This window comes from Pseudomonas sp. P5_B3 (assembly GCF_056400405.1).
In genome coordinates, this window is the sequence record NZ_JBFULI010000009.1 from 115,344 (window position 1) to 159,188 (window position 43,845).

General features: G+C 61.0%; 33 protein-coding genes, 1 pseudogene and 2 riboswitches (1 of these 36 cut by a window edge). Of the genes and pseudogenes, 16 read left to right on the forward strand and 18 right to left on the reverse strand.

Translation table 11 applies throughout. The annotated features are described in order from the left end of the window. A protein-coding gene (locus AC1DRN_RS08535; RefSeq protein WP_457265938.1) for a PAS domain-containing hybrid sensor histidine kinase/response regulator crosses the window boundary here: on the forward strand, positions 1–2,292 show its 3' portion. Its footprint begins 246 nt before the window's first position; 2,292 of the gene's 2,538 nt are visible here — the last part of the coding sequence; the start codon falls outside the window, past its left edge; its stop codon occupies positions 2,290–2,292. 77 nt (positions 2,293–2,369) lie between these two features. Continuing rightward, positions 2,370–2,645: a peptidylprolyl isomerase gene (locus AC1DRN_RS08540; protein ID WP_007898282.1), complete on the forward strand. Its 276-nt coding sequence runs from the start codon at positions 2,370–2,372 to the stop codon at positions 2,643–2,645. A 157-nt stretch (positions 2,646–2,802) separates the two neighbouring features. Here AC1DRN_RS08540 and AC1DRN_RS08545 read toward each other — a convergent pair whose 3' ends face one another. The 8 genes from AC1DRN_RS08545 to AC1DRN_RS08580 form a co-directional block, all read right to left on the reverse strand. Beyond that, positions 2,803–3,735 carry a sugar kinase gene (locus tag AC1DRN_RS08545; RefSeq protein ID WP_457265937.1) on the reverse strand — a complete coding sequence of 311 codons (933 nt, stop codon included), beginning with the start codon at positions 3,733–3,735 and terminating at the stop codon, positions 2,803–2,805. A gap of 145 nt (positions 3,736–3,880) precedes the next feature. Beyond that, a complete protein-coding gene (locus AC1DRN_RS08550) occupies positions 3,881–5,098 on the reverse strand; it encodes an amino acid deaminase (protein ID WP_457265936.1) in 1,218 nt (405 codons plus the stop codon). A 39-nt stretch (positions 5,099–5,137) separates the two neighbouring features. Further along, positions 5,138–5,902 (reverse strand): IclR family transcriptional regulator, encoded by a 765-nt coding sequence (locus AC1DRN_RS08555; RefSeq protein ID WP_223463295.1) that lies wholly within the window; start codon positions 5,900–5,902, stop codon positions 5,138–5,140. Between the two features lie 171 nt (positions 5,903–6,073). After that, a complete protein-coding gene (locus tag AC1DRN_RS08560) occupies positions 6,074–6,463 on the reverse strand; it encodes a RidA family protein (RefSeq protein ID WP_057714589.1) in 390 nt (129 codons plus the stop codon). Positions 6,464–6,491: 28 nt separating this feature from the next. Continuing rightward, on the reverse strand, positions 6,492–7,286 hold the full coding sequence (locus AC1DRN_RS08565) for an amino acid ABC transporter ATP-binding protein (RefSeq protein ID WP_223463294.1): 795 nt from the start codon (positions 7,284–7,286) through the stop codon (positions 6,492–6,494). Continuing rightward, a complete protein-coding gene (locus AC1DRN_RS08570) occupies positions 7,283–7,945 on the reverse strand; it encodes an amino acid ABC transporter permease (protein ID WP_457265935.1) in 663 nt (220 codons plus the stop codon). Before AC1DRN_RS08570 ends, AC1DRN_RS08565 begins: the two co-directional genes overlap by 4 nt. An 8-nt stretch (positions 7,946–7,953) precedes the next feature. Beyond that, entirely contained in the window at positions 7,954–8,616 is a 663-nt protein-coding gene (locus AC1DRN_RS08575; RefSeq protein ID WP_108217292.1) for an amino acid ABC transporter permease, read from the reverse strand. 51 nt (positions 8,617–8,667) lie between these two features. Next, positions 8,668–9,516, reverse strand: a complete 849-nt coding sequence (locus tag AC1DRN_RS08580) for a transporter substrate-binding domain-containing protein (RefSeq protein WP_223463292.1) — start codon at positions 9,514–9,516, stop codon at positions 8,668–8,670. Between the two features lie 372 nt (positions 9,517–9,888). Here AC1DRN_RS08580 and wecB point away from each other — a divergent pair, with 372 nt between their 5' ends. From wecB to AC1DRN_RS08600, 4 genes are read left to right on the forward strand one after another with little or no spacing between them, the layout of a single operon-like run. Beyond that, positions 9,889–11,040 (forward strand): non-hydrolyzing UDP-N-acetylglucosamine 2-epimerase, encoded by a 1,152-nt coding sequence (gene wecB / locus AC1DRN_RS08585; RefSeq protein WP_223463291.1) that lies wholly within the window; start codon positions 9,889–9,891, stop codon positions 11,038–11,040. Continuing rightward, entirely contained in the window at positions 11,037–13,211 is a 2,175-nt protein-coding gene (gene nfrB / locus AC1DRN_RS08590) for a cyclic di-3',5'-guanylate-activated glycosyltransferase NfrB (protein WP_223463290.1), read from the forward strand. The genes wecB and nfrB overlap by 4 nt, the downstream gene beginning before the upstream one ends. Continuing rightward, positions 13,208–16,372 (forward strand): NfrA family protein, encoded by a 3,165-nt coding sequence (locus AC1DRN_RS08595; protein ID WP_457265934.1) that lies wholly within the window; start codon positions 13,208–13,210, stop codon positions 16,370–16,372. The genes nfrB and AC1DRN_RS08595 overlap by 4 nt, the downstream gene beginning before the upstream one ends. Further along, positions 16,372–17,250: a DUF4434 family protein gene (locus tag AC1DRN_RS08600; protein WP_223463288.1), complete on the forward strand. Its 879-nt coding sequence runs from the start codon at positions 16,372–16,374 to the stop codon at positions 17,248–17,250. Before AC1DRN_RS08595 ends, AC1DRN_RS08600 begins: the two co-directional genes overlap by 1 nt. 92 nt (positions 17,251–17,342) lie before the next feature. On the opposite strand, the gene AC1DRN_RS08605 is transcribed toward AC1DRN_RS08600, so the two are convergent. Continuing rightward, the gene (locus AC1DRN_RS08605) at positions 17,343–17,747 is read right to left on the reverse strand and encodes a MerR family transcriptional regulator (RefSeq protein ID WP_223463287.1); all 405 of its coding nucleotides are present in this window, start codon (positions 17,745–17,747) and stop codon (positions 17,343–17,345) included. A 76-nt stretch (positions 17,748–17,823) separates the two neighbouring features. On the opposite strand from AC1DRN_RS08605, the gene AC1DRN_RS08610 reads away from it, so the two are divergent. Next, complete coding sequence (locus AC1DRN_RS08610; protein ID WP_223463286.1) at positions 17,824–19,050, forward strand: NADH:flavin oxidoreductase/NADH oxidase family protein; 1,227 nt, start codon at positions 17,824–17,826, stop codon at positions 19,048–19,050. A gap of 7 nt (positions 19,051–19,057) precedes the next feature. Here AC1DRN_RS08610 and AC1DRN_RS08615 read toward each other — a convergent pair whose 3' ends face one another. From AC1DRN_RS08615 to cobW, 5 genes are all read right to left on the reverse strand, one after another. Further along, positions 19,058–20,704: a phospholipase D-like domain-containing protein gene (locus tag AC1DRN_RS08615; protein ID WP_223463285.1), complete on the reverse strand. Its 1,647-nt coding sequence runs from the start codon at positions 20,702–20,704 to the stop codon at positions 19,058–19,060. 110 nt (positions 20,705–20,814) lie between these two features. After that, complete coding sequence (locus AC1DRN_RS08620) at positions 20,815–21,360, reverse strand: vWA domain-containing protein (protein WP_317851139.1); 546 nt, start codon at positions 21,358–21,360, stop codon at positions 20,815–20,817. A 119-nt stretch (positions 21,361–21,479) separates the two neighbouring features. Further along, on the reverse strand, positions 21,480–22,487 hold the full coding sequence (locus AC1DRN_RS08625; protein ID WP_457265933.1) for a magnesium chelatase ATPase subunit I: 1,008 nt from the start codon (positions 22,485–22,487) through the stop codon (positions 21,480–21,482). A gap of 163 nt (positions 22,488–22,650) precedes the next feature. Beyond that, complete coding sequence (gene cobN / locus AC1DRN_RS08630) at positions 22,651–26,508, reverse strand: cobaltochelatase subunit CobN (protein ID WP_457265932.1); 3,858 nt, start codon at positions 26,506–26,508, stop codon at positions 22,651–22,653. 3 nt (positions 26,509–26,511) lie between these two features. Further along, entirely contained in the window at positions 26,512–27,582 is a 1,071-nt protein-coding gene (gene cobW, locus AC1DRN_RS08635) for a cobalamin biosynthesis protein CobW (RefSeq protein WP_457265931.1), read from the reverse strand. Between the two features lie 103 nt (positions 27,583–27,685). Further along, positions 27,686–27,898, reverse strand: a riboswitch (cobalamin riboswitch). A 205-nt stretch (positions 27,899–28,103) separates the two neighbouring features. Further along, a riboswitch (cobalamin riboswitch) is annotated at positions 28,104–28,329 on the forward strand. A 121-nt stretch (positions 28,330–28,450) separates the two neighbouring features. On the opposite strand from cobW, the gene AC1DRN_RS08640 reads away from it, so the two are divergent. The 4 genes from AC1DRN_RS08640 to cobM all read left to right on the forward strand — a co-directional run bounded on the left by AC1DRN_RS08640 (position 28,451) and on the right by cobM (position 30,601). Next, on the forward strand, positions 28,451–28,642 hold the full coding sequence (locus tag AC1DRN_RS08640) for a CbtB domain-containing protein (protein WP_223463282.1): 192 nt from the start codon (positions 28,451–28,453) through the stop codon (positions 28,640–28,642). 11 nt (positions 28,643–28,653) lie between these two features. Then, positions 28,654–29,361, forward strand: coding sequence for a CbtA family protein (locus AC1DRN_RS08645; RefSeq protein ID WP_223463281.1), 708 nt, complete (start codon positions 28,654–28,656; stop codon positions 29,359–29,361). Next, on the forward strand, positions 29,358–29,771 hold the full coding sequence (locus AC1DRN_RS08650; protein ID WP_102671349.1) for a cobalamin biosynthesis protein: 414 nt from the start codon (positions 29,358–29,360) through the stop codon (positions 29,769–29,771). The genes AC1DRN_RS08645 and AC1DRN_RS08650 overlap by 4 nt, the downstream gene beginning before the upstream one ends. A gap of 83 nt (positions 29,772–29,854) precedes the next feature. Next, entirely contained in the window at positions 29,855–30,601 is a 747-nt protein-coding gene (gene cobM, locus AC1DRN_RS08655) for a precorrin-4 C(11)-methyltransferase (RefSeq protein WP_223463279.1), read from the forward strand. 142 nt (positions 30,602–30,743) lie between these two features. On the opposite strand, the gene nfuA is transcribed toward cobM, so the two are convergent. Both nfuA and AC1DRN_RS08665 read right to left on the reverse strand, forming a co-directional pair. Further along, positions 30,744–31,328, reverse strand: coding sequence for a Fe-S biogenesis protein NfuA (gene nfuA, locus AC1DRN_RS08660; protein WP_007912592.1), 585 nt, complete (start codon positions 31,326–31,328; stop codon positions 30,744–30,746). Between the two features lie 134 nt (positions 31,329–31,462). After that, positions 31,463–33,760: a fatty acid cis/trans isomerase gene (locus AC1DRN_RS08665; RefSeq protein WP_457265930.1), complete on the reverse strand. Its 2,298-nt coding sequence runs from the start codon at positions 33,758–33,760 to the stop codon at positions 31,463–31,465. A 156-nt stretch (positions 33,761–33,916) separates the two neighbouring features. On the opposite strand from AC1DRN_RS08665, the gene metH reads away from it, so the two are divergent. Together metH and AC1DRN_RS08675 are read left to right on the forward strand one after the other, a co-directional pair. Continuing rightward, the gene (metH, locus tag AC1DRN_RS08670; RefSeq protein ID WP_477786669.1) at positions 33,917–37,627 is read left to right on the forward strand and encodes a methionine synthase; all 3,711 of its coding nucleotides are present in this window, start codon (positions 33,917–33,919) and stop codon (positions 37,625–37,627) included. Positions 37,628–37,782: 155 nt separating this feature from the next. Then, positions 37,783–38,001, forward strand: a complete 219-nt coding sequence (locus AC1DRN_RS08675) for a DUF2970 domain-containing protein (RefSeq protein WP_223462860.1) — start codon at positions 37,783–37,785, stop codon at positions 37,999–38,001. Positions 38,002–38,007: 6 nt separating this feature from the next. Here AC1DRN_RS08675 and AC1DRN_RS08680 read toward each other — a convergent pair whose 3' ends face one another. Further along, the gene (locus AC1DRN_RS08680) at positions 38,008–39,093 is read right to left on the reverse strand and encodes an ABC transporter substrate-binding protein (RefSeq protein ID WP_223462859.1); all 1,086 of its coding nucleotides are present in this window, start codon (positions 39,091–39,093) and stop codon (positions 38,008–38,010) included. 523 nt (positions 39,094–39,616) lie between these two features. Between AC1DRN_RS08680 and AC1DRN_RS08685 the strand changes: the two genes are divergently transcribed. Next, positions 39,617–41,275 (forward strand): nitrite/sulfite reductase, encoded by a 1,659-nt coding sequence (locus tag AC1DRN_RS08685; RefSeq protein ID WP_223462858.1) that lies wholly within the window; start codon positions 39,617–39,619, stop codon positions 41,273–41,275. After that, positions 41,259–41,753, forward strand: coding sequence for a DUF934 domain-containing protein (locus AC1DRN_RS08690; protein ID WP_223462857.1), 495 nt, complete (start codon positions 41,259–41,261; stop codon positions 41,751–41,753). The genes AC1DRN_RS08685 and AC1DRN_RS08690 overlap by 17 nt, the downstream gene beginning before the upstream one ends. 168 nt (positions 41,754–41,921) lie before the next feature. On the opposite strand, the gene sohB is transcribed toward AC1DRN_RS08690, so the two are convergent. Next, positions 41,922–42,944, reverse strand: coding sequence for a protease SohB (sohB, locus tag AC1DRN_RS08695; RefSeq protein ID WP_223462856.1), 1,023 nt, complete (start codon positions 42,942–42,944; stop codon positions 41,922–41,924). Positions 42,945–43,476: 532 nt separating this feature from the next. Between sohB and AC1DRN_RS08700 the strand changes: the two are divergent. Continuing rightward, a pseudogene (locus AC1DRN_RS08700) lies at positions 43,477–43,845 on the forward strand (hypothetical protein); the annotation flags it as partial.

The following is a 43,845-nucleotide window of genomic DNA, read 5'->3' on the forward strand; positions in this document are numbered from 1 at the left end:
ATCTGGCCAGAGTTGAAAGACTTTACCGACCCGATATACAGCGCCGTCCTGCAAGGTCAGGTGCGAAGCTACAGCGAGCAGCGCTTCACCCTGCAACGTGAGGGCCGGGAGACTGACTTCTGGCTCGACCTGACCTACAGCCCGATCCGTGACGAAAGTGCCAAGGTGGCCGGGATCCTGGTCACCGCCATCGAAACCAACGAACGCCGGCGCATCGCCCTCGAACTCGAACAGCGCTCGGCGGCCAGTCTCAAGGCCCAGCGCGAAACCGAGGAGCGCCTGCAACTGGCCCTCGCCGCCACCGACGCGGTCGGTACCTGGGACTGGGACATCAGCGAGGACCGCTTCATCGCCGATGCGCATTTTGCCCAACTGCACGGCATCGACCCGGCCATGGCCAGCCAGTTGCCGATCAGCGAGTACCTGCACGGCGTACACCCGCAAGACCGCGCCCTGATCGCCCGCAGCATCAAGCATTGCATCACCCACGGCACTGAGTACGCCGAGGAGTATCGCCTGCTGCAAACCGACGGCCAGATGCGCTGGGTGTTTGCCCGCGGTCGCTGCTACAAGGATCACCACGGCCGGCCGATGCGCTTCCTCGGCGCCGCCCTGGACCTGACCGAACGCAAACACACCGAACAGGCCCTGCGCCAGAGCCAGACCGAGCTGCAACTGATCATCAACGCCATGCCGGTCCTGATCAGCTACGTCGACCGCGAAGAACGCTTTCGCCTGAACAATGCGGCGTACCTCGACTGGTACGGCCTGACGCCGCAAGAGCTTTACGGGCTTACCATTCTTGAAGTGCTTGGCGAAGAAGCCTATGCGCTATGCGCCCAGTACATCACTGAGGCGCTGTCCGGCCGGCCCTGCTGTTTCAGCATCAGCACGCCACACCGCGACGGCAGCATCCGCCAGGCCTTGATGAATTACCTGCCACGCCACGGCGCAGACGGCGCGGTAAACGGTTTCTACATCTTCGTGATCGATGAAACCGAAAGCAAAAAGACCGAAGAAGCCTTGCGCAACCTGAACGAAACCCTTGAGGAACGGGTTGCCGCCCGCACCCGCCAACTGGCCGAGGCCAACGAGCGCCTGCAGAACGAGATGTTCGAACGTGAGCGTGCCGAAGACACCTTGCGCCATGCCCAGAAAATGGATGCGGTCGGTCAGCTTACCGGCGGCATCGCCCATGACTTCAACAATATGCTCACCGGCATCATCGGCAGTCTCGACCTGATGCAGCGCTACATTGCCGACGGCCGCGTGGCCGAAATTGGCAGGTTCACTGAAGCGGCCGTGTCCTCGGCCAACCGTGCCGCCGCCCTCACCCATCGCTTGCTGGCGTTCTCCCGGCGGCAGTCGCTCAACCGCAAGCCGCTGAACCCCAACGAGTTGATTCACTCGCTCGAAGACTTGTTCAGTCGAACCAAGGGCGACCACATCGAACTCAAACTGCAACTGGCCAAAAACATCTGGCGGATCAGCACGGATGTCAGTCAGTTGGAAAACGCCTTGCTCAACCTGGTGATCAACGCCCGGGACGCCATGCCGGATGGCGGCGTGCTGCAGATCGAAACCGCCAATGTGTACCTCGACGGCAGCGACATCACGACCCTGGAACCGGTCAAGGCCGGCGACTACGTGATGATTACCGTCAGCGACAACGGCACCGGCATGACGCCCTTGGTGCTGGCCAAGGCATTCGACCCGTTCTTCACCACCAAGCCCATTGGCCAGGGCACCGGCTTGGGCTTGTCGATGATTTACGGGTTCGCCCAACAATCGGGGGGGCACGTCAGTCTGTTCAGCCTGCCTGAACGGGGCACCAGCGTGCGCTTGTACCTGCCGCGCCTGCATTCGGCCGAGCCGGAAAAGATCCTGTCGCCCGTCGGCGGCGAGGCACCGGCGGCGATTGCCGGCGAAACCGTGATGCTGGTAGAGGACGATGCGGCGGTGCGCATGCTGGTAATGGACCTGCTCAAGGAGCTCGGCTACCGCGCCCATGAAGCCGAAGATGCCAAGAGCGCCCTGCCGGTGCTGGAGTCAGACCTGCGGCTGGACCTGCTGGTGACCGACGTCGGGTTGCCGGGCATGAACGGCCGACAACTGGCAGAAATCGCCCGCCAGCACCGTCCCGAACTGAAAGTACTGTTCATGACCGGTTACGCGGAAATCGCCGCCGAACGCCAGGGTTTCCTCGAAGAAGGCATGGACATGGTGACCAAGCCATTTTCCATCGACCTGCTGGCCAACAAGATTCGCGCGATGATCGGTCAACCGCACTGAGTTGAGGCATAATCGCGCGCCCCCGCTGTCACCCACATAGCCGCCCACATAGCCACCACCGTTGCAAGGTACCGCCCATGAAAGCTCAAGCCCGCCATATTCTGGTGAAAACCTCGGAAGAAGCCGAGCAGCTCAAACAACGCATCGCCAAGGGTGAAGCGTTCGATGTGCTGGCCAAGAAGTATTCGACCTGCCCCTCGGGCAAGCGCGGCGGTGACCTCGGTGAAGTACGGCCGGGGCAGATGGTCGGCGTGATCGATGCGGTAATCTTCAAGAAACCCCTACGGGTGGTGCATGGGCCGATCAAGAGCAAGTTCGGGTATCACCTGGTGCAGGTGTTTTACCGGGATTGAGTGGTTGGCTTTCGGCCCCCATCGCGAGCAAGTCGGATCGCCGCACCGTCGCTCCCACAGTGTTTGATGGTGTGGCTGCAATCTGTGGCAACTCACAGATCCCTGTGGGAGCGAGCTTGCTCGCGATCCGATGGCGCAGCCAGCGGCCATTCACCGCCTACCTTGGGATCAGCGCCCCCGGCACCTGAATCACCCGGCTCGCCAACCGATGCCCGGCCTCGGCGGCTTCTTCAGGGCTGCCGCCCTTGAGCCGCGAAGCCAGATACGCCGCACTGAACGAATCCCCCGCCGCCGTGGTGTCCACCACCCGCGCAACCTTCTGCGCCGGCACCTCGAATGACTCGCCATCACAACGAATCAGGCACGCTTCGGCGCCGCGCTTGAGCACCACTTCCGGCGTACCCATCTGCTCATACGCGGCAAACACCGCGTCACAATCGGAGTAACCGAACAACGCCTGTTCGTCATCCACCGTCAGCAACGCCAGGTCGACCTGCGGCAGCACACGGCGATACGCCGCCCGTGCGTCCTCGACCGACGCCCACAGCCGTGGCCGGTAGTTGTTGTCGAACACAATTCGCGCATCGCGCTGGCGGGCTTCGATCAGGGTTTCCAGCAATTTTTCCCGGCCTTGCACGCCGAGTACCGCCAGGGTGATGCCGCTGAAATACAGCACGTCGTAATCCGGCAGCGCCGCAAGGATCGGCGCGGCGGCCGGGGTGGTGAAGCAATCGCGGACTGCCGCTTCGTTGCGCCAGTACAGAAAGCGTCGCTCACCGGCGGCGTTGGTCTGGATGCAATACAAACCCGGCAGGCGTCCAGGCAGGCGCTGGACCATGTCGAGCCCGATATTTTCCGCTGCCCAACTCTGGCACATGGCGTCGCTGAAACTGTCATCGCCCAAGGCGGTGACGTAATCCACGGTGCCGTCCTCGCCCAGTTCCCGGGACAGATACACCGCCGTATTCAAGGTGTCGCCGCCGAAGCGCTGTTGCAGGCTGCCGTCGGCGCGATGCTGCAACTCGATCATGCATTCGCCGATCAGGGCGATGCGTGGGGTGTTGGGGCCCAGGGTGTTGATGGTGTTCATTGTTGTGGGGTCTCTGGTGTTTCTTTGTTGTCTGGGGGGACGCTATCGCGAGCAGGCTCGCTCCTACAGGGGATCGCATTCCAATGTGGGAGCGACGGTGCGGCGATCCGACCTGCTCGCGATGGCCGCGCCTCGGTCCTGAGCCTTAGAAACAGGTTTCCATGGTCTCGATGACATTCAGTTGTTCATCCACCAGACAGCCAACACGCCATTTGTCGAACGTCAGGCACGGGTGCGAAGTGCCGAACGAAATGATGTCGCCCACCCGCAGATCAACCCCTGGCGCCACGGTCATGAACGCATGCTGGTCCATCACCGCGGTCACTTTGCACGCACTCACATCATCGCCTTTGGCCGGCACCACACCCGCCTTGTACCGCAACAACGGCACCGGCAAGCCGGCGTCGTAGGCCACGTCGCGCTTGCCCAGGGCAATCACCGCAAACCCCGGCTCAGGCAACGACTGCACGTGCGCCCACACTTCCAGCGCCGGACGCAGGCCTTCGTGCAGATCGCTGCGACGGTCGAGTACGCAGCACTGCGCTTCCTTGTAGATGCCATGGTCGTGAGCCACGTAACTGCCGGGACGCAGCACGCTGAGGAAGCGTCCACCGGCGTTTTGCGCTTCGAAGGATTCGGCAATCAGGTCATACCAGGCCGAGCCCGACGCGGTGATGATCGGCTTGGCAATGGCGAAGGCGCCGCTGTCCTGCAACTGCACCGCCAGGCGCACTAGTGACGCGGCGAAATCGCGGATACCGGTCACGGCGTGATCGCCATGGATCACCCCTTCGTAGCCTTCGATCCCGGTAAGGGCCAGGGCCGGTTGCGCGGCGATGGCCTTGGCCAGGTCGAGCACTTCCTGCTCGCTGCGGCAACCGCAACGCCCGCCGACCACGCCGTATTCGATCATCACGTTCAGGCGCACGCCACGGGAGGCGAAATAGGCGCCGAGGTCGGCAACGTTGTCCGGGTGATCGACCATGCAATAAAAATCGAACGTCGGGTCGGCCAGCAGGTCGGCGATCAGCGCCATGTTCGGCGTGCCGACCAACTGGTTGGCCATCAGCACACGACGCACGCCATGGGCGTAGGCGGCACGGGTTTGCGTGGCGCTGGCCAGGGTGATGCCCCAGGCACCGGCGTCCAGTTGGCGACGGAACAGCGCCGGGGTCATGCTGGTCTTGCCATGGGGTGCCAGTTCCGCGCCGCTGTTGCTGACGAAGTCCTGCATCCAGCGAATGTTGTGTTCCAGCGCCTCGCGGTGCAGTACCAGCGCGGGCAGGCTGACGTCACGCACCAGGCTGGCACCGATCGGGGCAGCGCCTTTGTCCACATTGGCAGTATGGGGGGCAGAAGACATGGTCGAACTCCTCGTTCACGCGGCCGCAGGCAGCCGCTGTTATTCGTTGATGCGACGGGCCAGGCTGTTGGCGCTGTCGATCAACACCCGGCGGTAGTCATTGTAGTTTTTCTTGGCATCGGCTCGTGGAGCGACGATGCACAGGGTCGCGATGGCCACGCCGCCGGGGTCTTTGACCGGGGCGGCAAAGCAATGGGTAAAGGTGTCGGCGACGCTATCGAAAGAAAAGAAACCATCGATTCCGGCCTGACGGATTTCCTTGAGAAACTGTTCCAGCGGCAAGCGTTCGCCGTCAGGCAGGATGAAGTCGTCGTGGTCGATCAGGTCGACGATTTCCTGGTCGCTCAGGTGCGCCAGCAACAGCCGCCCGGAGGCGGTCCAGGGGATGGGTGCGTTTTCGCCAATGTCCGAGGAAATGCGGAAATGCCGTTCCCCCTCCTTCATCAGCGCAACGGTGTATTTGCGCCCGTTGAGCAGGCACATCTGCGCCGTTTCACGGGTCTGGCTGACGATTTCCTGCAAAGCGTGATCGGCTTCACGGGTCAGGTCGAAATGGCGCAAGTGGGCCTGGCCGAGAAAGTACAACTGGCGACCGAGGTAGACATGACCGTCCTTGCCCACCGGCTCCAGGATCCGCCGTTCCAGCAGCGAGGCCACCAGTTCGTAGACTGTGGATTTGGGGCTGCCGATGCCGTTGGCAATGTCGTTCGGGCGCAGGGGCTGGCCGATCTCCTTGAGGAAATCGAGGATATCGAACGCCCGGTCCAGACCGCGTGCCCGGCGCTTGATGGTGTCTTCGGTCATTTCAGTGGTTCCCATTCATAATGCCGGGAGTCTAACCAAAGTGCGTTGTTGGCGGTTAGATCGCCATCGCGAGCAAGCTCGCTCCCACAGAGGTTGAAGTTGTGACTGCAATCTGTGGCAGCACACAAAACCTGTGGGAGCGTGGCTTGCCCGCGATGGGTGCGACTCGGTTCAAGCCTTTTTCTTGTAGGCAATGCAGTCGATCTCGACCTTGCAGTCGACCATCATGTTCGCCTGCACGCAGGCCCGCGCCGGGGCGTGTTCCGGTTTGAAGTATTCGGAGAACACCTTGTTGAAGCTCCAGAAATCCCGCGGGTCTTCCAGCCACACGCCGGTGCGTACCACGTCTTCAAGGCCATAACCGGCCTCTTCAAGGATGGCGATCAGGTTCTTCATGGTCTGATGAGTCTGCTCGACGATGCCTCCGACAATGATCTCGCCATCCAGCGCCGGCACCTGGCCAGACACGTGCAGCCAGCCATCGGCTTCGACAGCACGGGCAAAAGGACGGGGCTGACCGCCGCCGGCGGTGCTGCCGGTGCCGTAACGAGTAATGCTCATGGGTGTTTCTCCTGCTTTGAAAATGACGTTAAAAGCGAGTGCTTTTGAGAAATTCCGCCAGCCGTGGCGATTGCGGGCGCTCGAACAGGTCCTTGGGCGGCCCCTGCTCTTCGATACGCCCCTGATTCATGAATACGATCTTGTCCGAAACCTCGAAGGCGAAGCGCATTTCGTGGGTCACCAGCAGCATGGTCATGCCGTCCTCGGCCAGGCCCTTGATCACACTCAACACTTCGCCGACCAGCTCCGGGTCGAGGGCCGAGGTCACTTCGTCGAACAACATCAGGCTCGGGTTCATGGCGATGGCGCGGGCGATCGCCACGCGCTGTTGCTGCCCGCCAGACAACTGACCGGGAAAGTGATCGCGACGCTCCAGCAGGCCGACGCGCTCGAGCCATTTCTCGGCCAGGGCCACCGCCTCGTCTTTGCGCAGTTTCTTGACCTTGAGCAGGCCCAACGTGACGTTCTGCAACGCGGTGAGGTGCGGAAACAGGTTGAACTGCTGGAACGCCATGCCGGTCATGGCACGATGACGGGCAATGACTTTTTCCGGGTGGCGAATGCGTTTGCCGTTGACCTCGTCATAACCGATGGATTCGCCGTCGAGCAGGATCTGCCCGCCCTGGAACTCTTCGAGCATGTTCACGCAACGCAGCAGCGTGGTCTTGCCCGAGCCGCTGGAACCGATCAACGTCACCACATTGCCGCGCTGCATGCTCAGGTCGACGCCCTTGAGCACTTCGAGCTGGTCGTAACGCTTGTGCAGGCCGCGAATATCCAGCAGCGGCTGGCCGTTTTGTGCATGGGTTTGAGTCTGAGTCATGGCAAAGCCACCCGCTTTTCAATGTGCCGGCCGAGTAACTCGATGCCGTAGTTGATGACGAAGAACAGGAAACCGGCGAACAGGTAAAACTCCAGAGTCATGAAGGTCCGGGCGATGATCTGCTGGGTGCTGAGCAGCAACTCGGCGACGCCGATCACCGACAACAGGGTCGAGGCCTTGACGATCTCGGTCGACGAGTTGACCCAGGTCGGCAGAATCTGCCGCAGCGCCTGGGGCAACAGCACGTACCCGAGGGCCTGAAAGAACGTCAGCCCGATGGCCTTGCTCGCCTCCATCTGCCCAAGCGGCAAGGCCTGCAAGGCACCGCGCACAATCTCGGCGACATGGGAGCCGCAGAACAGCGTCAGCCCCAGCGCACCGGCCTGGAACGCACTGATCTGCCAGCCCAGCGCCGGCGCCATGTAAAAGCACGCCAGCACCAGCACGAACACGGGCGTGCCGCGAATCACATCGACATAAAAACGAAACGGTGCGCGCATCCAGAATTTGCCGTAGGTCAGCACCAGCCCGGCGACGACGCCAACCAGCGTGCCGAGCAAAATCGCCAGCACCGACACCTGGACGCTGGTCAGAAAGCCTTGCCACAGCACTTCCCGCGCCACCCACAACTCATGCAACCAACTGGGGGATTCGTACATGGGGCCTCCTATCGGCGAATCGCCAGACGCTGTTCGAGGTAACGCAGCATCATGGCAATCAGGTAACAGGCCGCCACATAAAGCGCCGTGGTCACCAGCCAGGTTTCAATCACCCGGTAGCTCTCGACATTGATCTTGCGCGCGTAATAGGTCAGCTCCGGTACCGCAATCGCCGCCGCCAGCGAGGTGTCCTTGAACAGCGAAATGAAGTTGTTCGACAGGGCCGGCAACACATTGCGCAGCATCACCGGCACGGTAACGTAGGCCTTGACCTGCCACTCGCCCAGGCCGATAGCCAGCCCGGCTTCGCGCAGGCCCTTGGGAATGCTCAGCAAACCGCCGCGGAACACTTCGGTCAGGTAGGCTCCGGCGTACAGCGACAGGGTGATGATGAACGAGGGAATCTTGTCCAGCCGGATCCCCAGACTCGGCAACGCAAAGTAGATCAACAGGATCAACACCAGGATCGGCGTGTTACGAATCACCGTGACATACACCGACGCCAGCACCCGCAATGCGCGATGCCTGGACAGCAAGGCAAACGCCATCATCAGGCCGATCACGCAGCCGATGGCGATCGACACCAGGGCCAGTTCAAGGCCCATACCGAGCCCCGCCAGCAAGGTGTCGAAATCGCGCCAGACGGCGGCAAAGTTCAACTGATAGTTCATGGTCAGCAGTACCTTGAGCGGGGCGCATATCGGCGCCCCACTCTCACGGGATCATTTGAATTCGACGGGAAAGCCAATCGCCGGCGTTGGCAGATCCACACCGAACCACTGTTTGAACGATGCCGCGTAAGTCGGGAACTCAACGCCGGTCATGGCCTCATGCAGGGTGGTGTTGACGAAATTCAACCAGTCCTGGTCGCCACGCTTGACCGCGCACGCATAGGTCTGCGGGCTCCAGGCGTAAGCCGGGCTGCGGTAGCGGCCGGCGTTCTGCACCATCAGGTACTTCACCGAAGACTGGTCGGTGGCCGCCGCGTCGGCGCGGCCGGAGTTCACCGCCTGATACATCAGGTCCACGCTGTCGTACTGATCGACCTTGGCCTTGGGCAGCGCCTGGTGCACCAGTTCTTCGGCGTAGACGTTTTGCAGCACCGCCACGGTGAGACTGTCACCGGCGGCTTTCATGTCATCGATTTCCTTGTACTTGCTGTTCGCCGGCAGCAGCAGGCCGACACCTTCGCGGTAGTACGGCAGGGTGAACGCCACTTGCTGGGCACGGCTGGCCGTCACGGTGATGAACTGGCAGCTCATGTCGACCTTGTCGGTCAGCAGGTTGGGGATACGCGCGTCGGACGACTGCACCACGAACTCGACCTTGCTCGGATCGTTGAACAGCCCCTTGGCCACCATGCGCGCGATATCGATATCAAAGCCTTGCAACTTGCCGTCGGCGCCCTGGAAGTGCCACGGCGCGTTGGTGCTGCCGGTGCCTACAATCAGTTTGCCGCGGGCCAGAACGCTGTCGAGCTTGCTGTCCGCCGCCTGGGCCACGCCCATGGCAGCAGCAGAGGCTGCGAACAGAAAAACACATGCTGTGAACAAGGAAGGTCGGCGATGCATGGCAAGCACTCCAGGGCAATGTTTATTCCGCTATACCGGAACTTGGTATGTAACAACGGAATAAACAGCAGAAAGTGTGCCACAGGATGTGGAGGGAATGTGAGGGAGATTGAAATGTGTTTTGAATCAGAGGGATGCGTGCAAACAGGAAAAAACGTTACCAACCGCACACACGAACTGACGCTACCGTTGGCTACAGGGGACGGGTATCTGGTTCTCAATTGGGTGCACATGAACCCATTCGAAGCAAAACCCGCGACTCTGAACTGCATAATTGGACAACCACCCGTCCGACTGCTTTATTGTACGCCCTAGAAATTACCGGTTTTAGCAACCGCGCCGTATTCGGCGAGTGCGGTCCAAGGAGGGTTGATGTCATTTAAAGTCATGATGGTTTTCGGTACGCGTCCGGAGGCTATCAAGATGGCCCCCTTGGCACGAGTCCTGCGCAATTGGCCGGGTATCTCCCTGAACATCTGCTCCACCGGCCAGCACCGGGAAATGCTCAAGCAGGTCCTCGACTCGTTCGAACTGACGGTCGACGAAGACTTGCAGGTGATGACCCAGGGCCAGACCCTCAACGGTCTCTCCGAACAATTGCTGGGGCATCTCGACAAAGCCTACGAGCGAGTGAATCCGGATATCGTGTTGGTGCATGGCGACACCACCACCAGTTTCATTGCCGCCCTCGCCGCCTTCAATCGCCAGATACCCATCGGCCACGTCGAGGCGGGTTTGCGTACCGGCAACTTACGCGCACCCTGGCCGGAAGAAGCCAACCGACACCTGACCGGTGTCATCGCCGACCTGCATTTCGCACCGACCCTCCTCAACCAGGACAACCTGCTGCGCGAAGGTGTGTCCAAGGCCAACATCGAGGTCACCGGTAACACGGTGATCGATGCGCTGGTATGGATGCGCAAACACCAACAGGAAGTCCACTGGCACCCGGCCGCCGATTCGCCGCTGGCCGTGCTCGACGACAACCGGCGCATGGTGCTGATCACCGGGCATCGCCGGGAGAACTTCGGCGGCGGCTTCCGCAACATCTGCCTGGCCCTGGCCACCCTTGCCGAACGTTATCCCGATGTACAATTCGTCTATCCGGTGCACCTCAATCCGCAGGTGCAAAAGGCGGTCTACAGCGTTCTCTCGGACAAACCCAATATCTATCTGGTGGCGCCACAGGATTACCAGCACTTCGTGTGGCTGATGGACCGCGCTTATTTCATTCTCACCGATTCCGGTGGCATCCAGGAGGAAGCGCCGGCCATTGGCAAACCGCTCCTGGTGCTTCGCGATGTCACAGAGCGGCCATCGGCGCTCGAAGGCGGAACTGTGGTGCTGGTGGGCACCGACACCGATCGCATCGTCAATGAATCGAGCCTGTTGTTCGATGATCAAGCCACCTTCGAGCGCATGAGCCGGGTCCACAGCCCTTATGGCGACGGGCACGCCAGCGAGCGCATCGCCAATCGCCTCGTCATCTGGCTCAAACACCGTACGGCTGGAAAAGCCGTATGAGCCTGGTGTTTGTCGACCTCTTTGCCTATGCGTTGTTCGGACTCAAATACCTCGCGATTACCCTGGCCCTGCTGATGTTCATACTCGGGCTCGATGACCTGTTCATCGACCTGGTGTACTGGACCCGCAAACTGATCCGGCGCTGGCGGATCTATGAAAAATTCGAGCGCGCCGATGAGCAACGGCTGTACACCATCGGCGAAAAACCCCTGGCGATCATGGTGCCGGCGTGGAACGAAGTCGGCGTGGTCGGCGAGATGGCGCGCCTGGCCGCCTCGACCATCGACTACGAGAACTATCAGATTTTCGTCGGCACCTACCCCAACGACGCCGAGACCCAGGCCGACGTCGATGCGGTGTGCCGGCATTATCCCAACGTGCACAAAGTGGTGTGCGCCCGTCCCGGCCCCACCAGCAAGGCCGACTGCCTGAACAACGTGATCGACGCCATCCTGCGTTTTGAAAGCGATGCAAAGATCCAGTTCGCCGGCTTCATCCTGCACGATGCCGAGGACGTGATTTCGCCCATGGAGTTGCGCCTGTTCAACTACCTGCTGCCGGCCAAGGACCTGATCCAGATTCCGGTCTATCCCTACGCGCCGCAATGGAATGGTTTCACTGCCGGGCATTACGTCGACGAGTTCGCCGAGAACCATGGCAAGGACGTCATCGTGCGTGAAGCATTGACCGGGCAAGTGCCCAGCGCCGGCGTCGGCACCTGTTTCAGCCGCAAGGCCATCAGTGCCCTGCTCGAGGACGGTGACGGTATCGCTTTCGACGTGCAGAGCCTGACCGAAGACTACGACATCGGTTTTCGCCTCAAGCAAAAAGGCATGAAGTGCATCTTTGCCCGCTATTCGGTGACCGACCCGAAACTGGCACTGGAACAACCCTGGGTGTTCGGCATGGACCGCGCCTTTTCCCAGGTGATCTGCGTGCGCGAGCACTTTCCCCGGGACTTGCAGTACGCGATCCGGCAGAAGTCGCGCTGGATCGTCGGCATTGTGTTCCAGGGCACCAAGAATCTGGGCTGGAGCCGCAAAGGCATGCTCAATTATTTTCTGTGGCGCGACCGCCGTGGCCTGATTGCGTACCTGTTGAGCTTCCTGGTGAACATTCTGCTGGTGGTGATGCTCGCGCTGTGGCTGGTCACCGAGTTCGCGCCGAATGCCTGGCGGTTCCCCTCGATCCTCTCTGACAGCGCGTTGCTGGTGGGCCTGCTGTGGCTCAATGGTTTCATGCTGCTCAATCGTCTATTCCAGCGCGGTTGGTTTGTCACCCGCTTTTACGGACTGGGCGAAGGACTACTGTCGGCCCCCCGGATGGTGTGGAGCAATTTCGTCAATTTCTTCGCCAACCTTCGGGCGTTGCGCCAAGTGATGGAAATGGGCGATTCCCGGCGCGTCGCCTGGGACAAGACCACCCATGAGTTTCCGGCCCTGGCCGAGGCCCAACGCACCCCGCTGGGCCATCGTCTGGTGGAAAAAGGCCTGCTCTCTGAAGATCAACTCGAAGCCGCGATCACCAACCCGGTACGCCGGCGCCTGGGTCAGGAACTACTGCTGCGCGGGCACATCGACACCACGCAACTGGTGCAGGCTCTGGCCGAACAACTGGACCTGGAATGGGCGCCACTCAATCCGTTCAAGCTCGACAAACGCCTGATCGACGCCGTGCCGCGCAAAATCGCCACGCACTACGGCGTGCTGCCGGTCGGCGAGGAAAACGAAACCCTGGTACTGGCCTCCGAAGGGCCGGTGAGCCAGGTGTCCCTGGGAGCCATCAGCCGTCAACTGAAGCGCCCGGTGCGTTGCCGCCTTGCCCCACAAGGCCGGGTGACGCTGGGGATCCGCTACTGGTACGCCAGCCCTCGTCAAAACGAAGAAGTACATCAGATGCTTGAGGTGCTCGAAAAAAATCAGGACGACGAAGACCTGATCGAGCGCGTCAGCCATCACCAGGTATTGCTGGGCAATCTGTTGCAAGTACGCGGCATGGTGCCGCCAACCCTGTTCAATCAGGCGCTGATCGATTTCGATGCGGAAAGAATGGCTTTAGGTGAACACTTGATTGAACGCGGCATGATTACACAGGAAATTCTCGAACAGGCCTTGGTCGATCAGGCGAGCGAGCAGCACGCTGCCTACTGCATTGCCCGGGAGGCCGCATGAAGCCTGTCCATCGTCAGACCTTGATGGCCAGTAGCCTGTTGCTCTGCCTGAACACGCCGACGTGGGTGCAAGCCGAACCCTTGACCGATTTCGATCAGTTCCGCAGTTACCCCTATATGGACCGCAGTTACCGCGAAGCGAAAAACGGCAACTGGAAGGAAGTCGAACGGCTGATGCGTCACCTGCTGAGCCAAGTGCCAGGAAATGATGAAGCACGGGCACTGCTGGTGCAATCGCTGGTCAAGCAGCAACGCTACGAAGACGCCGTGCAAGCGCTGCAGGATACCCCGGCCAACAGCGAAGCCCTGCTCAACCTGCGCCTGGCCTGGATCGAACAGGATCCGCCGGACAGAAAACAGGTGGAGCAATGGATAGCCTCCAGCAATCTGGAACAGCGGGTGCGCCTATGGCAGGCCTACAGCGCCAGCCTGGCCAAGCGCGGTGGCGCGGCCTCGGCCCATGACTGGCTGGCGCAACTGCCACCCAAGGGTGATGAGCAAGCGCTGCAACAGGCCCGGGCCAATTGGTCCGAGCAATTGCACGATTGGGATAGCACCATCAAGGAACTCGCGCCCCTGGCCGCAAAACAACAACTCGATGCCCAAAGCTGGCAACGCCTGGCCAACGCCTACGTGCAACGCCTCGACGAGCAACCTTTGCAGCAATTGCTGCAAACGGCGCCAAGCCCGGAAGCCGCGCGCAAGACCCGACTGGCCATGGTTGACCGAGCGATTGCCATGGGCCAGGTCCAGCAGGCGCAGCGCTGGATGCAATCGCTGCCGCCCGCCGATCTTGCCAATCCGGCGCAACGCCAGCGTCTGTGGGAACTGGCGCGGCAAACCGGCGACAGCGCCACGGTACAACGCTTGAGTGGTGAGTTGCAGCGGCCGTGCCTGGAGACCGCCGACTGGCTGTCGCGTCGCGATCCGCAAGCGGCACTGACCCAGTTGAAAGGTTGCCAGCCCGAAGAAAATCCGCAAGCGTGGCTGGTCCTCGCCCAGCGCCTGCAAGCCACCGACCTGCTGCAAACGACCCGTCTGCCGGAGCCCTGGGACACGCGACGCCGCGAACACCTGCTCGACGTCTGGCAGGAGGAAGGCCGCAGCGACAAAGTCATGGCCTACCTCGCCAGCCAGCCGCAGACCGCCGACGTGGTCAAACGCCGCGCTGAACTGCTCCAGGCATCGGATCACGATACCGAGGCGGCGGCATTCTGGGAGCGGCATTACCAGCAGACCGGCAACCTCGATTCGCTCAATCAGGCGACCTACCTGGCGCTGAAAGCCGGCCAGCGCGAACATGCGCAGCAATTGCTCGAGAGCGCCTTCGACCGCCACGGCGGCAAGCTGCCGACGCCCCTGCTGCAACGGTTGGCGGGGTTGTATGCCGCGTCGACACCGACCCCAGCGCAACAGCGACGCATCGTTTCGTTGCTCAACCTCGTCGACCCCGCCACTCGCGGGCAGTTGCTGGCGCAACTGGCGGAAAACGGCCAGTGCGGCGCGGTTCAACAGGCGATTGGCGATCAACCGCAAGCCGCGGGCGACTACCGCGCCCTCGGCCGTTGTGCAATGCCCGAGCGCCCCGGCGAAGCGGTGGTGTATTACCAGAGCGCCGAAAAAATGGGTGACCAGAACACTCGCCTGCCACTCGCCTACGCCCTGGAGGCTGCCGGAGACTCGGCCGGTGCCCTCGCCATCTGGCGCAGCATTCCGGATGCCGAACTCAGCGACAATGCCCGCCTCACCGCCAGCCGCGGCGCCCTGAATATCGGCGCCACGCAAACAGCCGAACGCTACTGGCAACTAAGCCGCACCCGTGGTGCCAATGAGTGGACGTTGGGCGCGGCGATTGCCGATGCCCAGGGCGATCACACCCTCGCGCTGCAACGCCAGCGTTCCGCCCTGCAGCTGGTACCCGATGCCGAGCATTACTATGCGGCTTCGGTCACTGCGCAAAAGGCCGGCGACCTGCAACAAAGTACCGAATGGCTGGCCGAAGCGGCGCGGCGCGAACCGGACAATCCCCGTTATCGTGCCGACTACGGCGTGCGCCTGGCCAGTGCCGAGACCAAGGCGGAACGCGCCCGCTCCATCCCGTATCTGCAACGCGCCACCCAGGATTTCCCGGAAGACTATCGCCTCGGCGAAACCCTGGCCTGGCGTTATGACGAGGTCGAGAACAGCGCCTCGGCGCGCAAGGAACTGGAACGCGTGATCGACCTGGAGCAGAGCCCGGTGGCCGCCGATGACGAAGAAGGCAGCATGGAGGCACGGCGCTATCGCCAGCGTCGCGCTCATGAAAGCCTGTCCCGTCGCGACTCAGTCACCATCGCCAGTACCTGGTCGCCGGCCGGGATATCGACCAACGACTTCGTGCGCCCCGACGACAGCACTGGCACGCAGCGACGCTCCACTTCACAGAACGTGCAACTGGCCATGTGGGACCACGCATTGGGCGATGAACCCAGCCGCGCTGGCAGCACGCAGTCGGTCTATGGCCGTGTGTTGCTTGGCGGCGTGGGCCGATCGAGCTATGCCGAATCCCTGGGTACCGGCGTCGGCCTGCGCTACAAGCCCTGGGGCACCGCCAACATCAACTTCTATGGCGAGATCTACAAACAAAGCCAGTTCGACGACCAGGACAACCATGGCCTGAGCCTCGGCCAAATGCTGGTCCCCGACAAGGTATCCGATCAGACCGAGGATCACCGCGATGATGGCCACACCACCACCGACTACCTGCTGCGGTCAACGGCGTCGTTCCTTGATCAGGGTCGATTCCGCAACGATTGGCGGGTCGATGAAAGCGATTGGGAGGAGCGCTTCCTCTACCTCGACGCGGCGTGGTGGACCAAGGCCGGCGACCATCAATGGCTGTCGCGCTTCCAACAGGGTCACACCTGGAAGCTGCCGTTCAACGGCGCGCAAACGATCATGCCGTACGGTTTCCTCGAATTCGCCAGCCAGGACCCGAGCAACGACTGGCGCCAGGATCTGCGCACCGGTCTGGGCCTGCGTTGGCAATGGTGGTTCAACGATGACATTTACAATGCCTATCGCGCGCACCTGACGGTGCGCACCGAGTATCAACAAGCGTTGGGCGGCAATCTGTATGACGGCGGTAACGGCGTGCTGGTGGGCGTGGAGTTGAATTTCTGATGAAGCGACTTCTTTTGGCTGTGTGCCTGCTGTTGGGCGCCACGGCGACCCATGCCGACGAACGGATTTTCTATCAGCCGCTCAATGTCGATGCCAACCTGAGCCAGGCGCAATGGCAGCGAATCTGGCAGGACACTGCGCGCCAAGGCGCGCACACGGTGATCGTGCAGTGGACGGCCTACGGTGACTCGGACTTCGGCGGCGCCAACGGCTGGCTCGCGACCAGCCTGAAACTGGCCCAGGCCCAAGGCTTGAAACTGGTGCTGGGCCTGCGCATGGACCCGGCCTATTACCAGCGCATCGATGAGCTGGACAGTGCCGGGCTGGCGACCTACTGGCAGGCGCAACTGGGGCTGTCGCTGGCCCGGCAGCAGACGTTGCGCAAGGACTGGAAACTCCCGGTCAGCGGCTGGTATTTACCCATGGAACTGGATGACTCGCACTTTCTACCGCTCGATCGTCGGCAAACCCTGCAACGCCAACTCAAGGATTTCGCTGGCAAGCTCGACGCGCCGCTGCACATCAGCGTATTCAGCGTCGGTAAACTTGCGCCACAGGTGAATGGCCAGTGGCTGGGCGAAGTGGCCAACGCCGGAATCCAGGTATGGTGGCAGGACGGAGCCGGCACTGGACGCTTGCCACCCGTGGTTCGCAACGGCTACGCCAATGCACTGCCCTGCTCCATCGGCATCGTCAGGGAAGCCTTCCGGCAAGTCAGTGCTGCCGGGCAACCTTTCCGTGCCGAACCGATGCCCCCGCAATCAACCTCGTCGGGCTGCCACCCTACGTCGGTTTTCTCCCTGCGCTATCGACCATGGGGTAAGGCGATTCTCGACAACCAGCACAAAAACGAGGTCGGCGATGTACAGAACCATTGAAGACGAAATGTTGAAAAGATCGGTGCCGGCTGGGCTTATGAACCGATCCATCCAATCCGCGAGCAGGCCTGCCCCCATGTCCCATGGCTGACCTAATGCTTGAATGACGTCATCACCCGTTCGGCATTTTCATCGCAGCTCATGCCTTCGGGCCTGGCCTGAATGGTGTCGATCCAGCCCAGCAACTGCGCCTTGCTATGGGCCAGGTGCCGTTGCATTTCTTCGATCTGCTCGATCTTGCGATGCAGGCCGGCCATCAACTCATCGTGCTTGAACGCGCCCGTCACATTATCCGGCAGTAACTGCTTGAGTTCTTCCAGGCTGAAACCCGCTTGTTGTGCGCACTGGATGAGTTGCAGGGTTTGCAGCGCCTGTTGCGAGTAACGCCGATAACCGTTGGCAGAGCGCTCGACCTGGCGGATCAATCCCTGAGACTCGTAAAAACGGATGCGCGAGGCGGTCAACCCACTCAACTGTGCCAATTCCCCAATCTTCATAGGGGCCTCATTTATTCGCTTGACATTAAAGTTAACTTTAAGCTTAGCCTCTGCTCATCACTTCGAGGAGTCAAGCATGTCGCCCTTCCAGATCTTGAATCTGCCCAACGGCCAGATCATCGGCAATCGCATTGCCAAAGCCGCGATGGAAGAGAACCTCGCCAATACCGATCAGGTGCCCGACCAAGCGCTGTTGCGCCTCTATCAGGCCTGGGCCGAGGGCGAAGCCGGCTTGTTGCTGACCGGCAATGTGATGATCGACCGCCGCGCCATGACCGGCCCCGGCGGTGTAGCGCTGGAAGACGAGCGCCATCTGGAACGCTTCCGCCAGTGGGCAAGTGTCGGCCGGGCCGGCGGTGCGCACTTCTGGGTGCAGCTCAACCATCCTGGCCGCCAGACCATGGCCAACCTCGGCCAGCAGGCCTTGGCGCCATCGGCGGTTGCGCTGGATCTCGGTCAGTTTTCGAAGATGTTCGCCGAACCCAAACCCATGAACGAGGACGACATCCAGGAGGTGATCCGACGCTTCGCCACCAGCGCCGCACTGGCGGAGAAAGCCGGCTTTACCGGGGTGCAGGTCCACGCCGCCCACGGCTACCTGATCAGCCAGTTCCTTTCGCCGCTCACCAATCGGCGCACTGATCAATGGGGCGGTTCGCTGGAAAATCGTGCGCGCCTGCTGTTGTCCGTCGTCGCGGCGGTTCGCCAGGCGGTGTCGCCGCAATTCTGTGTGTCAGTAAAACTCAACTCAGCGGACTTCCAGCGCGGCGGTTTCGATGCCGATGATGCACGGCAGGTAATCCAGTGGCTCAACGAACAACCGATCGACCTGCTGGAACTCTCCGGCGGCAGTTACGAAGCACCGGCCATGCAAGGCGAAGCGCGCGACGGCCGGACCCTGGCGCGGGAGGCGTACTTTCTGGAAATGGCCGGTGAACTGGCCAGCGTAGCGCGGATGCCGGTGATGGTGACGGGCGGGATCCGGCGTTTGGCAATCGTCGAACAGGTCCTCGACAGCGGCATCGCCATGGCCGGCATCGGCACCGCGCTGGCCGTGGAACCGCACCTGGTCAAGCACTGGCGCGAAGGCCGGGACATTCATCCGCAGCTGCCGCCGATCCGCTGGAAGCGCAAGCCCCTGGCGGCGTTGGCGAACATGGCGGTGGTCAAGTTCCAGCTGCATCGCTTGAGCCGTGGGCGCACCACCCGACCCAAGGTTTCGGCGTTGTTGGCGTTGATTATTGATCAGTTATACATCGCCAAACGCACGCGTCAGTATCGCCGGGCCATGAGCGCGGACTGATGGATCGCTATTGGCCGGTAAACCGCAGTCGCGACAACATCCGTAGATCCCCCGCGCGGTAATAGTGATCAGTCCAGCTGTTATCCGTCGCCAACGGCTGGACCTGCTTGAGCGCAAGTTTTTTCGCGAAATAGCGAAAGCGGTAATGCTCGTAGAACCGCAGCAACTCCAGGCCATAACGGTCTGCCAGATCGGTATCGCCGCGAATGATCAGATAGTTTTCGTCATTGCCGTTGCTGGCTGCGTCGCTGAGGTTGTGGCTACCGCTTATGATCGTCGGCGCATCACTGGTGAAGTCAGTGACGATGGCTTTGGTGTGCACCAGGATATTGCCCTTCTGACCCTCCCTGCTTTCCTGGAGCCAGCCTTCCAGCCCTTTGTCGAGCAGGGCAACGGTGGTGAATTCAGCGGTACGGTCGGCATGAAACCCGGTGATTTCGCTGGCGGTGTTTTGCAGGCCATAGCGCAGGATGTCGTCATGGGGCAAGCCGAGCAAGGCGTTGAGGATGGCATCGGGCAAGGCGAACGCAGTGACGAACAGCACGTCCTTTTTCGCGGCATTGATGATCGAGACGAACTCATCCAGGTCACCCCCGCCCGAGCGCGGCGAGAACCCGGCGAAAAGTGCCTGCGTCGGATCCATCGGGTTGTGCTGCGTGATCCATTGCCGCGTGGCGCCGACATCTGCCGGCGTGCTCCAGACCTGCTCGAAGGTTTGCAGATAACGGGTACTGAGCCGCGTATCGTCCAGCACATGCACCACGTTGGCCTGACGGTAAACACCGTTGGGGGTGAAGTTGGTACTGCCGCAGAGTACCGCTTCGGGTTGATGCTGCCCCGCTGCGTCGAGCCGACTCAAGACCATAAACTTGTTGTGAAAGATATTGTGGGTGACCCGCCCGCGTTTGTTCGCCTGGGGGATATTTTTCAGGCTGACCTCGTTCAAGGCGGTAGTGTCTTCGCCCGGTTGCGCGTGATAAAGGACGCGAACTTTCACGCCGCGTTCCAGCGCAGCCTCCACTGCGTCGACTATCACCTGTAACTGGTACTCATAGATGGCGATATCCAGCGCCCACTGGCCATCGACAGCACGCGCGATAAACCCCAACAAGCGCCCGAGCAAACCGTTCTCCAACCATCTACGCGGGGCTTCGGGCCAGGCTTCGATGGGCAGCTTGTTCCTTTTGCCAATGAGTGCATCGAGATCGGGAAACTTGCGCTCGAACGCCTGACTGGCGGCTACTGCGCGGTTGAAGTTGACACTTTGGTTGCCGGGATGGCCATCGTCGGAGGTGACCGTTACCTCCAGGCACTCACCCAGTTGTGGCGCATTGTGGCTGCCGTAGACCGGGTAGACCCGATAATGGATCGTCATCCCCGGATTGACCGCGTAATCGGCCCAGCGGAATTTCTGTAACGGTGCGATATCGCTGGGCGTGGCGTGAAACTGGGGGAAGGTATGGTCCTTGTCCGGGAACGTCAGGCTATTGAACAGAAACATCCAGGGTTTGCTGCCCTGCTGTTTTTCAATGGCAAAACCCAACAGGCCAATGCGACGGGATTCGGCCAGGTCCATGGCCAACAGCACGCCATTGGTGCCGGCGTAAGCCTTGACGCGAAAATCGCCCTGTTCATTGACGGCCAGGATACGCATGGTTCACTCCTGTGATGGATTTGCCCGGTGAGCATAGATCGTCGATGAATTTTTTACCCTGACGACCCGAAACCGGATTGATGCCTTCGCGAGCACAGACAGCGCAATGCTCAGCCTGGAAGCAGCTCGTCCATATGTCGATAATCCGATTGCAGCTGCGCAGCCAAAACTTTGCTGCGCCCAAGACGAATCGGCCCGCGTTCGATGTCGATCACCAGACCTGGGCATTCGATTGCCGGCAGTATGGACCAGTCCTTCAGCCGCCCATCGGTCACCAATAAAAGTCTTTGCTGTTCCGCCGGAAAGCGTTTTTGCCGCGCGGTCAGCCAGTGCCTCGCCTCACCCAGCGCCGCCAGCAACGGCGTTCCACCACCTGCGCCGAGCCCATCGAGCCAATGGCGCAAACCGTTGGAAGCCTTCAACCCTTGCACCTGCCACTTGGGCACCGAGCCGCTGGCGGTCAGCAACGCCAGGCGCGCACGTTGGCGGTAGGCATCATCGAACAGCTGCGCCAGCAAGCCTTTGGCATCACTCAACGCCTGATGACGGCGGGTCGAAGCCGACGCATCGACAATCACCAGCCACAGTTCATGGGGCGAACGGGTGCGCAGTTGATACAACAGATCAGCACGCTGACGGGGCCGACCATTAAGCAAGGTGCCTGGCCAGTTGATCGAACCGCTACGTGCTGCATGACGCTTGCCCTGTTTGCCGTGGTCCAGCCGCCCGGCCCGGGGTCTGGCATTCGCCCCCGCGTCTGAGCGAGGGCGAATGCCTAGGGCTTTTTTGGCCAGCTCGGCACTTCACGTCGTGCGCCGACCGCCAGCGCCTGGGCGGGCAATTCGCCCCACTGGCCCTGCCCTTCGCCGGGATTGGCGTTCTGCGGCGCGCAGGGTTGCGCCGCTTGGGATTGCGCAGGAGCCGGTGCTGAGTGCTCGCGACGACGATGGCGCAAGGCGAACTCGGCGACGGCGTCGATATCTTCCTCGGCGATGGCCTTCGCCCCGCGCCAGGCGGCATGAGCCCGTGCGGCACGCAGCCAGACCAGGTCGGCGCGCAAGCCATCGACGCCCGCGGCAAAGCAGCGTTCGGTAATCTGTGCCAGCGCCTGGTCGTCGAGGGGAATGCTTGCCAGTGCATTGCGTGCGTTCTGGCAACGTTCGCGCAAAGACGCCTGCGCCGACTCCCATTCGGCACAGAAACCTTGCGGATCACTGTCGAAATCCAGGCGACGACGGATGATCTGACCTCGCTCGACGGGCGCGGTGTGGCCTCCGAGGGCGACGTTCAAGCCGAAACGGTCCAGCAGTTGCGGGCGCAGTTCACCCTCTTCCGGGTTCATGGTGCCAATCAGCACGAATTTCGCCGAATGCCGATGGGAAATGCCGTCACGCTCCACCAGATTGGTGCCGCTGGCAGCCACATCGAGCAGCAGGTCAACGAGGTGATCAGGCAACAGATTGACCTCGTCGACATAGAGCACGCCACCATCAGCCTTGGCCAGTACGCCGGGGGAAAACTGTGCGCGCCCTTCGCCCAGCGCCGCATCGAGATCAAGGGTGCCGACCAGGCGCTCCTCGGTGGCACCCAATGGCAATGTGACGAACTGACCGCTGGCCAGCAGGTCCGCCAGACCGCGGGCCAGGGTCGACTTGGCCATGCCCCGCGGGCCTTCGATCAGCACGCCGCCGATTTTCGGGTCGATGGCGGTCAGGTACAGGGCCAGCTTCAAGTCGTCGGCACCGACCACGGCGGAGAGGGGAAAGTGCGGGGTGTCGGTCATTGTTTTATCTCAGTCATGGTCGGTGATCTCACCGGCGCCCCAATCCCTGTGGGAGCGAGCTTGCTCGCGATGGCGGAATGTCAGGCAACATTTTTGTCGACTGAACGAATGTCATCGTCGGAACGCCGCCCGGAGCAAGCTCGCTCCCACAGGTTTAAGTGCGTCAGCTGTCTTCTTCTATATCCAGCAACAAATTCTCCAGCGCCTCTCGGTACTCACCGGGCTCCTTCCACATCCCGCGCTGTTGCGCCTCGAGCATGCGCTCGGTCATGTCGCGCAAGGCATGGGGATTGTGTTCACGGACAAAATCCCGAGTGTCCGGATCGAGCAAATAGGCATCCGCCAGCAAGGCGTACTGGTGATCATCAATCAACTGCGTGGTGGCGTCGAAGGCGAACAGGTTATCGACCGTCGCGGCCATTTCGAACGCACCTTTGTAGCCGTGACGCTTAACGCCTTCGAGCCACTTCGGATTGGCGGCCCGGGAACGGATCACCCGGTTCAGCTCTTCCTTCAAGGTGCGAATCTTCGGCAGGTCCGGTTGGCTGTGATCGCCATGATAACTGGCCGCGGCCTCGCCTTTCAGGCTTTCCACCGCTGCGAGCATACCGCCCTGGAACTGGTAGTAATCGTTGGAGTCGAGCAAATCATGCTCGCGGTTATCCTGGTTTTGCAGCACCGCCTGTACCTGGCTCAGGCGCTGGCTGAACTGTTCGCGGGCGGCGGTGCCTTCGTCGGAACCGCCGTAAGCATAGCTGCCCCAGTTGAGGTAAACCTCGGCCAAATCCTCGCGGCTCTGCCACAGGCGACCATCGATGGCACCCTGCACCCCTGCGCCGTAGGCACCGGGCTTGGCGCCGAAAATCCGCCAGCCGGCCTGACGTCGCGCCGCGTCTTCATCGAGCCCCGTCTGCAGCAAAGCTGCACGCTCGGCGCGCACCTTGGCCGCCAGCGGATTGAGGTCGTCCGGCTCATCGAGGTCGGCCACCGCTTGCACCGCCGCGTCGAACAAGCGAATCAGATTGGCAAAGGCATCGCGGAAGAACCCGGAAACACGCAAGGTCACGTCCACCCGCGGACGGTCAAGCAAACTCAGCGGCAGAATCTCGAAATCATCGACCCGCTGGCTGCCGGTCGCCCAGACCGGGCGCACGCCCATCAACGCCATCGCCTGGGCGATGTCATCGCCGCCGGTACGCATGGTCGCGGTGCCCCACACCGACAGACCGAGCTGGCGCAAATGATCGCCGTGGTCTTGCAGGTGCCGTTCGAGGATCAGGTTGGCCGACTGGAAACCGATGCGCCACGCCGTGGTGGTCGGCAGGTTGCGCACGTCCACCGAGTAAAAATTGCGCCCGGTGGGCAGCACGTCCAGACGCCCACGACTCGGCGCGCCGCTGGGACCGGCCGGGACGAAGCGACCGCCAAGGGCGTCTAGCAGACCGCACATTTCCGCCGGACCGCAGGCGTCCAGACGCGGGGCGACCACCTCGCGCAGGCCATCGATAATGGCGCTCACCTCTGCCCAGCCTGCCCCCTGTAGGAGCGACGGTGCGGCGTTCCGACCTGCTCGCGATGGTGTATCAGTTAACATCAATGTGGCTGACACACCATCGCGAGCAGGCTCGCTCCTACAGGTGCTATTCAAAACGTCCGAAATCAACTGCGCGGCGAACAACTCCAGGCGTTCGCGGGTATCGCCCGCCGTACGCCAGGTCTCTTCGCTGATGTTCTCAAGAGCCTCGGGGCGCGGCCCTGTCCACGGTTCGGCCAGCGCACAATCGAGCGGGTCGAAACCCAGTTCGAAAGCCTTGGCCAGTGCCCGCAGCAGACTCGACTGCGCGCCCCGGCCATCGCCCCGTGGAATACGCAACAACGCGAGCAACGTATCGATACGCAAACGACCGGTGGGCGACTCGCCGAACACATGCAGGCCATCGCGGATCTGCGACTCTTTCAAGTCGCACAGATAAGTGTCGAGTCGCGGCAACCAGATCGCTGCATCGGCATCGCCGTCGAGCTGCTCCTCCAGTTGCAGTTCACGGTCGATGTGCGTGTCGCGCACCAGTTGCAGGATGTCGCGCTGCAACTCGCGGGCGCGGCGCGGATCGAGCAACTGCGCTTCGTAATATTCGTCGGCCAACAGCTCGAGGTTGCGCAGCGGGCCGTAGGTTTCGGCGCGGGTCAGCGGTGGCATCAGGTGATCGATGATCACCGCCTGGGTGCGCCGCTTGGCCTGGGCGCCCTCACCCGGGTCGTTGACGATGAACGGATAGATGTTCGGCAACGGCCCGAGCAGTGCATCCGGCCAGCAGTTTTCCGAGAGCCCCACGCCTTTGCCCGGCAGCCATTCGAGGTTGCCGTGCTTGCCGACGTGGATCACGCCGTGGGCGCCGTAGGTGTTGCGCAGCCAGAAGTAAAACGCCAGGTAACCGTGGGGCGGGACCAGGTCCGGGTCGTGATACACCGCGCTCGGGTCGACCTGGTAACCCCGGGCCGGTTGAATGCCGACGAAGGTCAGGCCGAAGCGCAGGCCGGCGATCATCATCCGTGCGCTGCGGCACATGGGGTCGTTTTCCGGTGCGCCCCAACGTTCGAGCACCGCCGCGCGATTGGCTTCGGGCAGTGCATTGAACATCGCCAGATAATCATCCATCCCCAGGCTCTGCTGGCACGGACGCAGGTCAAGGGTATCGAGATCGTTGCTGACGCCGCCCAGCAACTGCTGGATCAATGCTGTGCCGCTGTCCGGCAACTCAGCCGGCAACGGATAACCTTCGGCATGCAGCGCCCGCAGAATATTCAGCGCGGCTGCCGGGGTGTCTAGGCCGACGCCGTTACCGATGCGGCCGTCGCGGGTCGGGTAATTGGCGAGAATCAAGGCAATGCGTTTTTCTGCATTGGGCACCCGCGCCAGATCGACCCAGCGCCGGGCCAGTTCGGCAACGAAATCCATACGCTCAGGTTGGGCCCGGTAGCACACCACATCCGACTGACTGCGCTCACTGCGCCACGCCAGGTCCTTGAAACTGATCGGGCGGCTGATGATGCGTCCGTCCAGCTCAGGCAAGGCTATGTGCATCGCCAGGTCACGGGGGCCAAGCCCCTGTTCGCTGGCGCGCCAACCGGGCTCGTTGTCCTGGGCGCAAATCGCCTGGATCACCGGAATATTGCGGCGAAACGGCCGTAGATGGGGTGCTTCAGGACTGGATTGGGCGAAGCCGGTGGTGTTCAAGATCACCGAGACGCTGGTCTCATCCAGCCAGTCCTCGACCACGGTAAGACAACCGGGCTCTTTCAGGCTGGCCAGCGCAATCGGCAACGGATTCAACCCCGCCGCCTGCAGGCGCTGGCAAAAAACATCAATAAAAGCAGTGTTCGCCGCCTGCAAGTGCGAGCGGTAGAACAGCACCGCCGCCACCGGTTGATCGGCGTGCCAGCCGGCCTGCCAGTCGCTCAGCGCGGCTGCGTGTTTGTGCGGATGGTAAATCGCCGTGCGTGGCAGGGTCTGCGGCTCGCCCCAGGTGTAATCACGGGCCAGCCAGCGGTTGGCCAGGCAGCGGAAGAAATCGAGGGCGTTGCCCATGCCGCCCTGGCGCAGAAACTGCCAGAGCCGGTCGCGGTCCTCGGCGCCGACGGTGCTCAGGTCGCTGAGCTCCGGGTCCGGACGATCATCGCCCGGCACCAGAATCACCTGCACGCCGCGCTGCGACAGTTCGACCAGGCGCTCGATGCCGTAACGCCAATAGGCGATACCGCCGTGCAGCGAAATCAGGATCACCTTTGCGTGACGCAGCACTTCATCGACGTACAAATCGACCGAGGCATGGTTCTGCACCTGCATCGGGTTGGCCAGGCGCACGCTCGGGTAATCGTCGGGCAATTGCTGCGCCGCTTCGGCGAGCAGCGCCAGGCTGGAGTCGCCGCTGCACAGGATCACCAGCTCGGCGGGGGTTTGTCCAAGGTCGGCAATGTTGTCATCCGACACGAAACCGCCGGGCTGGGTCCTGAGCAGGTGCATGGCTTACACGCTGAGCGCGGCGCGCAATTGCGCTTCGAGAACCGTGGCATCCAGTTCCTGGCCGATCAGCACCAGACGGGTGACTCGCGCTTCTTCAGCACCCCACTGGCGGTCGAAGTGCTTGTCGAAACGTGTGCCCACGCCCTGGATCAGCAGGCGCATCGGTTTGTTCGGAACGGCGGCGAAGCCTTTGACTCGCAAGATGCCGTGCTGGACCACCAGTTGGGTCAGCGCGTCCATCAGCAGGCTTTCATCGGCTTGCGGCAGTTCGATGGAGATCGAATCGAAGGCGTCGTGATCGTGGTCATCATGATCGTCGTCGCCATCGTGATGATGGTCGTGGTGGCTGTGACGGCTGTCGATGTGCTCTTCGGAGCCGGCACCCAGGCCGATCAGCACGTCCAGCGGCAGGCGACCGCTGCTGGCTTCGACGATTTTCACCGCTGGCGGCAATTCCTCGGCGACTTCCAGGCGCACACGGGCCAGGTCCGCCGGGTTGATCAGGTCGGTTTTGTTGAGGATCACCAGGTCAGCGCTGGCCAGTTGGTCGGCGAACAGTTCGTGCAGCGGCGATTCGTGGTCCAGGTTCGGGTCGAGTTTGCGCTGGGCGTCGACCTGATCCGGGAACGCGGCGAAGGTGCCGGCGGCGACGGCCGGGCTGTCGACCACGGTGATCACTGCATCCACCGTGCAGGCACTGCGGATTTCCGGCCACTGGAAGGCTTGCACCAGCGGCTTGGGCAGCGCCAGGCCGGACGTTTCGATGAGGATATGGTCGAGATCGCCGCGACGGGCCACCAGTTCGCGCATCACCGGGAAGAATTCTTCCTGAACCGTGCAGCACAGGCAGCCGTTGGCCAGTTCATAGACACGGCCTTTGGCTTCTTCTTCGGTGCAACCGATGGAGCATTGCTTGAGGATTTCGCCGTCGATGCCCAACTCACCGAATTCGTTGACGATCACCGCGATGCGGCGACCCTGGGCGTTGTCGAGCATGTGGCGCAGCAGCGTGGTCTTGCCCGAGCCAAGAAAGCCAGTGACGATGGTGACAGGGAGTTTGGACAGTGTTTTCATCGGATGCCCTATGGCTTAGGTGGCGGGCATACGGGACGACGACCGGCAACGCGGACGCGCGTGCCTGAAGAGTTCGCCACCGGATCACCCCGCCCGGTTGAAATTGAGAATCTGTAACGAGGCAGGTCTCCTGGCTGACGGTGCGCCGGCCTTGAGCCTGGCATTCGCTGCGCCTTCCCGCCGGCCTCATGGATTGAGTCAGCAGTGGCGTGGCAACGAACATCACCGTTCACAGTTGCGGGGGCAGCCGCGGCATCGACCGCGTTCCCTTCTTAGCTTCGACAAACGCCGAAGAACCTCGAAAGCGCAAGGCTACGCATGGTCTTGGGGCGGGTCAATGTTCATGCTGAGGTCTCTAGTGCCTGAAATGACGCCATCGCGAGCAAGCTCGCTCCCACAGGGGATCGAGTTCTGTCAGGAGCATGCGGTCAAATGTGGGAGCGAGCTTGCTCGCGATTGGGTCGACCCGGTTGCGAGTTGAGAACCCTTGCCAATTGACGCCCAGCCCCCGCCCATGCTCTCCTACACGCTTTGTTACGGGTGCCCTTCACAGGGTGAAACGGGAAACCGGTGAATCATGTGCTTTACTCTTAAGCCATGTCAGTCCGGTGCTGCCCCCGCAACGGTAAGCGAGCGAAGCGTCAGATCCACTGTGCCACTACGGCATGGGAAGGTGGCGCTTGCAGGATCAGGCAAACGCCTGCGCCCCTCGTGAGCCCGGAGACCGGCCCGCAACACAAAGTGACCAGTACGATCACTGAACCAACAAACCCGCGGTGGGCGGGCGCTGTTTGAACCTCTGCGCGGCTGGTCGTGCGGGGGTTTGCATGCGCTCTTATTCCCCGCTGACAGACCAGAGGGAAACGCCATGTCGATCATCAGCAGCGCCGAACACACATCCGCGAGCACCACCTCAACCCTGACCCAACGTCTGAGCGCCGCCGTCTGCGCGTCGATCCTGGGTGCGTGCCTGGTGTATTTCGCCGGTTTCTCGCACATCGAAGCAGTGCACAACGCCGCCCACGATACCCGTCACAGCTCCGCGTTCCCGTGCCATTGAGAGCTGTCGACATGATCAAGCGTATTGCGCAAACCGCAGGTTTCACCGGGCTGCTGGCCGCCCTGCTGCTGACCCTGCTGCAAAGCTTCTGGGTCGCTCCGCTGATATTGCAGGCCGAGACTTACGAAAAAGCCGAACCGGCCGCTGTTGAAATGCATGAGCACGCCGACGGTGCGATGGCTGCCCACACTCACGATGCGCAAGCCTGGGAGCCGGAAGACGGCTGGCAGCGCGTGCTGTCGACCACCGGCGGCAATCTGGTGGTAGCGGTCGGTTTCGCCCTGATGCTCGCCGGCCTGTACACCTTGCGTGCGCCGACCAAAACCTCCCAGGGCCTGCTCTGGGGCCTGGCCGGTTATGCGACGTTCGTGCTCGCACCGACGCTCGGCCTGCCACCTGAATTGCCCGGCACTGCCGCAGCCGATCTGGCACAACGGCAACTGTGGTGGATCGGCACCGCCGCCTCCACCGCCGTCGGTATCGCCCTGATCGTATTCAGCCGTCACTGGCTGATGAAAGTCCTCGGTGTGGCAATCCTTGCCGTTCCTCATGTGATTGGCGCACCGCAACCGCAAGTGCATTCGATGCTCGCTCCAGAGGCGCTGGAAACCCAGTTCAAAGTCGCTTCGCAACTGACCAACGTGGCGTTCTGGCTGGCCCTGGGCCTGATCAGCGCCTGGTTGTTCCGTCGTAAAAGCGATGGACAATACCACGCATGACTGACGTCAGCACAGCACCGACCCTGGTGGTCGGCCTGGGCTGCCAACGGGGCTGCCCCGTCAGCACGTTGCTGGCGCTGCTCGATCAGGCACTGGAGGCGCACCAGATTGCTCGTCATGAAATCAAGGCCCTGGCCAGCATCGACTCGAAGCGTGACGAACCTGCGCTAATCGAACTGGCTCAGCAGCTTGGCCTGGAGTTGATGTATTTCAGCAGTGAACAACTGGCCGCATATGAACCGCAACTCAGTCATCAATCGCAAATAGCGTTTGAACGCACCGGTTGCTACGGCGTGGCGGAAAGCGCCGCACTGGCCCTGGCGGAACAACTGGCCCAGGCCCCGGCAAAACTGCTGATTCCACGACAAAAATATGCTCAGGCAACCTTGGCATTGGCCGGCGCTGCGTAAAAAACCGATAATCCCCGCCTTCGATCATGAACACTCTTCATCTGAAGCCCTGCTCAGTCCCTTTTTCCCCACAGGAACCGACGATGACCGTCTACTTCATTGGCGCAGGTCCCGGCGACCCCGAACTGATTACCGTCAAGGGCCAGCGGCTGATTCGCAGCTGTCCGGTGATCATTTATGCCGGCTCCCTGGTGCCTGCCGCCGTACTGGAAGGTCATTGTGCCGAACAGGTGGTCAACAGCGCCGAACTGCACCTGGAACAGATCATCGACCTGATCAAGAGCGCCCACGCCAAAGGCCAGGATGTTGCCCGGGTGCACTCCGGCGATCCGAGCCTGTATGGCGCCATTGGCGAACAGATTCGCTATCTGCGTGAACTGAACATTGCGTTCGAAATCGTCCCAGGCGTAACGGCCACAGCCGCTTGCGCCGCGCTTTTGGGCGCAGAACTGACGCTGCCGGACGTATCCCAGAGCGTGATCCTGACGCGCTACGCCGACAAGACCACCATGCCAACCGGAGAGGAGTTCTCCAGCCTCGCGCAACACGGCGCGACCATGGCGATCCACTTGGGGGTTAATAACTTGGCGAAGATCGTTGAGGAACTGCTGCCCCATTACGGCGCCGATTGCCCGATTGCGGTGGTGCACCGCGCGAGCTGGCCGGATCAGGATTGGGTGGTGGGAACGCTCGAGGATATTGCCGGGAAGGTTGAAGCCAAGGGCTTTCGCCGTACGGCGTTGATTCTGGTGGGTCGGGTGCTGGGTAGTGACCACTTCAGTGAGTCGTCGCTGTATCGCGCGGGGCATGCTCATTTGTATCGCCCGTAGGGCCCCATCGCGAGCAAGCTCGCTCCCACATTGAAATGCGGTCAACTGTGGGAGCGAGCTTGCTCGCGATGGCGTCAGTAAATTTCACCCATAAAAAAACGGCGCTCACGGTGCGCCGTTTTTTGATTTCGCAGCGAACACCTTAGTAGTAGGCGTTTTCTTTCTGCGTGTGGTCGGTCACGTCACGAACGCCCTTGAGCTCGGGAATGCGCTCGAGCAAGGTGCGCTCGATGCCTTCCTTCAGCGTCACGTCGGCCTGGCCGCAGCCCTGGCAACCACCGCCGAACTGCAGGACGGCGATGCCGTCTTCGACCACGTCGATCAGGCTGACCTGACCGCCGTGGCTGGCCAGCCCCGGGTTGATCTCGGTTTGCAGGTAGTAGTTGATGCGCTCGTTGACCGGGCTGTCGGCGTTGACCATCGGTACTTTGGCGTTTGGCGCCTTGATGGTCAGCTGGCCGCCCATGCGGTCGGTGGCGTAGTCGACAACCGCATCGTCCAGGAAGGCTTCGCTGAAGTGGTCGATGTACGCGGTGAAGCTTTTCAGCCCCAGCGCGGTGTCTTCGGGTTTTTCTTCGCCCGGCTTGCAGTAGGCAATGCAGGTTTCGGCGTACTGGGTGCCAGGCTGGGTGATGAAGACGCGGATGCCGATGCCCGGGGTGTTCTGCTTGGACAGCAGATCAGCCAGATAATCGTGGGCGGCGTCAGTGATGGTAATAGCGGTCATGGAAACTCCTCGCAGGCTTGGACGCAGTTTACGCCAATCAATGCGCCGGACAAAGTCCTAGTATTTTTGTCGGGAAAAGAAACACCAATATCCCTGTGGGAGCGAGCTTGCTCCCGCAGGGGGTCTGCGGTAGATCAGAGATTCTCGTAGCGGTTCATGTCCAGCACGCCCTCTTCCACCGGATCGGTTTCCTGGATGTAGCGGCTCAGGTCATGGAAATAAACCCAGAATTGCGGATGGCTGCGGCGTATTCCCCAACGTTCGACGATTTTCTCGAAGCTGTCGGTGTCCTTGGCGCTTTCCATCGCATCCACAAAGTCCGGCACTTGCCCGGCCGGAATGTTGAACATGAAGTTCGGATAGCTGCTGAGCACACCCGGGAAAATCGTCAGGGTGTCGAGCCCCGGCTGATAGCGCAGCGATTCACCGAGCAGGAATGCGACGTTACTGTGGGCACGGTTGCGCAACAGGCTGTAGACCTCACGCTTGCCGCTGCTGGTTTCGATGCGCAGCAGGGTCGCTTCCGGGAGCTGATCAATCACTTTCAACCCGGCCGCCGGACGGGAAGTCAGGCGGCTTAGCGCCTGCTCGGCACTTTGCAGGTCCGGATCGATGTTCGGCCGCGAACAGTAAGCGCCGTCGCAGCGATTGATCGGGTCGGGCCTGGCATTGAGATCGCCGTAACGGGCCAGCAATTGCCGGGCGAAATCCCGCTTGGGATCCTGCGAATCAAGACTCAACGCAGTCGGCTTGTCATCGTCGATGGACTCGTAGTCCAGCCACATCTTGAATTTGCCACTGTTTTGATACCAGTCGTCGAGGTAGCCATCCCGGGAATCGGCGGGCATCAGGCGCAGGAAATTCTGCTCGGCACCATTGCGGATCAGGTCGAAATACAGCCGCGTCTGGGCCTGGTGGGACACGTTGCCGAACACATCGAAGTTCACTGCCAGTTGATAGTAGGTGCGCTCCAGCAGCGGATAGTCGAATAGCCAAATGGTTTGCGGCACGTCGCCGATCAGGCCTTTGGTCACAGAAGCGCTGTCGAAATGGCGGAAGATGCTCAGCAGCGCATTGTCATTGCCGGCCCACAGGGTCGACCAGCTCGGCGCCGGCTCATCGGCGTAGCTGTCCCGGCGCAAGGCTTCGTATTCGTTACGCTTGTCGCGGTAGTCGTGCCACAGGCTGAGGACGCTGCCGACATCATCGTTCTGCCCCGGCATCGCCAGCAACGGCGTGGCCTGCCCGCGATAGTTCGGATCGGTGACATACAGGTCGTGCTCGGGCGCCTGGAAAAACGCCCAGAAATTATCGCGGATCACGTCCGTGGCGATCTGACCGCGACACACCGGCCCACGGATAAAGGTGCGCACGAAGTACTCGGCGTTATCGAGCATGAACTGATAGCGCGCCTGGGCCGGAATCGCTTCGAAGGTGGCAAACGGGTTGGCCCGGCTCTGCGGCCCGTAGCCCGGCAATGCGTCGACCTGCCAGTTGCCGCTGTAGAACAGGCTCTTGACCCGCGCCAGCTTCGCCGCACTCAACGCATAGGTGATGTGGGTCTTGTGCACGATCACGCCCTGCACCGGCCACAAGCGATAGTAGAACTGCGTGCCCGGATCATCGTTCGGGCGACGGGTGTTGATCAGGTCAATCGGCTGGCCGGTCGGGGTGCGCGAACGCACCCACTGGAAGTAATGCCCGGACTCGCCATCCTTGAAGTAGAGATGGGCGAGGAACCAGTGCTCGTACAGCCATCGCCCCACCAGGCTTTCCCGGGCGCCCGGGGAGTTGAGCAGGCTTTCCCATTGGATCACTTCCTGGGCTTCTTTGGCGCTCGGGACCAGGCCCTGCCGGTCGATGGGCGCCCCTGCCGCCAGCCAGCGTTGCAGCGTCTGGTACTGCTGGTCGGTCAGGCCGGTCACTGCCAGCGGCATACCCTCCTTCGGATGCCTGGCGGCGTAGCCGTCGAACTCCCCGGGCATGGCGCACATGTTTTCCCGGTTCAGGCCCAGGACGATGTCTTCCGGCAGCCTGGCGTTGGGCTGCAATGGGGTTTTGTGGCCCAGTTCCAGCATCCGCGCCATCAATGCGGCCTGGCTGCCCTGGGCATCGAGCACCGAATAGAAGCCCTTTTGCTGCCAGGCCTGTTTGCCGGAGGCGTCATAGAATAGTCGGGTCGGCGCAACAGCCTGCCGGCGGTCCCCGTCGTAGACCGGGACTTTCGTCGCGCCACGTGCCGCGCCCTCGCCGCTGCCCAGATTGAGCTGACAGGCGGCGTCGTTGCAGGCGTGGCAGGCCACGCACTTTTCAGTGAAGATCGGTTGAATGTCGCGGCTGTATGAAATGACGGAAGAAATCGCCGGACTTTGCGCCACAGCGCCCCAGCTTAAAAACAACAGCAATGTGCCGATGACGAAGCGATACGACATGTCCCTGGTCCTGAATCCTGAAAAAACGCCGCGATTCTACCGGTCTGTCACCCTTGCCAACATGAACGATATTCATGCAAAACCGAGTCATGCTCTAAAAGCGCACAGGTTTGCTATCATCCCTGCCCTTCGTCATGGTCTTACCGAGTAGTCCAAATGTCCGATCGCAGCGTTCGCCTTCAAGCTCTCAAGCACGCCCTCAAAGAGCGCATCCTGATTCTCGATGGCGGTATGGGCACGATGATCCAGAGCTACAAGCTCGAAGAGCAGGATTACCGTGGCAAACGCTTCGCTGACTGGCCAAGCGATGTCAAAGGCAACAACGATCTGCTGGTACTGACTCGCCCGGACGTGATTGGCGGCATTGAAAAAGCCTACCTGGACGCTGGCGCCGACATTCTGGAAACCAACACCTTCAACGCCACCCAGATCTCCCTGGCTGACTATGGCATGCAAGGCCTTGCCTACGAGTTAAACGTAGAAGGCGCTCGCCTGGCGCGCAAGGTCGCCGACGCCAAGACCCTGGAAACTCCGGACAAGCCGCGATTCGTCGCCGGCGTGCTCGGCCCTACAAGTCGCACCTGCTCGTTGTCCCCGGATGTGAACAACCCCGGCTACCGCAACGTGACCTTCGATGAGCTGGTGGAGAACTACACCGAATCCACCAAAGGCCTGATCGAAGGCGGCGCCGACCTGATCCTGATCGAAACCATTTTCGACACACTGAACGCCAAGGCCGCGATCTTCGCCGTCCAGGGCGTGTTCGAAGAACTGGGCGTCGAACTGCCGATCATGATTTCCGGCACCATCACTGACGCCTCGGGCCGCACGCTGTCCGGCCAGACCACTGAAGCCTTCTGGAACTCCGTGGCCCACGCCAAGCCGATTTCCGTCGGCCTGAACTGCGCCCTCGGCGCCCGCGAACTGCGCCCGTACCTCGAAGAGCTGTCGAACAAGGCCAACACCCACGTTTCCGCGCACCCGAACGCCGGCCTGCCGAACGAATTCGGCGAGTACGACGAACTGCCATCGGAAACCGCCAAGGTCATCGAAGAATTCGCCCAGAGCGGCTTCCTCAACATCGTCGGCGGTTGCTGCGGCACCACGCCGGGCCACATCGAAGCCATCGCCAAGGCCGTGGCCGGTTATGCGCCGCGCGAGATTCCGGACATTCCCAAGGCGTGCCGCCTCTCGGGCCTTGAGCCGTTCACCATCGATCGCAGTTCGCTGTTCGTCAACGTCGGCGAGCGGACCAACATCACCGGTTCCGCCAAGTTCGCCCGCCTGATCCGCGAGGACAACTACACCGAAGCCCTGGAAGTCGCCCTGCAGCAAGTCGAGGCCGGCGCCCAGGTGATCGACATCAACATGGACGAAGGGATGCTCGATTCGAAGAAGGCCATGGTGACCTTCCTCAATCTGATTGCCGGCGAACCGGACATCTCCCGCGTGCCGATCATGATCGACTCCTCCAAGTGGGAAGTGATCGAAGCCGGCCTGAAATGCATCCAGGGCAAGGGCATCGTCAACTCGATCAGCATGAAAGAAGGCGTCGAGCAGTTCATTCATCACGCCAAACTGTGCAAGCGCTACGGCGCCGCGGTAGTGGTGATGGCCTTCGACGAAGCCGGCCAGGCCGACACCGAAGCGCGCAAGAAAGAAATCTGCAAGCGCTCCTACGATATTCTGGTCAACGAAGTGGACTTCCCGCCGGAAGACATCATCTTCGACCCGAACATCTTCGCGGTGGCCACCGGTATCGAAGAGCACAACAACTACGCCGTCGATTTCATCAATGCCTGTGCTTACATCCGCGACGAGCTACCGTATGCGCTGACCTCCGGTGGCGTGTCCAACGTGTCGTTCTCGTTCCGTGGCAACAACCCGGTGCGCGAGGCAATCCATTCGGTATTCCTGCTGTACGCAATCCGCGCCGGGCTGACCATGGGCATCGTCAACGCCGGCCAACTGGAGATCTACGACCAGATCCCGGTGGAACTGCGCGACGCCGTGGAAGACGTGATCCTCAACCGCACCCCGGAAGGCACCGACGCCCTCCTCGCCATCGCCGACAAATACAAGGGCGACGGCAGTGTCAAGGAAGCCGAGACCGAAGAGTGGCGCAACTGGGACGTCAACAAGCGTCTGGAGCATGCGCTGGTCAAAGGCATCACCACCCACATCGTTGAAGACACCGAAGAGTCGCGCCAATCCTTCGCCCGCCCGATCGAAGTGATCGAAGGCCCGTTGATGGCCGGCATGAACATCGTCGGCGACCTGTTCGGTGCCGGTAAAATGTTCCTGCCGCAAGTGGTGAAATCCGCTCGCGTGATGAAGCAGGCCGTGGCGCACCTGATCCCGTTCATCGAACTGGAAAAAGGCGACAAGCCAGAGGCCAAGGGCAAGATCCTGATGGCGACCGTCAAAGGCGACGTGCACGACATCGGCAAGAACATCGTTGGCGTAGTGCTGGGCTGTAACGGCTATGACATCGTCGACCTCGGCGTGATGGTGCCGGCGGAGAAAATCCTCCAGGTGGCCAAGGAACAGAAGTGCGACATCATTGGCCTGTCCGGCCTGATCACCCCGTCGCTGGATGAAATGGTCCACGTCGCCCGCGAAATGCAGCGTCAGGACTTCCACCTGCCGTTGATGATCGGTGGCGCCACCACCTCCAAGGCGCACACGGCGGTGAAGATCGAGCCCAAGTACAGCAACGACGCGGTGATCTACGTCACCGACGCCTCCCGCGCCGTGGGCGTGGCGACCCAGTTGCTGTCCAGGGAACTCAAGGCTGGTTTCGTCGAGAAAACCCGCCAGGACTACATCGAGGTTCGCGAGCGCACTGCCAACCGCAGCGCCCGCACCGAACGCCTGAGCTACGGCGCGGCCATCGCCAAGAAGCCGCAATTCGACTGGGCGAGCTACACACCGGTCAAACCGACTTTCACCGGTACGCGGGTGCTGGACAACATCGACCTCAACGTTCTGGCCGAATACATCGACTGGACGCCGTTTTTCATATCCTGGGACCTGGCCGGCAAGTTCCCGCGCATCCTCCAGGACGAAGTGGTCGGTGAAGCCGCCACCTCGCTATACAAAGATGCCCGGGAAATGCTCACCAAACTGATCGACGAGAAACTGATCAGCGCCCGTGCGGTGTTCGGCTTCTGGCCGGCCAACCAGGTGCATGACGACGACATCGAGCTCTATGGCGATGACGGCAAGCCAATGGCCAAGCTGCACCACCTGCGCCAGCAGATCATCAAGACCGACGGCAAGCCGAACTTCTCCCTGGCCGACTTCGTTGCGCCCAAAGACAGTGAAGTGACCGACTACGTGGGTGGCTTCATCACCACCGCGGGGATCGGTGCCGAAGAGGTCGCCAAGGCCTACCAGGACGCCGGCGACGATTACAACTCGATCATGGTCAAGGCCCTGGCCGACCGCCTGGCCGAGGCCTGCGCCGAGTGGCTGCACCAGCAGGTGCGAAAAGACTACTGGGGTTACGCCAAGGATGAGACGCTGGACAACGAGGCGCTGATCAAAGAGCAATACACCGGCATCCGCCCGGCTCCGGGCTACCCGGCGTGCCCGGATCACACCGAGAAGGCCCAGCTGTTCGCCCTACTCGATCCAGAAGCCCAGGAAATGCGCGCAGGCCGCAGCGGCGTGTTCCTCACCGAACACTACGCCATGTTCCCGGCGGCAGCGGTCAGCGGCTGGTACTTCGCTCACCCGCAGGCGCAATACTTTGCCGTGGGCAAGATCGACAAGGACCAGGTGCAGAGCTACACCTCGCGCAAAGGCCAGGAGCTGAGCGTGACCGAGCGTTGGCTGGCGCCGAACCTGGGTTACGACAACTAACCCCCATCCCCTGTGGGAGCGTGGCTTGCCCGCGATGGACGCGCCGCGGTTTCACAGGGAAAACGCGTCATCGTTCATCGCGGGCAAGCCACGCTCCCACAGGTTTCGGGTGTATTGTCTATGCTTACCTCTCATGTATTGATGACGAGGGTTTTATGGACGATCCAGTCGACAACAAGCCACCAACCTTCTGGCAAATGCTGCACAGCGTCATGGCCGCGGCGTTCGGGGTGCAAAGCGGGAAAAACCGGGCGCGTGACTTCACTCACGGTAAGCCGAGTCATTTCGTGATTCTGGGGATTCTGTTCACGGCAGTGTTCGCGTTGACACTGTTTGGCATCGTCAAACTGGTGTTGCACCTGGCGGGTATCTGAACCGACTCAGTGCATCAGGGCTTGCAGACTGAACGGGTAGCGCCAGGACGCCGGCTGCCCCTTGGCCGAGAGTTTCTGGAAATCCACACCGTAATCCTGAGTGGTGCTCAAAGCCAGCAATCGCCTGGCTTGTGCGTGATCGATCAGCTGCAACAACGGAACCTGCCGGTCGCGCCCACCATACTGGCTGACATCCACCCCCTGGTCGTAGTCATGCAACTGCACCAGCGCCCAACCACCCAGAGTGAAGTGGCCGCCCAACAGCACACTCAACCGCCCATCCAACAGCGCCTGTAACGCGGCCGGTGAATTGTTGATGGCGCTGAATAGCGCGTCCTTGCCGGGCTGGCCTCCGGTTTCGGCATAAGCCTGCATGGCGCCAAAGGCCATTTCATCGTTGGCCGACCAGACCAGCGACGTTTGCGGATAACGCTTGAACAACAACCTGGCCTGTTCATAGGCGCGCTCGCGGGTCCAGCTGCCATAGACCAACTGGCGCAACCGCACTTCAGGGTGTTCGGCCAATGCCCGCATCATGCCCTTCTCACGCTGTTGCGCGGCTGGCGTGATCTTCAGGCCGGAAAAGGCCAGCAGATCAATGACCTGACCGGGCGCGACCGGGCGATGCAGGCGAATCAGCTGCTTGAGCATCAAGTAGCCGCCCTCCTCATTGTTGGGCACCAGGCTGCCCAACCAGTCGGAATACTTGTCCGGCTGAGCGCCGAGCAGGCGCATCTGGTCTGCGGTCAGGCCGTTGTTGACCAAAAACAGCTTCACACCGCTGCCTTGAGCCAGACGCAGGATTTCGGGCGCAACGTACAGTTCGTTGACGAACACCAGATAGTCCGGTCGATTCGGCCCTTGCAGAGCCTCGCGGGCCTGCTTGAGTGTGGTTTCAGCGTTTCGCTCGGAATACTGGATGTGCAAATCCATGCCCAGGTCCTTGGCCGCGGCCTGCATGAATTGCGAGTAACTGACCCAGAACGTCTCCTGGGTGGTCCCTGGATTGAGGAACAATACGGACGCCGCCTGGACACATGGTCCCCAGACCATACCCAGCGCCAGCACTGCACCACAGAAGAACTTCAACATTGATCGTCCGAGCCCCCGGAAATTCGCCGCGCATTATAGCCAGCGAGCCTCCGTAAAACGGCGATTTTTCCGGTTTTTGTCAGACAATCGTCGGAACCGGGCCCGGACGGGGTCGTTTACTGATGGCTGACCCAGAAAACCGCCGTCCCCACGACCAGAATGATCAGGAACAAAATTGCCCAGGCATCAACAGTACTATCGCTTTTCCGTGCTTTGGTTGGGTTGCTCATTGCATCGCCTCTTGTCGGTTTTATCGGTGATTGCATAAAGACTCGAGCAGAGTAAAGACGACGATTGCCCGCACCACAAACAAGGGCTTTGCAACAACGATTCTCATTAGGCGATTTGGTTCTTTACATATGCTCAAACATCACTTTTACGCATAACTGCAAACTGGTATCTTGCCCCAGCTCCGTAGGGAGTGCGCGGCCGTGCGCGCAGAATTGCCGAGGTTTTATCGGACGCCAGCAAGCCAAAAAACGCCGCTGTTTCCGACCGGCCCAAGCCTGAGAACAGGACTTATATGTACGTATACGACGAATACGATCAGCGGATCATCGAGGACCGCGTAAAGCAGTTCCGTGATCAGACCCGACGCTATCTGGCAGGCGAGCTGAGCGAAGAAGAATTCCGCCCCCTGCGCCTGCAAAATGGCCTTTATATCCAGCGTTTCGCGCCTATGTTGCGAGTCGCCGTGCCTTACGGCCAGCTGACTTCGCGCCAGGTGCGAATGATGGCCAAAATTGCCCGTGACTACGACAAGGGCTACGCCCACATCAGTACCCGGCAGAACGTGCAGTTCAACTGGCCGGCCGTGGAAGACATTCCGGACATTCTCGCTGAACTGGCCACCGTGCAGATGCACGCGATCCAGACCAGCGGCAACTGCCTGCGCAACGTCACCACCGACCAGTTCGCCGGTGTCGCCTTCGATGAGCTGATCGACCCGCGCCCATGGTGCGAGATCGTCCGCCAGTGGACCACGTTCCACCCGGAATTCGCTTATCTGCCGCGCAAGTTCAAGATCGCCGTCAACGGTTCTACCTCCGACCGCGCCGCCATCGAAGTCCACGACATTGGCCTTGAGCCGGTGCACAACGCCGCCGGCGAACTGGGTTTCCGCGTGCTGGTCGGTGGTGGCCTTGGCCGTACGCCGGTCGTGGGCGCGTTCATCAATGAATTCCTGCCGTGGCAAGACCTGTTGAGCTACCTCGACGCCATCCTGCGGGTCTACAACCGCTATGGCCGTCGCGACAACAAGTACAAGGCGCGGATCAAGATTCTGGTGAAAGCGCTGACGCCTGAAGTCTTCGCACAGAAAGTCGACGCGGAAATGGAACACCTTCGCGGTGGCCAGACCACCTTGACCGAAGCCGAAGTGCAGCGCGTCGCCAAGCATTTCGTCGACCCGGACTACAAGGCGCTGGAAAACCAGGCCGCCGCCCTGGCCGAGCTCGACCAGCAGCATCCGGGCTTTGCCCGCTGGCGCGTGCGCAATACCCTGGCCCACAAGAAGCCGGGTTATGTCGCCGTGACCCTGTCCCTGAAGCCGACCGGCGTTGCACCGGGCGACATCACCGACAAACAGCTCGACGCCGTGGCCGACCTGGCCGACCGTTACAGTTTCGGTCAACTGCGCACTTCCCACGAGCAGAACATCATCCTGGCCGACGTTGAACAGAGCCAGCTGTTCGCCATGTGGGGCGAGTTGCGTGAGCAAGGTTTCGCCACGCCGAACATCGGTTTGCTGACCGACATCATCTGCTGCCCGGGTGGCGACTTCTGCTCCCTGGCCAACGCCAAGTCGATCCCGATCGCCGAATCGATCCAGCGCCGTTTCGACGACCTGGACTACCTGTTCGACATCGGCGAACTGGACCTGAACATCTCCGGTTGCATGAACGCCTGTGGTCACCACCACGTCGGTCACATCGGCATCCTCGGGGTGGACAAGAAAGGCGAAGAGTTCTATCAGGTTTCCCTCGGCGGCAGCGCCAGCCGTGACGCCAGCCTGGGCAAGATCCTCGGCCCGTCCTTTGCCCAGGAAGCCATGCCTGACGTGATCGAAAAGCTGATCGACGTGTACATTGAACAACGTACCGAAGACGAGCGCTTCATCGACACCTATCAGCGTATTGGCATCGACCTCTTCAAGGAGCGTGTCTATGCAGCGAATCATTAAGAACAACGAGGTCGTCGACGAGACCTGGCACCTGCTGCCCAAGGATTTCAACATCGACCAGATCAGCAACTGTGACGATCTCATCGTGCCGTTGCAGCTGTGGCGCGAACACAGCCGTATGCTCCTGGCCCGCGATGGCGGCCTGGGCATCTGGCTGGACGCCGATGAAGAGGCCGAGGAAATCGGTGAAGACGTGGCGCAGTTCCAGGTCATCGCCCTGAACTTCCCGGCCTTCACCGATGGCCGCAACTACTCCAACGCCCGCCTGCTGCGTGACCGTTATGGTTTCAAGGGCGAACTGCGGGCAATTGGTGATGTGCTGCGCGATCAGTTGTTCTACATGCACCGCTGTGGTTTCGATGCGTTCGCCATTCGCCCCGACAAAGATCCGCACGAAGCCCTGGAAGGTCTCAAGGACTTCTCGGTGAGCTATCAGGCAGCGACCGACGAACCGCTGCCGCTGTTCCGTCGCCGTTGATGTCCCAGGCCTTGAACTCTTTGCTGGGTTCAAGGCCGTCCTCCAGGCCTGTTCGGTGATCACCGGCAACGGCCGCCCCATCGTTACCCAATCGCGGTAAAGCCTGGCTCGATCATCAAAATCGCGGAAAATCCGCGGTTTGATTTTTTGCAGGTGCCCGCTAAAGGCTTACCAGAAGCGTTGCTGAGTCAAGCGGCTCCACCAGCTCAGTAGCACCCGATCGACCGAGCCGCTGGCGGCAATGCCAATGCGCTCTGGCAGGCTTTTGCGTTCGGTGTAATGCAAGTGATAGAGCTCGGACTGCCTGGCCCGCTCGGCGAGGTATTCATCGCTGGTCTTGAGTTCGTCGACCAGATGCTTGTCCAGCGCCGCGACGCCAAGCCAGATTTCACCGGTGGCCACTTCGTCGATAGCCAGTTGCGGGCGATAGCGCGACACGAAGTTCTTGAACAGTTGATGGGTGATGTCCAGATCCTGCTGGAACTTCTCCCGCCCCTTCTCGGTGTTTTCACCAAACACGGTCAGGGTGCGCTTGTATTCACCGGCGGTCAGCACTTCGAAATCGATGTCGTGCTTTTTCAGCAGGCGATTGACGTTGGGCAACTGCGCCACCACGCCAATCGAGCCGAGGATCGCGAAGGGTGCGCTGATGATCTTCTGGCCGATGCACGCCATCATGTAGCCGCCACTGGCCGCGACCTTGTCGATGCACACGGTCAAGGGCACGCCGGCTTCGCGGATGCGTGCCAGTTGCGAAGAAGCCAGGCCGTAGCTGTGAACCATGCCGCCGCCGCTTTCCAGGCGCAGCACCACTTCGTCCTTCGGCGTGGCAAGGGTCAGCAAGGCTGTGATTTCGTGGCGCAGGCTTTCGGTGGCTGAAGCCTTGATATCGCCGTTGAAATCCAGCACGAACACCCGGGATTTGGCCTCGGTTTTGTTCTTCTGTTTCTTGTCGGTTTTAGCCTGCGTCTTGCGCAAGGCCTTGAGCTGGTCCTTGTCGAGCAAGGTTTGCTCCAGGCGCTCGCGCAGCCCTTTGTAGAAATCATTGAGCTTGCTGACCTGCAACTGGCCGGAGGATTTGCGCCGCCCTTTGCTGCGCAAGGCCGCAAAGCTGGCCAGGACCACCAGAATGGCGATCACCAGGGTCACGGTCTTGGCCAGGAAAACGGCGTACTCGGAAAAAAACTCCACAAAGGCACCTCGAAGGCTTGAAAGCTTCATTCTACGGGCATTTTTCAATGAGTGTCTAACATCGTTCTAACGCTGGTCTAACACTTTGAGCCCGTGAGAGCTACCACCAGCGGCCCCGAATAATCAGCCTTCTGGGGGTCCTTATCGCCTGCCCGTGAGGGGTCCTTATGGCGCCCGCGAGGACCTGCGCGAGGGCATACGGGGGAACCTGAGCCTGTAGATGCAATGAGGTGGTCATTCCCAAATTTTCTGTATTTTATCGTTAAGGTCCCTTGAGGTGCCCGTACAGCCAAAAGGCCAGATGGACAACCACACAGACCAGATAGGCAGCCTGTAGGGTGTCCATGGGGTTTCTCCTTTAGGTTGTTTCTTACAGCCCCCCGTGACTTTTAGGGTGAGCATCGAGGCCCACTGGTCCTCTCTCGAAACCATGCCAGACTCACTAACATAGCTCTACTGGTAGAGTAGCGTCGCTTGGCATCAAAGTAAGAAGCCATCAATGATGTTCGCAACCAATCTATAAGGAATATTTGTGCGTGATCAAGAGCGCGATGAGTCAATGAACGACGACAGCTTGAGCATGGTTGATAGTGCTGGAGCTTTTATCGGTGTGACCAGTTTGATGAAGGCTGCAAGGACTGAGGATGAAATAGGATGTGTGCTAAGAAGTCATTTGATAGCTGAAAGCATCATGGAGAAATACTTAGTTAGTAGAACTCAAGCAAAACTGTCTCGGTTTTTTAATTTCAAAGATGGACGAATGAGCTTTTCCGTAAAAGTTCAACTTTGTCTGGCCTTTGGAATGCCAATAGAGTTTGGTGAGTTCTTAGTGGGCCTGAATAAAATAAGGAATAAGTTTGGTCATGATGTGGACTCCGAGTTAAATTCAAGGGAGCTTGAT

Bases quoted from the DNA above. Each gene is read 5' to 3' on its own strand.
- AC1DRN_RS08540 (WP_007898282.1), top strand. From the start codon at position 2,370: ATGAAAGCTCAAGCCCGCCATATTCTGGTGAAAACCTCGGAAGAAGCC.
- AC1DRN_RS08545 (WP_457265937.1), bottom strand. From the start codon at position 3,735: ATGAACACCATCAACACCCTGGGCCCCAACACCCCACGCATCGCCCTG.
- AC1DRN_RS08550 (WP_457265936.1), bottom strand. From the start codon at position 5,098: ATGTCTTCTGCCCCCCATACTGCCAATGTGGACAAAGGCGCTGCCCCG.
- AC1DRN_RS08555 (WP_223463295.1), bottom strand. From the start codon at position 5,902: ATGACCGAAGACACCATCAAGCGCCGGGCACGCGGTCTGGACCGGGCG.
- AC1DRN_RS08560 (WP_057714589.1), bottom strand. From the start codon at position 6,463: ATGAGCATTACTCGTTACGGCACCGGCAGCACCGCCGGCGGCGGTCAG.
- AC1DRN_RS08565 (WP_223463294.1), bottom strand. From the start codon at position 7,286: ATGACTCAGACTCAAACCCATGCACAAAACGGCCAGCCGCTGCTGGAT.
- AC1DRN_RS08570 (WP_457265935.1), bottom strand. From the start codon at position 7,945: ATGTACGAATCCCCCAGTTGGTTGCATGAGTTGTGGGTGGCGCGGGAA.
- AC1DRN_RS08575 (WP_108217292.1), bottom strand. From the start codon at position 8,616: ATGAACTATCAGTTGAACTTTGCCGCCGTCTGGCGCGATTTCGACACC.
- AC1DRN_RS08580 (WP_223463292.1), bottom strand. From the start codon at position 9,516: ATGCATCGCCGACCTTCCTTGTTCACAGCATGTGTTTTTCTGTTCGCA.
- wecB (WP_223463291.1), top strand. From the start codon at position 9,889: ATGTCATTTAAAGTCATGATGGTTTTCGGTACGCGTCCGGAGGCTATC.
- nfrB (WP_223463290.1), top strand. From the start codon at position 11,037: ATGAGCCTGGTGTTTGTCGACCTCTTTGCCTATGCGTTGTTCGGACTC.
- AC1DRN_RS08595 (WP_457265934.1), top strand. From the start codon at position 13,208: ATGAAGCCTGTCCATCGTCAGACCTTGATGGCCAGTAGCCTGTTGCTC.
- AC1DRN_RS08600 (WP_223463288.1), top strand. From the start codon at position 16,372: ATGAAGCGACTTCTTTTGGCTGTGTGCCTGCTGTTGGGCGCCACGGCG.
- AC1DRN_RS08605 (WP_223463287.1), bottom strand. From the start codon at position 17,747: ATGAAGATTGGGGAATTGGCACAGTTGAGTGGGTTGACCGCCTCGCGC.
- AC1DRN_RS08610 (WP_223463286.1), top strand. From the start codon at position 17,824: ATGTCGCCCTTCCAGATCTTGAATCTGCCCAACGGCCAGATCATCGGC.
- AC1DRN_RS08615 (WP_223463285.1), bottom strand. From the start codon at position 20,704: ATGCGTATCCTGGCCGTCAATGAACAGGGCGATTTTCGCGTCAAGGCT.
- AC1DRN_RS08625 (WP_457265933.1), bottom strand. From the start codon at position 22,487: ATGACCGACACCCCGCACTTTCCCCTCTCCGCCGTGGTCGGTGCCGAC.
- cobN (WP_457265932.1), bottom strand. From the start codon at position 26,508: ATGCACCTGCTCAGGACCCAGCCCGGCGGTTTCGTGTCGGATGACAAC.
- cobW (WP_457265931.1), bottom strand. From the start codon at position 27,582: ATGAAAACACTGTCCAAACTCCCTGTCACCATCGTCACTGGCTTTCTT.
- AC1DRN_RS08640 (WP_223463282.1), top strand. From the start codon at position 28,451: ATGTCGATCATCAGCAGCGCCGAACACACATCCGCGAGCACCACCTCA.
- AC1DRN_RS08645 (WP_223463281.1), top strand. From the start codon at position 28,654: ATGATCAAGCGTATTGCGCAAACCGCAGGTTTCACCGGGCTGCTGGCC.
- AC1DRN_RS08650 (WP_102671349.1), top strand. From the start codon at position 29,358: ATGACTGACGTCAGCACAGCACCGACCCTGGTGGTCGGCCTGGGCTGC.
- cobM (WP_223463279.1), top strand. From the start codon at position 29,855: ATGACCGTCTACTTCATTGGCGCAGGTCCCGGCGACCCCGAACTGATT.
- nfuA (WP_007912592.1), bottom strand. From the start codon at position 31,328: ATGACCGCTATTACCATCACTGACGCCGCCCACGATTATCTGGCTGAT.
- AC1DRN_RS08665 (WP_457265930.1), bottom strand. From the start codon at position 33,760: ATGTCGTATCGCTTCGTCATCGGCACATTGCTGTTGTTTTTAAGCTGG.
- metH (WP_477786669.1), top strand. From the start codon at position 33,917: ATGTCCGATCGCAGCGTTCGCCTTCAAGCTCTCAAGCACGCCCTCAAA.
- AC1DRN_RS08675 (WP_223462860.1), top strand. From the start codon at position 37,783: ATGGACGATCCAGTCGACAACAAGCCACCAACCTTCTGGCAAATGCTG.
- AC1DRN_RS08680 (WP_223462859.1), bottom strand. From the start codon at position 39,093: ATGTTGAAGTTCTTCTGTGGTGCAGTGCTGGCGCTGGGTATGGTCTGG.
- AC1DRN_RS08685 (WP_223462858.1), top strand. From the start codon at position 39,617: ATGTACGTATACGACGAATACGATCAGCGGATCATCGAGGACCGCGTA.
- AC1DRN_RS08690 (WP_223462857.1), top strand. From the start codon at position 41,259: ATGCAGCGAATCATTAAGAACAACGAGGTCGTCGACGAGACCTGGCAC.